At 66.2% G+C, this 50,875-nt stretch carries 47 protein-coding genes and 1 tRNA gene; 19 read left to right on the forward strand and 29 right to left on the reverse strand.

Annotation, left to right across the window (positions count from 1 at the left end; translation table 11 throughout):
• The first annotated feature begins 299 nt into the window (after nucleotides 1-299).
• On the forward strand, nucleotides 300-2,300 hold the full coding sequence (locus tag AWC07_RS03270) for a hypothetical protein (protein ID WP_036410804.1): 2,001 nt from the start codon (nucleotides 300-302) through the stop codon (nucleotides 2,298-2,300).
• A gap of 19 nt (nucleotides 2,301-2,319) precedes the next feature.
• Nucleotides 2,320-3,270, forward strand: coding sequence for a methyltransferase domain-containing protein (locus tag AWC07_RS03275; RefSeq protein WP_036410802.1), 951 nt, complete (start codon nucleotides 2,320-2,322; stop codon nucleotides 3,268-3,270).
• Nucleotides 3,271-3,289: 19 nt separating this feature from the next.
• On the opposite strand, the gene AWC07_RS03280 is transcribed toward AWC07_RS03275, so the two are convergent.
• The 11 genes from AWC07_RS03280 to AWC07_RS03330 form a co-directional block, all read right to left on the reverse strand.
• Nucleotides 3,290-4,342 carry a glycosyltransferase gene (locus AWC07_RS03280; RefSeq protein ID WP_036410800.1) on the reverse strand — a complete coding sequence of 351 codons (1,053 nt, stop codon included), beginning with the start codon at nucleotides 4,340-4,342 and terminating at the stop codon, nucleotides 3,290-3,292.
• Nucleotides 4,339-6,339, reverse strand: coding sequence for a glycosyltransferase (locus AWC07_RS03285; RefSeq protein WP_036410798.1), 2,001 nt, complete (start codon nucleotides 6,337-6,339; stop codon nucleotides 4,339-4,341). The genes AWC07_RS03280 and AWC07_RS03285 overlap by 4 nt, the downstream gene beginning before the upstream one ends.
• 127 nt (nucleotides 6,340-6,466) lie before the next feature.
• Nucleotides 6,467-7,024, reverse strand: a complete 558-nt coding sequence (locus AWC07_RS03290; RefSeq protein ID WP_036410812.1) for a serine O-acetyltransferase — start codon at nucleotides 7,022-7,024, stop codon at nucleotides 6,467-6,469.
• Between the two features lie 106 nt (nucleotides 7,025-7,130).
• On the reverse strand, nucleotides 7,131-8,594 hold the full coding sequence (locus tag AWC07_RS03295) for a flippase (RefSeq protein WP_036410796.1): 1,464 nt from the start codon (nucleotides 8,592-8,594) through the stop codon (nucleotides 7,131-7,133).
• A 13-nt stretch (nucleotides 8,595-8,607) separates the two neighbouring features.
• Nucleotides 8,608-10,161, reverse strand: a complete 1,554-nt coding sequence (locus tag AWC07_RS03300) for a sugar transferase (RefSeq protein ID WP_051507849.1) — start codon at nucleotides 10,159-10,161, stop codon at nucleotides 8,608-8,610.
• Nucleotides 10,130-10,996, reverse strand: coding sequence for a WecB/TagA/CpsF family glycosyltransferase (locus AWC07_RS03305; RefSeq protein WP_244187464.1), 867 nt, complete (start codon nucleotides 10,994-10,996; stop codon nucleotides 10,130-10,132). The genes AWC07_RS03300 and AWC07_RS03305 overlap by 32 nt, the downstream gene beginning before the upstream one ends.
• 104 nt (nucleotides 10,997-11,100) lie before the next feature.
• The gene (locus AWC07_RS03310) at nucleotides 11,101-12,255 is read right to left on the reverse strand and encodes a PPE family protein (protein WP_036410792.1); all 1,155 of its coding nucleotides are present in this window, start codon (nucleotides 12,253-12,255) and stop codon (nucleotides 11,101-11,103) included.
• A 527-nt stretch (nucleotides 12,256-12,782) separates the two neighbouring features.
• Nucleotides 12,783-13,205, reverse strand: coding sequence for a DUF5313 domain-containing protein (locus tag AWC07_RS03315; protein ID WP_036410790.1), 423 nt, complete (start codon nucleotides 13,203-13,205; stop codon nucleotides 12,783-12,785).
• A gap of 264 nt (nucleotides 13,206-13,469) precedes the next feature.
• Entirely contained in the window at nucleotides 13,470-14,294 is an 825-nt protein-coding gene (locus AWC07_RS03320) for a hypothetical protein (protein ID WP_036410788.1), read from the reverse strand.
• Nucleotides 14,291-14,917 carry a TetR/AcrR family transcriptional regulator gene (locus AWC07_RS03325; protein ID WP_036410808.1) on the reverse strand — a complete coding sequence of 209 codons (627 nt, stop codon included), beginning with the start codon at nucleotides 14,915-14,917 and terminating at the stop codon, nucleotides 14,291-14,293. The genes AWC07_RS03320 and AWC07_RS03325 overlap by 4 nt, the downstream gene beginning before the upstream one ends.
• Before the next feature lie 143 nt (nucleotides 14,918-15,060).
• A complete protein-coding gene (locus AWC07_RS03330) occupies nucleotides 15,061-15,252 on the reverse strand; it encodes a hypothetical protein (protein ID WP_139829514.1) in 192 nt (63 codons plus the stop codon).
• Between the two features lie 252 nt (nucleotides 15,253-15,504).
• Between AWC07_RS03330 and AWC07_RS03335 the strand changes: the two genes are divergently transcribed.
• Nucleotides 15,505-15,756: a hypothetical protein gene (locus AWC07_RS03335; protein ID WP_036410784.1), complete on the forward strand. Its 252-nt coding sequence runs from the start codon at nucleotides 15,505-15,507 to the stop codon at nucleotides 15,754-15,756.
• Between the two features lie 7 nt (nucleotides 15,757-15,763).
• Here AWC07_RS03335 and AWC07_RS03340 read toward each other — a convergent pair whose 3' ends face one another.
• Both AWC07_RS03340 and AWC07_RS03345 read right to left on the reverse strand, forming a co-directional pair.
• The gene (locus tag AWC07_RS03340) at nucleotides 15,764-17,299 is read right to left on the reverse strand and encodes a phospholipase C (RefSeq protein ID WP_036410782.1); all 1,536 of its coding nucleotides are present in this window, start codon (nucleotides 17,297-17,299) and stop codon (nucleotides 15,764-15,766) included.
• Between the two features lie 303 nt (nucleotides 17,300-17,602).
• A complete protein-coding gene (locus AWC07_RS03345) occupies nucleotides 17,603-18,349 on the reverse strand; it encodes a class I SAM-dependent methyltransferase (RefSeq protein ID WP_036410780.1) in 747 nt (248 codons plus the stop codon).
• A gap of 138 nt (nucleotides 18,350-18,487) precedes the next feature.
• Between AWC07_RS03345 and AWC07_RS03350 the strand changes: the two genes are divergently transcribed.
• The 3 genes from AWC07_RS03350 to AWC07_RS03360 are packed head-to-tail and all read left to right on the forward strand — an operon-like array spanning nucleotide 18,488 to nucleotide 20,860.
• Nucleotides 18,488-19,489, forward strand: a complete 1,002-nt coding sequence (locus AWC07_RS03350; RefSeq protein ID WP_139829515.1) for a GNAT family N-acetyltransferase — start codon at nucleotides 18,488-18,490, stop codon at nucleotides 19,487-19,489.
• A 12-nt stretch (nucleotides 19,490-19,501) separates the two neighbouring features.
• Nucleotides 19,502-20,179 carry a DUF5642 family protein gene (locus AWC07_RS03355; protein WP_036410776.1) on the forward strand — a complete coding sequence of 226 codons (678 nt, stop codon included), beginning with the start codon at nucleotides 19,502-19,504 and terminating at the stop codon, nucleotides 20,177-20,179.
• A gap of 27 nt (nucleotides 20,180-20,206) precedes the next feature.
• Nucleotides 20,207-20,860 (forward strand): DUF5642 family protein, encoded by a 654-nt coding sequence (locus AWC07_RS03360; RefSeq protein ID WP_036410806.1) that lies wholly within the window; start codon nucleotides 20,207-20,209, stop codon nucleotides 20,858-20,860.
• Between the two features lie 22 nt (nucleotides 20,861-20,882).
• Here AWC07_RS03360 and AWC07_RS03365 read toward each other — a convergent pair whose 3' ends face one another.
• Nucleotides 20,883-21,479: an alpha-ketoglutarate-dependent dioxygenase AlkB gene (locus AWC07_RS03365; RefSeq protein ID WP_208622347.1), complete on the reverse strand. Its 597-nt coding sequence runs from the start codon at nucleotides 21,477-21,479 to the stop codon at nucleotides 20,883-20,885.
• Between the two features lie 75 nt (nucleotides 21,480-21,554).
• Here AWC07_RS03365 and arcA point away from each other — a divergent pair, with 75 nt between their 5' ends.
• Nucleotides 21,555-22,760: an arginine deiminase gene (arcA, locus tag AWC07_RS03370; RefSeq protein ID WP_036410773.1), complete on the forward strand. Its 1,206-nt coding sequence runs from the start codon at nucleotides 21,555-21,557 to the stop codon at nucleotides 22,758-22,760.
• A gap of 83 nt (nucleotides 22,761-22,843) precedes the next feature.
• On the opposite strand, the gene AWC07_RS03375 is transcribed toward arcA, so the two are convergent.
• Nucleotides 22,844-24,400 (reverse strand): dolichyl-phosphate-mannose--protein mannosyltransferase, encoded by a 1,557-nt coding sequence (locus AWC07_RS03375; protein ID WP_036410771.1) that lies wholly within the window; start codon nucleotides 24,398-24,400, stop codon nucleotides 22,844-22,846.
• A 24-nt stretch (nucleotides 24,401-24,424) separates the two neighbouring features.
• Here AWC07_RS03375 and rsmI point away from each other — a divergent pair, with 24 nt between their 5' ends.
• Nucleotides 24,425-25,282 carry a 16S rRNA (cytidine(1402)-2'-O)-methyltransferase gene (rsmI, locus tag AWC07_RS03380; protein WP_036410769.1) on the forward strand — a complete coding sequence of 286 codons (858 nt, stop codon included), beginning with the start codon at nucleotides 24,425-24,427 and terminating at the stop codon, nucleotides 25,280-25,282.
• A 28-nt stretch (nucleotides 25,283-25,310) separates the two neighbouring features.
• Here rsmI and AWC07_RS03385 read toward each other — a convergent pair whose 3' ends face one another.
• From AWC07_RS03385 to AWC07_RS03395, 3 genes are all read right to left on the reverse strand, one after another.
• The gene (locus AWC07_RS03385; RefSeq protein ID WP_036413204.1) at nucleotides 25,311-26,582 is read right to left on the reverse strand and encodes a hypothetical protein; all 1,272 of its coding nucleotides are present in this window, start codon (nucleotides 26,580-26,582) and stop codon (nucleotides 25,311-25,313) included.
• Nucleotides 26,583-26,708: 126 nt separating this feature from the next.
• On the reverse strand, nucleotides 26,709-27,992 hold the full coding sequence (locus tag AWC07_RS03390) for an aminodeoxychorismate synthase component I (protein WP_208622348.1): 1,284 nt from the start codon (nucleotides 27,990-27,992) through the stop codon (nucleotides 26,709-26,711).
• A gap of 49 nt (nucleotides 27,993-28,041) precedes the next feature.
• On the reverse strand, nucleotides 28,042-28,476 hold the full coding sequence (locus tag AWC07_RS03395) for a sigma factor-like helix-turn-helix DNA-binding protein (protein WP_051507988.1): 435 nt from the start codon (nucleotides 28,474-28,476) through the stop codon (nucleotides 28,042-28,044).
• A 296-nt stretch (nucleotides 28,477-28,772) separates the two neighbouring features.
• Here AWC07_RS03395 and AWC07_RS03400 point away from each other — a divergent pair, with 296 nt between their 5' ends.
• From AWC07_RS03400 to AWC07_RS03415, 4 genes are all read left to right on the forward strand, one after another.
• Nucleotides 28,773-30,638, forward strand: coding sequence for a putative bifunctional diguanylate cyclase/phosphodiesterase (locus tag AWC07_RS03400; RefSeq protein ID WP_085104952.1), 1,866 nt, complete (start codon nucleotides 28,773-28,775; stop codon nucleotides 30,636-30,638).
• 13 nt (nucleotides 30,639-30,651) lie between these two features.
• Entirely contained in the window at nucleotides 30,652-32,358 is a 1,707-nt protein-coding gene (locus AWC07_RS03405; RefSeq protein WP_036413132.1) for a hypothetical protein, read from the forward strand.
• A 326-nt stretch (nucleotides 32,359-32,684) separates the two neighbouring features.
• Entirely contained in the window at nucleotides 32,685-33,380 is a 696-nt protein-coding gene (locus AWC07_RS03410) for a TetR/AcrR family transcriptional regulator (RefSeq protein WP_036413130.1), read from the forward strand.
• 114 nt (nucleotides 33,381-33,494) lie between these two features.
• Complete coding sequence (locus AWC07_RS03415) at nucleotides 33,495-34,160, forward strand: TetR/AcrR family transcriptional regulator (protein ID WP_036413128.1); 666 nt, start codon at nucleotides 33,495-33,497, stop codon at nucleotides 34,158-34,160.
• Between the two features lie 57 nt (nucleotides 34,161-34,217).
• Here AWC07_RS03415 and AWC07_RS03420 read toward each other — a convergent pair whose 3' ends face one another.
• Together AWC07_RS03420 and metG are read right to left on the reverse strand one after the other, a co-directional pair.
• Complete coding sequence (locus AWC07_RS03420; RefSeq protein ID WP_051507982.1) at nucleotides 34,218-34,583, reverse strand: PAS sensor domain-containing protein; 366 nt, start codon at nucleotides 34,581-34,583, stop codon at nucleotides 34,218-34,220.
• 380 nt (nucleotides 34,584-34,963) lie between these two features.
• Nucleotides 34,964-36,529, reverse strand: a complete 1,566-nt coding sequence (gene metG / locus AWC07_RS03425; protein ID WP_036413139.1) for a methionine--tRNA ligase — start codon at nucleotides 36,527-36,529, stop codon at nucleotides 34,964-34,966.
• 41 nt (nucleotides 36,530-36,570) lie between these two features.
• On the opposite strand from metG, the gene AWC07_RS03430 reads away from it, so the two are divergent.
• The 6 genes from AWC07_RS03430 to AWC07_RS03455 all read left to right on the forward strand — a co-directional run bounded on the left by AWC07_RS03430 (nucleotide 36,571) and on the right by AWC07_RS03455 (nucleotide 43,872).
• Nucleotides 36,571-37,440, forward strand: coding sequence for a TatD family hydrolase (locus AWC07_RS03430; RefSeq protein ID WP_036413124.1), 870 nt, complete (start codon nucleotides 36,571-36,573; stop codon nucleotides 37,438-37,440).
• 172 nt (nucleotides 37,441-37,612) lie between these two features.
• Nucleotides 37,613-38,740, forward strand: coding sequence for a resuscitation-promoting factor (locus AWC07_RS03435; RefSeq protein WP_036413122.1), 1,128 nt, complete (start codon nucleotides 37,613-37,615; stop codon nucleotides 38,738-38,740).
• Nucleotides 38,713-39,657 carry a 16S rRNA (adenine(1518)-N(6)/adenine(1519)-N(6))-dimethyltransferase RsmA gene (rsmA, locus tag AWC07_RS03440; RefSeq protein WP_036413121.1) on the forward strand — a complete coding sequence of 315 codons (945 nt, stop codon included), beginning with the start codon at nucleotides 38,713-38,715 and terminating at the stop codon, nucleotides 39,655-39,657. The genes AWC07_RS03435 and rsmA overlap by 28 nt, the downstream gene beginning before the upstream one ends.
• Before the next feature lie 59 nt (nucleotides 39,658-39,716).
• Nucleotides 39,717-40,679 carry a 4-(cytidine 5'-diphospho)-2-C-methyl-D-erythritol kinase gene (locus AWC07_RS03445; protein WP_051507980.1) on the forward strand — a complete coding sequence of 321 codons (963 nt, stop codon included), beginning with the start codon at nucleotides 39,717-39,719 and terminating at the stop codon, nucleotides 40,677-40,679.
• 338 nt (nucleotides 40,680-41,017) lie between these two features.
• Complete coding sequence (locus tag AWC07_RS03450; RefSeq protein WP_036413119.1) at nucleotides 41,018-42,652, forward strand: fatty acyl-AMP ligase; 1,635 nt, start codon at nucleotides 41,018-41,020, stop codon at nucleotides 42,650-42,652.
• A 245-nt stretch (nucleotides 42,653-42,897) separates the two neighbouring features.
• On the forward strand, nucleotides 42,898-43,872 hold the full coding sequence (locus AWC07_RS03455; RefSeq protein ID WP_036413136.1) for a DUF302 domain-containing protein: 975 nt from the start codon (nucleotides 42,898-42,900) through the stop codon (nucleotides 43,870-43,872).
• 30 nt (nucleotides 43,873-43,902) lie between these two features.
• Here AWC07_RS03455 and pth read toward each other — a convergent pair whose 3' ends face one another.
• From pth to AWC07_RS03490, 7 genes are all read right to left on the reverse strand, one after another.
• A complete protein-coding gene (pth, locus tag AWC07_RS03460) occupies nucleotides 43,903-44,484 on the reverse strand; it encodes an aminoacyl-tRNA hydrolase (RefSeq protein WP_036413117.1) in 582 nt (193 codons plus the stop codon).
• Between the two features lie 12 nt (nucleotides 44,485-44,496).
• Nucleotides 44,497-45,162 carry a 50S ribosomal protein L25/general stress protein Ctc gene (locus AWC07_RS03465; protein WP_036413115.1) on the reverse strand — a complete coding sequence of 222 codons (666 nt, stop codon included), beginning with the start codon at nucleotides 45,160-45,162 and terminating at the stop codon, nucleotides 44,497-44,499.
• 182 nt (nucleotides 45,163-45,344) lie between these two features.
• Complete coding sequence (locus AWC07_RS03470) at nucleotides 45,345-45,959, reverse strand: LpqN/LpqT family lipoprotein (protein ID WP_051507983.1); 615 nt, start codon at nucleotides 45,957-45,959, stop codon at nucleotides 45,345-45,347.
• A 44-nt stretch (nucleotides 45,960-46,003) separates the two neighbouring features.
• The gene (gene arsC / locus AWC07_RS03475; RefSeq protein WP_036413113.1) at nucleotides 46,004-46,360 is read right to left on the reverse strand and encodes an arsenate reductase (glutaredoxin); all 357 of its coding nucleotides are present in this window, start codon (nucleotides 46,358-46,360) and stop codon (nucleotides 46,004-46,006) included.
• On the reverse strand, nucleotides 46,361-47,341 hold the full coding sequence (locus AWC07_RS03480; protein ID WP_036413111.1) for a ribose-phosphate diphosphokinase: 981 nt from the start codon (nucleotides 47,339-47,341) through the stop codon (nucleotides 46,361-46,363).
• 93 nt (nucleotides 47,342-47,434) lie between these two features.
• On the reverse strand, nucleotides 47,435-48,919 hold the full coding sequence (gene glmU, locus AWC07_RS03485) for a bifunctional UDP-N-acetylglucosamine diphosphorylase/glucosamine-1-phosphate N-acetyltransferase GlmU (RefSeq protein WP_085104953.1): 1,485 nt from the start codon (nucleotides 48,917-48,919) through the stop codon (nucleotides 47,435-47,437).
• Nucleotides 48,920-49,015: 96 nt separating this feature from the next.
• Nucleotides 49,016-49,087 (reverse strand) — tRNA-Gln (locus AWC07_RS03490).
• 448 nt (nucleotides 49,088-49,535) lie between these two features.
• Here AWC07_RS03490 and AWC07_RS03495 point away from each other — a divergent pair.
• Nucleotides 49,536-50,129 (forward strand): TetR/AcrR family transcriptional regulator, encoded by a 594-nt coding sequence (locus AWC07_RS03495; RefSeq protein ID WP_036415212.1) that lies wholly within the window; start codon nucleotides 49,536-49,538, stop codon nucleotides 50,127-50,129.
• Nucleotides 50,130-50,258: 129 nt separating this feature from the next.
• Here the strand turns inward: AWC07_RS03495 and AWC07_RS03500 are convergent, their stop codons facing one another.
• Entirely contained in the window at nucleotides 50,259-50,516 is a 258-nt protein-coding gene (locus AWC07_RS03500; RefSeq protein WP_036415210.1) for a hypothetical protein, read from the reverse strand.
• A gap of 119 nt (nucleotides 50,517-50,635) precedes the next feature.
• Complete coding sequence (locus tag AWC07_RS03505; RefSeq protein ID WP_036415207.1) at nucleotides 50,636-50,851, reverse strand: hypothetical protein; 216 nt, start codon at nucleotides 50,849-50,851, stop codon at nucleotides 50,636-50,638.
• Nucleotides 50,852-50,875: the final 24 nt, after the last annotated feature.

Genomic DNA, 50,875 nt, shown 5'->3' on the forward strand with positions numbered 1-50,875 from the left:
CATCATGCTCGCTGAGCCAAACAGGTGGTCCCTAGCTGGTGGCAAACCAGTGGTCCCTTCCCGGTGGCAAATGACAAAATCAGCTTGTCCGCCCCGACGGCGGGTGATCGCGCGTCTCGGTCTCGTCGAAAAACCGGCTAATCCTGCTCGGCCGTACATCATTCGGCTGGGCCACTGACGACACCCTGGCTACCTCGGCGCGGCCTCACAAATGGCTCAGTGGGCACGCGGTGAGCGGCACCCGCGAATCATGTCTATTTGCTCTCGACGCGGCTTCAACACTGCATACTGTTCCGGTGATGGGTCGGAAATATATGGGCAGAGTCATTGCACTGGCCGCTGTCATCGGATTGTTGACCGTCGGCGCCCCCGCATCATGGGCCGAGCCCACCGAACCGGGCACCACGACCGAGCCCGGCGAACCGGCCCGAACGACGGCCTCGTTGACGCTGGCGCTGTCCGACATCGGCTCCAGCTCCACCATGGCTTTCTACGGCTTGGACGGCACCGTGCAGCTGAGCGTGCCGGTCCCGCGCGGGCTGACACCGGCAGCTCTGAACGCGATCGTCGAACCGCCGATCAACCTGCGCTCCGGGATCATCACCGTCACGCAGGACGAGCGCCAGATCGCGAAGGTGAACGTGCCCGCCACCGACCAAGCGCCAATCGTCATCCCGCTGGCCGGAGCCCAAGTGATCAACGATTCGGCGACGGTGTTGCTGCGCGCACATCTGGTGCCGCAAGACGGATTCTGCGTCTACCCGTGGAGCCCGTTGCGGCTGATCAACGGAACCGTCGGCTACACCGGGGTCGAACAGCCGCCAACCACGGTGGCCCATTTCCTGCCGCCGGTGCTGCGGAAGCTGACGATATTTGTGCCCGAATCGCCGTCGGCGGCCGAGTCCGACACGGCGATTCGAGTGGCCACCTCCGCCGCCGCGCATTACGGCAAGCAGAACCCGGAGATCGCCCTGGTGCCGTTGAAAGAAGGGCAGGCCGCGCCGCCGACGCCGCCGCTACCCCAGGAACGCCAGATCGTCGTCAAAGAGGGATCCGACAACGGGCTTTCGCTTCAAGGCGCCACCGGCGTGCCGTGGTTGTTGATCTCCGGACCGCTGGGGCCGAGCAACGCATCCGACACAGCTTTGCTGTTCAGCGACCTGTCCGGGTTGGCGCTGGCTTCCAAGGCTGTCGCCACATCGCTGCAGACCGGCATCCAACTGCCCGGCGACACCACCACGCTGCGGGAGCTGGGGCAGCCCGTAGTCAACTCCACGGGGCTGCAACCACGGGTGGTGATCGGGCTGGACCAGACCCGGTTTGGCAGATCCATCCACTCGGTGCGAGTGCATCTGCGGGGGTCCTACTCTCCGACGCCGACCACTATGGGCGGTCAGATAGCGGTAACGGTCGGCCCGGAGATCATCGACCACTGGCCGACCGACGGCCACGGCGTCATTGACCGCTGGATCGACGTCCCGGACCGGCTCTTGCAGCGGTGGACCGGTCTTACTGTGACGCTGGACATTTCGGGCAACGTGGGACGTTGCGGAGACTTCTACGTCGCCGGCGCCGGAGACCAGCTGCTCTCGTTGACCATCAACGGCGACACCACCGTGCAGAGCAGCCCCGCCAGGCCGCCGGTGCCGGACGGCCTGTCATCGGTGCCGCAGGCACTCATGCCCAAGGTCCTGGTGGGCATCGAGCCCCACTCGTTCAGTGACACCGCGCGCGCCGTCAACATCATGGTTGGGCTGCAGCGAACCAGCTCGATCCCCATCGACACGGCCGTGACGAGCCCGCGACAAGCGATCGAGTCATCAAATCCGGCGATCGTGATCGCCGCTGACGGGTGGAACCACCCCGACATCGTGCTTCCGGTGTCCGCGGGGCCCACCGGGCCAATCACCATCAACGCCTTCGGGTCCGACGGCAAGCCCGCCAAGCTGACACTGGACCCGACACTGCGGTTCGCATCTCTTCAGACGGTCTTCAACCGCGGCCGGTCGCTACTGATCGCCACCTCCAACGGCGCGTCCGCGCAGCTCGATGAGCTCCTCAGATGGCTCGACGCCGACAGCAGTCGGTGGCCGGGCGTCAAAGGTGTGGCGCTGGTGGCGGTACCCGGACAGGACCCGGTGACCGTCGACCGCCTGGGCACGCCCGGCCCGGTGGCCGCATCCGAGAGTCACTCGGACTGGGGATGGCTGTGGTGGTTCGGCGGAGCTTGGGTTGCGGTGGCCGTCGTCGGTGCGGCGGTGATCGTGCTGCGCAGTCGCCGCGGAAGGCTGCGGGGCTGACAGTCAACAGGGAATATCAGTGCAACCCAGGGGAAACAAGTTAATCTCACGCTACAAGAAGACCTACGGCATTCCGGCCGAGGTAAACATCACCGAGCAGATGATATTAGCTCATTGGGAACTGGAAAAACAATTGACGGCAGAGCTGCGTCAATCGAACCCCGAAGACCGATGGGATACTTTCGATCACTGCTACACCCGCCTCTATGCGGAATTAGAGTGGCTCAATCAGTTTGCCGGAAAAGCCGATCCGCAAACGCCCCACGAGAAATTCGGGAGATGGCTCGACCTGATCGGGCAGCCACCGAAATCGATCTATGAAATCGGTTCCGGCCAGGGCGGACTCATTTCATTCCTGGCGGCCAGTGGTTATGATTGCAAAGGAACCGAGATCACTTGCGAACGGGGACAGCAATTGATACCCGAGTCGCGCGCGAATCTTTCCTGGGGGATATCCGACGGCGTGCACCTCGATGCGTTCGAGCCTCTCGAGACTTACGACGTGGTGGTATCCGACCAGGTCATTGAGCATATCCACCCCGACGATCTGGATAGTCATCTACGCAGCGTCCGCACGATATTGAAAACGGGTGGCAAATATATCTTCAACACCCCTCATCGATATACCGGGCCGCACGACGTCTCGCGCGTATTCAAATGCGGCGAGGCGGCGGGGATGCACCTGAAAGAATACACGTGCCGCGAACTGGTTGCAGCCGCGCAGCGGGCCGGTTACCGCTCCATACATTTTGGATTCGTACCCAGGCGATTCCGCTTGATGCTCACGGCGTTCGGCGTGAAAAGATTCGGTGGGCCGGACGCGGCGCAGAGTCTATTTCTGCGGACTGAATTTTTGACTGAAAAATTTCTCCGTGTCTTACGCCCTTCCGCCGTGCGCCATGGGTGCGGGAAAATGTTTTCCAAGTTCGGCGTTTTCTCCGAAACCCTCTCCATCGTCGCCGAGAAATGAAATTCGCGCGGTTCCCTGGTCAAGGCCGGCGGTGCGCCACCGCCGTGATGACGTCCAGCAAGCGATCCGCGGTATGGTCCACGGCGAATCGCCGCGTGTAGTGGCGTGCCGCCGCGGCTCCCTGTCGCGCCGCGACGGCCGGGTCGGCCAGCGCGTCGAAGGCGGCCGCCAGACCGGCCACGTCGTCGATACCGATGGGTGGGCGGCCCGGTGGCTGGTATTCGGGCAGCGCACCGGCGGTGGACACGATCGGCATGACGCCCAGCTGCATCGAGAGCACCTGCACACCGCTTTGTGAAGCGCGCCGATAGTGGGCGACCGAGCCCTTCGCGGCGGCCAGCGCCGTCACCACGTCGCGGTAGCGATAGCTGCCGGGAAGCCAGCGGGTGTGTTTGGGCAGCGGGCCGGCGTCCAGTGGCCCGCCGATGAGCACCAGGTTGTCACCTCGCCAGCCGCTGCCGACGTGCCGCTGCCAGGCTTGCAGCACCACCTCGACGTTCTTGTAGGGGTGCAGCCGGCCGATCATGACGAAGTCATGGCGTCCTTGCGGGCCGACTAGCGGCGGCACCAGGGCCGGGGCCAGGTCGCTGGTCAGCGGCACGACATGCACCCGGGTGCCGGCGACGTCGCGGCGGGTGGCGACGGCCGCGGCGACGTAATCGCTGTAGGTCACGGTGGCCACCGAGCGGGCGCCCCAGCGGTCAAAGAGGGCGTGTTCGTAGGCCGGCCGGTGTTCGACGGGGTCGTGCGGACTGTCGTCGTGCACCAGCTGAATACGCGGAGCCCGGCCGGCCAGCGCGATCCAGCGGGGATCGCGAACCAGCTCGGCGATCACGACGTGCGGCCGGTAGTCACGGACGCGGCGCCACGCCGCGAGGCTCGCGGGCCAGGTTGCCGCGGTGCGAAACCGTGGATCGAGCACCACCTCGTAGTCACGGGCTTCATCGGACTCCGGATGCTGGTCGGAGGTCACCAACAGCACCTCGGCCCCGCGCCGGATCAGCGCCTCCGCCTGCACCCGTGCCAACGGACGCATCCACGGTGAAAGCCACAGCACCCGAAGCGAATTCATAGTACCGCGGCGATCGCATCGAGATAGGCATCGGCCATTGCCGCAACCGTATAGTGCTCTTGCATCCGTTCGAAGCCGCGCCGTCCGACCGACGGCAACGCGGTGGGGTCTGCCAGGATCTTGGCCAGCTGTTCGCGCCATCCCGACACCGACACGGGTTCGACGACGAACCCCGCCCTACCGAAGTCCAGCATCTCGGGCACCGCACACACCGCCGACGCCGCAACCGGCACCGCCCGGGCCATCGCCTCGAGTATCACCAGCGGGAAGGCCTCGGAACGACTTGGGACGCACAGTAGATCGGCGTCGGCCAGTGCGGGCCCGGGGCCCGCTGACCAGCCGCGCCACTGAACCCGATCGCGCAACTCGGCCGGAGTGCGCGCCTGCAACCGCTCCCGATCGGGGCCGTCACCGAAAATCGAGAGCCGCCACCGCATCTCGGTAAAGCCGCCGAGCGCCTCGATCAATAGGTGCGGGTTCTTGTGCTCGACGATGCGCGAGAGCATCACCAGGTGCGGCGGCTCACCGACACTGCGTATCGGGGGGGCTGGGTCGCCGGCCGCAGCGACGCCGTTGGGCGCGACGAATCGCCGTCCGCCCAGTCGATGGTGCGCGGTCAGCATCTCCCAATGGCGTTGCGCCAGAACGATAAAGCCGTCGGCACGGCGCATCGCCGCGGTCAGTGGCCGGGAGTAGATGGGCCGGTCGTCTTCCGGCGGAATGTGTGCGGCGACCAACCAGCGCCGGCTTTTGTCGGCTGCGCGCCACAGGGTGGCAAATCCGGTCTCGGTGTTGGTGTCGCCGCTGATGAGCACCGCCGGCCCGGCCGCAACGTCGACGATCGGCGCCCACCAGGGCTGGCGGACCACGCGGACGCGGTGCGGAATTTCGTTGATCAGCGGGCCGAACCGTTGCACGCAGACAATGGTGACCGGATAGCCCCTTCGGTCCAACTCCGTTGCCAGCAGCGCCTTTTGACGCTCGGCACCGCCGTACACCAGGCGGTTGGTGACGATCACGATCGCTGGCAGGTCCGTTCGGCGGCCGGCCCGAGCGCTGCTGCCCGCACCGCGCTTCGATTGCTGCAGTCGCTCCACCAGCTTGGTGGCGGCCAGGTAGACGTCCGCGTGGTGAACGCTGTGCTGATGTTCGAGAAGCAGTGCGGCGTTGGTGCGCGCCAGGTCTCGGTTGCGCCGGTGTTCGGCAGCCGCGGCGGCACCCTCGTGGGTCGAGCCGGCGCCGGTCACCGGATGACCCCGGTCGGCGCCCAGTTCGTCGGCCAGCAGTATGCGCCAGCCCGCCGCGCGGGCCCGGTGTTGCCAATCGGCCGCCTCTCCGTAGCGAAAGAACTCCTCGTCGAAACCGCCGATGGCGTTCCATGCCGCGCGGCTGAGCCCCAGGCAGGTAGCTCCTAAATAGCCTTCCAGGCTTTGGGATTCGGGTGGCTGGCGGGCATAGCGCGGCGAGATCGGCGTGCTGCGCAGCGAGTCGGAGTAGCCGGCAGCGGCAATCAGCGCCCGGATCAGGGTCTGGCGGCGGGCCGCGATGTCCCACAGTGGCCGACCGGGTGCGCTGTCGTCACACACCATTGGCGACACTGCCGCCACCCGTGGCCGGCGAAGCAGTTCTCTGGTGCGGGTCAATGGTCCCCGCACCCGGGCATCGGCATTGAGCAACAGCAGATCGGTGTCGCTCGGGGTGTGTGTCACCAGCGCGTTGAAGGCCGCGGCGAAGCCACGGTTCGCCGGTCCCCACACCCAGTGGACCGCCGGGTGGCGGGCGGCCAGTTCCTCGCGGCCGGGGCACCCCTCGCCGCCGCTGTCATAGACATAGACGGGCAGCTCGGGCAGCTGCTCGGCGACACTGTGCAGGCACATCTCGAGGCCGTCGTGGCTCTTGCGGGACACGATCAGCACCGCAAGCGACCGATCCGACGGCAGCGTGGGCGGGTCGCCGACTGGGCGTTGCAGATATGCCCGGTCCATTTCGCGGGTCATGCCAACACTGCTTCCCGCGTCAGGCCCGCGAGACCGCGGAGCCCGTCGCGCAACCGCCGGTAAGGATAACCGTCGTAACCCCAGACCAGCAGCGCGGCAACGACATTCGCTCTTGCTACCGGCACTGTCAGTCCTCGGTGAGTGCCGTGCCCGGGTGGCGGTCGTTGACGATCCGGGCCGGAGAGCCTGCGACGTCGACGTCGTCCGGCACCGATTTGGTGACCACCGCGCCCGGTCGGATGGCGACGCGGTTGCCGACGTCGGCGCCCAGCACCATCGCCATCGGCGAGATGAACACGTCGTCGCCGATGGTCGGGAAGTGGCCGGGACGCCCTTCTCCTATCGTCACTCCGTGATGAATCCGGCAATTCGCGCCGACCCGAGCCTTGTAGTGCACGACTATCAGGCCGGCGTGGGCGATCGACAGACCCGGACCAAACACGTTGCGCGGGATGTCGAATCCGAGCCGTTCACCCAAGAACTTGGTTCGTAGCCTCAGATATGCGGCGACGACGTGTCCTGCCGGTGTCCGCGCGGTATTTGTCCAGTACTCGGATTTGCGCAGCAGGCGCTGAAAATGCGCTGGGCGCTTCAAGATTCGGTGGCGGAGCCGCCAACGCTGCAGGCCGTGTGCTTTCAGGTCCGCTGCCAGGTATGCCCGCAAGTCCTCGCGAGTCCTGATCACGGGCACACCGTACTACACGTATCGATCAGGTGACCGGCCAATATTTGTGGTATTGCCGGGCCGGGCGGTAGCGCGTCGGTAGCGCCGACTGGACGCTCGAGATTCGTCATGCCGCCCGCTGATTGCGGCGTAGCGCGGTCAGGGTCTGCCAGGTGAGCGGGCCGAACGCTGCGCTGGTTGCCAGGTATGCGGCAGCGGCAGCTCCCAGGACGAGAGCCACGTGCTGACCCCAAAGCAGCAGTGTCACCGCGACACTCGCCGCGGTCGGTAGCAGCAACCGCAGCAAGAACGTCACCGGCGTGCGGTAACCGCACTGACGGCGTAGGCACCAGCCGGCAATCATCATGTTGGCCAGCTCGGTGCACACCAGTGCGATGCCGGCTCCCACCGCGCCCAGCCGCCCGCCCAGGGCGAGGTTGAGCACGACGTTGAACGCGAGGGTGGCCACCGACAGCCAGAACCAGAACCGCTGGCGGTGGCTGGCGAACAGACCCTCGCCCAGGGTGGTGGTGACGAAGCGCAGTGCCACCGCGACGAACAGCAGCGCCAGCGTCGGCGTGCCGCGGCCGACGAATGCCTGGTTGCCGAACAACCTGATCAGCGGTCCGGCGAGCAACGCGCCGACAACCGCGACCGGGACCGCCAGGAAATACATCAGCTCGACACTGCGGCGCATGAAGCCGGCAAATGCCGCGACATCGCGCGAAAACAGTTCGGTGGCCGTCGACAGCGTGGACTTGAGGAAGAACACCGACACCACCAGGGTGTTGAGCGCGATCGAGGACGCCAAGCCGTAGACGCCCACCTCGGAATGGGTGTTCACCAAGGACAAGATCACCCCGTCGGCGCGCCAGTACAGGACGGTGATCATGGTCACGCCCATCGGAAAGAGGCTCTCCCGCAACAGATCCGCGGCCTCGCGCAGCGCGAAGCTGGGACGCAACGAAACATGGCGCGCGGCAGCGCTGCTCTGGATCAGCACCTGCAGGGTCGTCGGAATGAGCTGTACTACCGCGAACCAGATGACGTCGGCTCGTCCCGCCACCAGAAACGCGATCACGGCCAGCGTGGCCAACCGCCCGACGACGTCGGAGACCGCCACCGCGAAGAACCGCACGGTGGTCTGAAACACCGGCTCGAGCCGTGTCGTCATCGTCACGATGAGCAGTTGCGTCGACAACACCACGAGCATCACCCGCACTTGGTGGTCGCGGTACAGCAGCAACCCGGTTCCCGCCGCCAACGCCGTGAGCGGAACGCAATACAGCAGGGACAGCCCGTTGTAGATCCGGACCAGGCGCTCCAGGTCGTCGCGGCCTGAGGTCACCCGACGCACGATCACCCGCCCGACACCAAGATCGACCAGGCTTGCCCACATTCCGATGAATGCGACCGCGATGGTGAGCTGGCCGTAGCGGTCGGGACCCAGATAACGAGCCGTCATTGCCACCGAGACCACCGAGGCCAGCATCCCCAGCATCCGGCAGATCAGCTGGATCGAGAACGCGTGAGCCAGCCGGGCGACCGGCACCGACGGTGCGACCGCACCGGGTGCCGTCGGCTCAGTCATGGCCCACGGCCACCTAGTATGCTCCGTGGCCCGTCAAGACGGCTTTCACCGTCTTGGCGATGATCATGAGATCACCTGCCATCGACCAATTGTCGACGTACGACAGATCCAGCCGCACCGACTCTTCCCAGGTGAGTTCTGAGCGGCCGCTTACCTGCCATATTCCGGTAACGCCCGGCTTCACCAGGAGCCGCCGCTTCACATCACCGTTGTAGGTGTCGACTTCGCGGCTCAACGGAGGCCGCGGCCCGACCACGCTCATGTCCTGCTTGATGACATTGACGAATTGGGGGAGCTCATCGATGCTGAATCTGCGGAGTAATCTGCCGACAGGCGTGACCCGGGGGTCTTGACGCATCTTGAACAATATTCCACCGGCGCCCTGATTCATCGAGAACAGGCGGTCGATTTGTGTGTCGGCGTCTGCTTCCATTGTTCGGAGCTTAAGCATCATGAAGGGCTCGCCATTAATACCGATACGTTCGGAACGGTAAAAGACCGGTCCTTTGCTGGTCAGCTTGATCGCGATAGCAGATGCAATGAGAAGTGGCGATACCACGATCAGCGCCGCCAGCGCGAAACAGAAGTCGAATGTCCGCTTTTGAAAGCGCTGGGCGCCGGTGTATAGCGGCTTTTCGACATGCAGTAGCGAGAATCCGGCGACCGGCCGCACGGTCAATCGCGCCTCCGCGATGTCCATCACCCCCGGCGACAACACCAAGTCGACGTCCATCGTCTCCAACTGCCACATCAAGTTTCTGATCGCGTGCTCGCCGAAATGCTCGGTCTGGGTCACCACCACGGTGTTCGCGCCGCAGGCGTCAAGCGCTGCCACCGCATAGGATTCGTCTCCCAGAATCGGAACTTTGCGGCCTTCGACCGCCAGGGTCTCGCCGCGGGGCGGGCCATACCCGGGAATGCAGACCCCGACGACGACGTAGCCGTCGAGTGGGTTACGGTCCAGTTCATGTGCCAGGCGTGAAAGTCCTTGGCGGTCTCCGATAGCCAGCGACATCGTCTGGTATTCGCCCTGGGCTCGCTTCCGGCGGATATACCTGCGCCAGCTGTTGCGGCTCGTCAGCAATCCCAGGGTGCCGACGGGAAGCGCCACCGCCAGATAGCCCCGGGCCAAATCAATCTTGGCGAGAAGCGTCACCATTGCGATGATCCCGAATGTCCAAAATGATGCGCTGCTGATTCGCCGGTACTCGTCGATTCCCACTCCGATAACGTGCGGTGATCGCGTGTGGAATATCGCCAGCGACGAAAGCCACAGCGCCGCGAAGAGGAAGGAGAACAGCGTCATCACCGGGCCCGGGTAACCCGACTTGTTCGGCGAATCGCCGAAGCGGACGTATTGGGCGAGCATGACCGATCCGAAGACGATCACCGAGTCGGCGATCAGCAGCCGCTGTGAATAGCGGTGCTGCCAGCGCCCGATTGTATTGCGGTCGGGCGTGAGCACCGGAGCCAGAGTTACCGGCGAATTGTCGGTTCGGCGGTGAAGTGACGGGATCACGCTGGCTCGCTTTCCCCTACACGGTTGCTGGCTCGGGCGGCGCGGCATCGCGGACTGCGCCGCTGATATCGGGGTGATCACTTGCCGGCGTGCCAACGCAGTACGTGCTGGGATAGCAGATCAGCTGCGCGCGCGCGGTACGGAGCAAGGCGATAGGGCCCTGCAGCAAGTAACGGCGGGCCAACCGCCGCGGCTCGCTGATCAAGCGGTGCAACCATTCCAGCCCGAATTTCTGCATCCACCCCGGAGCCCGTTTGGTCTTGCCGGCCAGGAAGTCGATGGCACCGCCACAGGGCAGCAAAACCCGGGCACCGGTCGCGCAGCCATACCGGTCAACCCATTGCTCTTGACGCGGCTTGCCGAGGCTGACGGTCAGGATGTCGGTGCGCGCGGCGCGGATGGCCGCCGCCAACTGCCCAGAAAGCGATTCGATGTCATCGGCGTCCGGCGCCCACATCCCCGAAATGGCAAGCGCTGGATGACGTTTCCGTAAGAAGCGGGCAAGCAGGCGGTGGGTTTCGGCGCTACCGCCAAAAAAGCCGACCCGCTGCCCGGTCTTTTCGGCCAGCGTCAACACGCTGGGAAGCAGGTCGGCCCCAGTCACCCGGGGCCACGGCTTGCCGGTGAGCAGTTGACCCCGCCAGGTGATCGGCGTTCCGTCGGCCAGTAACAGCCAGTCCAGCGGGCCCGTGGGCGCCGGCATGACCTTGCGGAAGTGGTACAGGTGGTCGAGGTTCACCGAGCCCACGGCCAGGCTCGCTGTCGTCGGGGATTGCAGTCGCGACGCGATGATCGACAGCACGTCGTCGAACTCCCAGCGATCGACTATGGTGCCGCCGATGATCATCCGCACGCCGGTTTCGGGCAGCGTGTCCACGCTCATGAGCTGATGCCTGCTCGATGCCGTTCTCGACGGCTTGGGGGAGCGGATCCAGCCGCGCCGGAGAGATTCCGAGAACCTAGCCATAGACCGGCCATGTCAACGGCCTACGTGTATCCGGCAGCCGGTGGGCGGGTCATTACCGTGGGGACAATCCCGTATCGCGGACCGACAGATCTGCCCGGGCCGGTCAAACCGGATCGCGGCGCCGCGCCCAATAGGCTTGGCGCCGCGTTGGCAGCATCAAGGCCGTTCGGCAATGCGGCGGCGGCGCCCATGTTCGCCGTCGGGATCACGCTGGTCCAGCTCGCCGGCACTGACAGCGGGCCCAATGCGGCCGCATTGCCCATGCTGCCCGCTACGCCCGGTCCCACGGACGAGATCAGGCCTACCCCCGAGCTGACCGCACCCGCTGCTCCTTCTGCTGCCGCTTGCGCCGCGGCGGCTGCTCCACTCGCCAAACCCTGTGCGGTTTGGGCTATTCCGAGGATGGACGACATCGAATAGAGCGGGGTCGCCGCGGCCATGAAATAGCTGGGAAGCGCGTAGACCGGGACGGTTGCGAGGGTGGGCATCAGCGACGACGAGGAGCTTAGAAGGCCGGAAAGGGGTGATGCCAGCCCGTCCAGCATGGCCGGAACCGAGGACACCAGGCCGGCCAGCGATAGTTGCTCTGTTCCCGAGGCCGCTGCGGCTTGGGCGACTGCGGTGCTCTGCCCGGCCAAACCAACCGGGTTGATGACCTCCGGCGGCGAGATCAACAGGGTCAGTTCACAAGCGGTTGCCGAGTTCGCGGCATACTCATACATCGCCGCGGCGTCCTGCGCCCACATCTCGCCGTAATGGGCTTCGGTGGCCGCGATCGCCGTCGAGTTCTGGCCGAAGAAGTTGGTGGCGACCAGTGCCGCGAGTAGAGCCCGGTTGGCCGCGACCACCGGCGGCGGCACCGTCATCGCGAAGGCCGCCTCATAGCCCTCGATGGCAAGCACGGCCTGACTGGCCGTTTCCGCCGCCCGTGCGGCGACCCCGGCCGTCCACGCCACATAGGGTCCGAGTGCCGACGCCATGGACAGCGATGCGGGTCCCAGCCAGCGTCCGCTGGTCAATCCCGCGATCACCGACCGGTACTGACCTGCGGTCGCGTGCAGTTCGGCGGCCAAGCTGTCCCACATCGCCGCGGCCGCCGCCAGCGATCCCGGGCCGGGACCGGCATACATTCGCGCGGAGTTGATCTCCGGCGGTAAGCCACCGAAATCCATCACGTCAAACCCCGGCCGTGGCTAGGCTCCCCAGATGCCGCGAAGCGCAACCACCTCGCGGCGGAGTCGGCGTGCGGCACCTCAGCTGCAGGAGCTGCCGGAGCTGCTGAAGCCGGCTTTCCGCCCGTCATCGCGGAGCCTCTGTGGCGAAAGACATTCACTTCTCCCCTAACGCGTGCAGGCTGACGGAAATGGAGCCGAGTGACACGCCTCGTGTCCGACCGTCAGTATCCGGACCCGTTCCCTACCCTCATTGACGTCAAGATTTCAGCAGGTCAGTAAACTGACAGTCGTATGATAGCGGTTCTAACATCCCATCCGTATCGTTTTCGCCGCTGAGCTACGCGGCAGTCCGCTTCCGGGTCGGCGGTGCTCAGCAGTCGGCATTCGGTCGGGCATGCGGGGCCGCGCTCGGCACCTACCTGGAAGTGCCGGCCGGGTCCAGCGGCGACGGCGCTACGGGTGCGACGGGGTCCGATTTCGCGGCAGGTACCCCCCGCATCGAGCAGCGTCCTCAGAAAGCAGCGTCCTCAGAAAAATGGATTGCTGTTCGAATACCGCTTCGCCTCTTCCGGGCGCGGGCCGTAGCGCCGGACGTACTCCTCGTGCATCTTCGCGTCTTTCTCCCGCCTGATCGCGTCAACCACGTTCGGGTCCAACCCATGCTGGGCCAGGCGGTGCCGCCGCCACACCTTGTTCAGCGCGAGCGAGATCAACAACGCCCAAATGTAGATCGGTACCGTCATCTCGATATGCACGTACAGCGACGCGGGCAGTAGCCAGAACGGTGCCAGTACCAGCAGCGGCGGTATTGCCATCAGGAACATGAACCGGCGGACCGCTCCCTTACCGGCCAGATCCCGTGCGACCCAACTTTGCATCGAGTCGGGCAGGCGTCGAAGGCCGTAGGAGTACGCCAGGTATTGCAGGAAATTGGGTCGTCCGGCTGCCATAGCCGCTCCTCGTGGTTTGGTCGTTCCTGTGCATTCCCGTGCATACCCGCAAGCTCCGGTCCAGCCGTCGCACCGCCTGGGACGGTGCTTGTCAACGATAATCCGCTCGAGAAGGGGGCGGGGCAATCGTGAGCCGCGGATCAATTGGGTGACCGCAGAGGCCACACGCACCCGGGCCTGGGGCGGTGGCCTATCGGCGTTGGAATCTCTTAACTGCAAAGCACTTTCATCCCGCGGGCGGTGGCGCAGGGTGCGGGCGACCGGTCACGGATACGCGGCGAGATACGTTTCGTTGCTCAGACCAGCGGTCAATTCCTCGACGTCGAACGGCCGGCCGAGCCGGGCGCGGAGCTGCTGCGGGTCGATGAGGAGCCGGACTTCGGCGGTTTGCTCGGCAAACAGCCGCCCGATGAATGGGTAGATGCGGCGCATGATTGCGCGCTCGGCGGGCGTGCAGTGCGACGCGCAATAGCCGACATGGCCTATCTCGTCGGTAAGGATTTCGCTGTAGAGCAGTTCGATTCGTCCGGCGACGTCGGGTTCGTCGGCGAACAGTTCGATGCCGACTCGGCGCAGTTCGTCGAACATTATGCAGCCGGCCATCTCCGCGGCCCCGACGAACACGAAGGCGAACCTTTCTGGCAGGAACACTCCAGCCTTGACGAGCTGTCGCATTACGAACGGCGGAGCGGCCACCTGGAATGGCAGGTCGAAAATGTCCAATGCGTATGCCAGCAACCGGGTGTGGTAGTGCTCTTCGAGTTCTACGTAAACGCGCTCGGGCGCTACATCCTCAGCGCTGTTGCGCCCGTAGGTTTCGCCCAGCCCCACGCCGAAGCGTTCTGCCTGATTGAGCTTCGCCGTCGCCAGCAGGAACAGCATTTTCGGGTCCAGGCCCGGTTCGGGTCGCCGCCGGCGCAGGTTGCGTAGAAACGTCGATCGGTCTGCCGGACGGGCCGACCGCACCGGGTGAGCCTCGAGGTCTTTGATGAACTCTTCTCGATTCGTCAGTCGCCGGTTGAGCAGGTCCGCTTCGCCGTCGCGCCGCACCAGGAAGTCCCTGTAGCCCTCGATGCCGCTTGTCTTCATCGTGCCTCCATCCCTTTGACAATCGTTGTTACGTACCGGCTCAACACGGCATCCGCTGTCGGCGAATGGTGTGCACCGGTGGCAAGCAGGGCGTAGAGCCCGGTCAAGAAGAACACCGCGAGGTCGCGCGCGTCCGCGTCCGGCATGACCTGCCCCGCGTCCTGCGCCCGGCTGATCGCGTCGATCAAGAACTCCGCTAGCGGGTGCCGGCTCAACTCGTCTTCATCCGGGCGCGTCGACGAGAAGTGCAAACCCAGCATGTCCCGGAAAACCACTGTCCCCAGCCGACGTTCAGCATCTAGCACGTGGCGCACCAACCGGGAAAGCACCGATATCAGATCGCCGGCCTCGGCCTGGGCGCCCACGAGTTCGGCGACGATCCGGGTCTCCTCGTTTCGCTCCAACTCGACCAGCACTTGTTCCTTGGTGGGGAAGTGGAAGTAGAACGTCCCCCTTACCACCCCTGCCGCCGCGGCGATGGAGCTGACGTCGGCGCCGGCTATTCCGTTCCGCGCGATCTCCGCCAACGCGGCGTCGAACAGACGTGCCCGTGTTTCGAGCCGTCGAGCCTCCCGGATGCCGGCTGGTGATTCCGCTGCGGTGCTGTCCTGTGGTGACCGCACCGACACACCGTACGTCCATTCACTGGCAGCCGTCAATGACGGTCGTCAGCGAAATGCGGAGTCGTCACCGTCGCCACGGGTCATAGCCTCGGCGCGAGGCTATGACGACCCGAGCGACAACAATCCGGGCGCCACGGCCCCGGTCACGTGGGTCCGTCCGCGCGACGAAACGGTGAGCACGATTCGCGCTCCGTGGCGTTTTCCAGCGACGTCCTTGCCTGGCTGCCGGCGTCGTTGGTCACCAGCCCGTCGGGCGTCAACAGACCCACGACCGGCGAAAGCTTGGGTGCCGGGCCCGTTCGCAGCCGCAATAGCTGCCAGGTCAGCAGGGCCACCGAAAGCACGTGCCTACCAGGCCGAGCACGAATCCGGCGACGTTCACCGTGGCACCCGGCAGGGGTCGATCATGAGCGTGAAGGCTACTCTGATGCCAGCTGGGTTGTCGCGGTGCCTTCGACAACGGTAATGCGTTGTGGCGGAGGCGATCCGGCGCCGAGTCTGATGAAGTTCCAAATTTCGACTGAACATTTGCTAAGAGCGCGTTTCGCGGGCGGTGCCGCCTACGGCCGCGGCCCTAAAGTCGGGGCATGAGCACGAAGTACTACCTGCAGAAAGTGCCCGTCGAATCGGTGGAACCAGGCTTTTCGTTGGCCGTTGAGCACGACGGTGACTATCACCTGTTCCAGGTCGACTGCACGCAAATGTCGCGGCGCAGCGGCCAACCGGTGATGATCAGGCTCGCCTCGGAGCCAGTTGATGGCGGCGCTCCGTGGATCGTGGAGTACGAAGCGGGTACGCCGGTGGTCCGGCTCCTCGGCATCTGCGAGGCCGCCTCGTAGCTCGGCTTCAGCAGGGCCCGCTGGGGATTCCGCGGGCGGGTGTCGTCTCCTGAGTGGGCATTATCTGAGGGAAGGGCACCCGATAAGGAGGAGTGACCTTCGCGAAAGTTGCGACGGTGTCTGGAACGCATTGCACCTGCGGCGGAATGGCCTGCAGCGCGGGGTGGTCCAGGTTCGGTGGCGACGGGTTGGGCGGGACGGCGAAGTTGAACGTCGACGTCATATCGCCGGTCACGCTTCGTCGCCAGGCACTCAGGTTGGGGACCGGCACACCGAACCGTTTCTCGAGCAACCGCAGCTGTGAGGTGTGGTCGAAGGTGTCGTGCACCATCAGCGGGCCACGGCTATAGGGAGAGATGACGAGGCAGGGCACGCGATAGCCCAGACCGATCGGCCCGCGGATACCGCCCGAACCCGTGACCGCGTCGATATCGGGCACCGTGACGTACTCGCCGGGAGTTCCCGGCGGCGCAGTCGTCGGGATGACGTGGTCAAAGAAGCCCCCGTTTTCGTCGAAGCTGACGATCAGCGCGGTCTTTTCCCACACCTGGGGATTGGACAGCAAGATGCGGAGGATATTCACGATCGCGGTGCCACCGACGGCCGGTGTTATCGGTAGTCCGGGATGCTCGGACACCTGAAACCCGGGCAGCACCCACGAAACCTGGGGCAGCCTGTTGGCTGCGACGTCGGCGACGAAGTCCAAGGGATAGGTCGGGGCGATGCCGTAGCGGGCGATGTTGGAGCGCGGATCCTGGGCCTGCTTGAAGTCAACGAGCATCCCGTTGTAACCGATGACCGTGTTGTTGAGCGCTCCCAGAAGCTTGTTTTGGTACACCTTCCAACTGATGCCGGCATCGCTGAGGTTGTCCGGCATGGTGCGCCAACTGAACTGGGCCTGGGGTTGGATGGTGGGGTCTACCAGCAGCGGACCGCCCGCAACGCCGTCGGGATCGATCCAGGCGCTCATCCAGTACAGCCGGTTGGGCGAAGTTCCGCCCAGCAGCGAACAGTGATAGCCGTCGCAGATGGTGAAGGTGTCAGCCAGCATGTAATGAATCGGTTGGTCTTGGCGGGTGTAATAACCCATCGTCACCGGGACGTTGCCCTGCAGCGTTTGTTGTGCGGCCTGTGCGGGCAACCAATTGTCGTTGGCGCCATTGTTCCACGACTGGTGGATGGTGATCCATTGGTGGGCCGGGTCGTTCACGCACGCGCCGTTGAGGACCGGGCCCCTGGTGGTGTCGAAACGGTACGGAATGGTGACGCCGGCGGGGTCAATCGACTGGGTCTGCGGGTTCCAGCCCTTTTGCTGGAACAATGGCGAGGGCGTGTCGAATCCATTGACGCCCGACAGCGTGCCGAAGAAGTGATCGAATGACCGGTTCTCCTGCAGCATCAACACGAAGTGCTCGATGTCGGTCAAATGGCCCGAGCAGGGGCCGGCGCCGTAAGCCCTTTCGATCACCGGGCCGGCCAACGACATCAACGCGCCGGCGCTGCCTGCGGTGGCGATTCTGGCCATGAACTCTCGTCGCGACATCCCGTCGACTGGGTGTTTACTCACCACCGTGTCCTTTCCCGCACACTGCAGGGTAGATTTGCGATGCTGAATAACCACGACGCGAATCCGGTGTGTCGTGCACCGGTTTTTGGCGTTGTTCGACATAAGCAGTGCGTCGTTTTCGAAACGGGCGAGCTTTCCTGGAATTCGGGGCAAACAGTGGCTTCGGCTTTCGGTTAGACCGGCTCTTTCGCAGCCGCGGGTGTGGCACGAGCCGGATAACCGACGATGTTGCGCCCCAGGGCTGTCCAGGACATCACCCGAGCATCCACGGATCGGTGCTCACCGGGGCTTGGTGGCCGCGATGAACTGGACCGCCCGCTGTGTCTGCTGCTCGATGTCGACCAGACCGGCCGAGGAGAACAGGTCGACGAAGCTGCGTCGGTCGAACATGGTGAGCCCGATCAGGTCGGCTGTTGCGGTCAGCGCCTTACGGATTGGTGCTGCTTGCCCGGAATAGCTGGTGAGGATCGCGATCCGGCCGCCGGGCCGCAAAACCCGCAGCATTTCACCGGTGACCAGGAACGGTTCGGGCATCAGGTACAGCGCGCCGAAACAGCAGACCGCATCGAATGTTTCGTCGTCGAACGGCAACACGCGGGCGTCGCCGCGGACGTAACAGGTCTGCGGCCCGTCGTTGTCCGCCACGGCGCGAGTCAGCATAGGTTCGGAAATGTCGAACCCCACCGCGAGGGCCCCGGCCGGCAGACACCGGGCCAACGGTGCGGTGAAATTACCTGGGCCGCAGGCTACATCGAGCAACCGGTGAGCAGTCGAAAGGCGCAACGCCGCGGCGGCACGCCGCTGCTCGGCCCGGGCGGTGATACCGCTGGCGAGGTAGAAGGACGTCGGGCGCCACAACCGCTCGTACACGGTCGCGACGAACCGGCTGTTCATCGCCCGCTGCGCAAACGTCGGAACCGGCGAACTCGTCGATTCGCCCAACACGTCGAGGAAGCCGTGCCGCAGCACGGCGGCCGTATTGAGCAGACCACGGGTCGACTCGCGCGGATCCTGGCTGGTGTTCATCGCAGGTCTGGTCCAAGAGGCCGGGGTTGAATTGTCTGGTGTCAGGCTAATCTGCGCCGTGCGGTGTTGCTGCAGCGGAAGCCGACGCCATAGCCTGGGGCTGATCGGGCAGCGAGCCGGGCTTAGCACCGTGGCGGATTGGACGGGATGGCCGAATTGACCGGCGCTAACACAGCAGAGCTCGCCGGAATGGACATCTTCGCGGGATGTCCGGCCGACGACCTGCTGCCACTGGCTGCCCGCCTGGCTCCGCTGCGTGCCCCGGCCGGCCAGGTGCTGATGCGGCAGGGTGAACAGGCGGTGTCATTCCTGCTCATCTCGTCGGGCAGTGCCGAGGTCATCCACGTCGGCGACGACGGTGCGGTGATCGTCGAGCAGGCGCTGCCGGGCATGATCGTCGGGGAAATCGCCTTGTTGCGTGACATTCCGCGGACGGCGACAGTCACCACCGTCGAGCCGCTGACCGGTTGGATCGGTGGCAGCGACGCGCTGGACCGGATGGTCAACATCCCCGGGATCATGGAGCGGCTGGTGCGCACGGTCCGCCAGCGCCTGGCCGCGTTCATCACTCCCGTCCCGGTACGGATTCGCGACGGAACCCAACTGCTGCTGCGCCCGGTGCTGCCCGGTGACAGCGAGCGAACCGTACACGGGCACATCCACTTCTCCAGCGAGACGATCTACCGGCGGTTCATGTCGGCCCGCGTTCCCGACGCGGCGATGATGCACTACCTGTCCGAGGTGGACTACGTCGACCACTTCGTCTGGGTGATGACCGACGGCGCCGACCCAGTGGCCGACGCGCGTTTCATCCGTGACGAACATGACCCGACCGTCGCCGAAATAGCCTTCACCGTCGCCGACGCCTATCAGGGCCGGGGGATCGGCAGCTTTCTGATCGGCGCATTGTCGGTCGCCGCCCGCGTCGGCGGCGTCGAGAGGTTCTCCGCGCGGATGCTGTCGGACAATCTGCCGATGCGCACCATCATGGACCGCCACGGCGCGATCTGGCAGCGTGAGGACGTCGGGGTCATCACCACGGTCATCGACGTGCCCGGCCCGCGTGATCTGGGCTTCGGGCGCGAGATGGCCGAGCAGATCAGGCGAGTGGCCCGCCAGGTGATCGAGGCCGTGAGCTGAGGGCCGGCGACCATGCGGCCGTTGTGGATTGGCGTGATGGTGACGGTGCTGGCGGCAGCATGTGCGCATTCGCCGGCGCCGGTGACCGAGGCGACCCGCACCTCGCCGTCGGCTCATCCCGCGACCGTCAACCCGGCCAACATCAAAAGACTCAGCCGTGAGCTGCCGCCAGGTTACGAAGTGACCAAGGACATTCCCGCGGCGGTGTCACCGCGAGTGATCTTCAGCCTTGGCTCCAACGCGACCGCCCAGCCCGCACCATGCGCGATCCTCACCGACCCCGGCAACGGCCGCGACCAGTCTGCACAGGGCGTGTCCGGATCGGGTGCGGGTGGCATTGTCGACGCCGTCGTGGTGGCCGTGCGGCCGGGACCGGTGGTGCCGGGAAACGACGCGGTTGCCGGCTGTGCGCAGTGGACTATGTCGGACGGACACACCACCGCCGGCATCCGTCTCGTCGACCCGCCGCGCATCGACGGCGCGCAAACCCTCGGTATGGTTGCCGACGTCCGCACCGCCGTAGAGTCCGGCACCCAAATCGATTCGCGCACATATGCTTTCGTCGCCTACCTGGGCGACTACTACGCATTCACCACGCTGACCACCGACCCCGGGTCCATGCTTCCGCCGCTGCCGCCGCAGTTTGCCGCCGATCTGCTGGTCAAAACGGTGTCGACGTTACGCGACTGAGCATCCCCGTTGGGTAGGGTGGCCACGATGTCGAAGGTGGTGCTGGCGCTGGCCGCGGTGTGCCTGCTGGTCGGTTGTTCGCCGGGCGCCTCCCAGTCGCCGAAGGCCGACATCGCCAAGGTCATCGACGTGAAGTCCAGTTTCGGACCGGGGTTCACGGTCAACGACGTCCCGCCCAGGGCTATCGATCCACAGTTCTTCGCGGCCCGCAAGCTGCCCGACGGCCTGAGTTTCGATCCGGCGAACTGTGCCAAAGCGGCCCTGGGGCCACAGATGCCGTCCGGTGTGCAGGGCAATATGGCCGCCGTCACCGCCGAGGGCAACGGCAACCGGTTCGTGGTGATCGCGGTGGAGACCTCACAGCAGCTGCCGTTCATCGACCCGGGTAAAGAATGCGGCCGGATCGCCTTCTCCGGCGCACAGGTGCGAGGCGGCATCGAGGTGGTTGCCGCGCCGCACATCGACGGCACCCAGACGCTGGGCGTGCACCGCGTGCTGCAGGCGCTGGTCGACGGGTCGGCCCGCACCGGCGAACTTTACGACTACTCAGCGCAGTTCGGTTACTACCAGGTCAACGTGATCGCCAACCCTTTGGTGATTCCGAATCAGCCGGTTGCGCCGGTCGATGTCCAGCGGGCCCGCGACCTGCTGGTCAAGGCGGTGGCCGCGATCCGGGGTTGAACCTCGCCCTCATCAAGCGCCGCTAGCGCACGTCGCGGGGCCGGAACTGGATGCTGACCCGCGGACCGGTCGGCGCCGACGTCTTGGGCACCGAATGCTCCCAGGTGCGTTGACACGATCCGCCCATCACCAGCAGGTCGCCGTGCGCCAGCGGGAAGCGCAACGAGGTTCCGCCGCCGCGCGGGCGCAGCGCGAATACCCGGGTCGCGCCGAGGCTGACGACCGCCACCATGGTGTCCTCAGTGCTGCTGCGGCCGATGGTGTCGCCGTGCCAAGCGACACTGTCGGAGCCGTCCCGGTAGTAGCACAGCCCGACGGTGGTGAACGGCTCACCCAGTTCACCGCCGTAGATGTCGTTGAGGCGCCGGCGAATCCGAGCGAGTTGCGGATGCGGCGGGTTCTCGACCGTCAGGTCGTGAAAACTCACCAGCCGCGGCACGTCGACCACCCGGTCGTACATCTGGCGCCGTTCGGCGCGCCACGGCACCGTGTTCAGCAGCGCAGCCAGCAGGTCATCGCCGCCCTGCAGCCAGCCCGCGCGGATGTCGATATAGGCGCCGTTGCCGAGTTGTCTTCGCTCGTTGTGCTCGAACAGCGAGCCCTGAACCGCGAACGCCACGACCGCAAGTTTATCGCACACCAGTTCGAGGATTCGGTGCGTGACGCGCCCTTCGGCACGGCTACGGTTTGAGCTGTGGGCATCGAGTTGGGATCCAATTCCGAGGTGGGCACGCTACGGGTCGCCATCCTGCACCGCCCCGGCACCGAACTGCGCCGGCTCACCCCGCGTAACAGCGACCAGCTGCTGTTCGACGGGCTGCCCTGGGTGTCGCGCGCGCAGGAGGAGCATGACGAGTTCGCCGAACTACTGCGCTCGCGCGGGGTGGAGGTGCTGCTGCTGTCGCAGCTGCTGACCGAGGCACTGGACAGCGGGGCCGCCAGGATGCAGGGCGTTGCCGCCGCGGTTGACTCGCGCCGGCTCGGATTGCCGCTGGCGCAACAGCTTTCGGCGTATTTGCGTAGTTTGGACCCGGTCCGGCTGGCGCATGTGCTGACGGCTGGGATGACGTTCAACGAGCTGCCGCCCGATATCCGGACCGACGTGTCGCTGGTGGTCCGCATGCACCATGGCGGGGATTTCGTCATCGAGCCACTACCGAACCTGGTGTTCACCCGCGACTCGTCGATCTGGATCGGTCCGCGGGTGGTCATCCCGTCGCTGGCGCTGCGGGCGCGGGTCCGTGAGGCGTCGTTGACCGACATCATCTATGCCCATCACCCGCGGTTCACCGGGGTGCGGCGGGCCTACGAATCACGCACCGCTCCCGTCGAGGGTGGCGACGTGCTGTTGCTGGCCCCGGGTGTGGTTGCCGTCGGGGTCGGCGAGCGTACCAGCCCGGCCGGCGCGGAAGCGTTGGCGCGCAGCCTGTTCGACGACGACCTTGCGCACACCGTGCTTGCGGTGCCGATCGCCCAGAAGCGTGCGCAAATGCATCTGGACACCGTGTGCACCATGGTGGATGTCGACACCGTGGTGATGTATGCCGCCGTCGTCGACAACCTCTCGGCGTTCACCATCCAGCGTTCGCCCAATGGCGTGGCGATCAGCGACGCGGCCCCATTTGTGCGGGCTGCTTCCGACGCGATGGGCATCGACAAGCTGCGGGTCATCGACACCGGCCTGGACCCCGTCGTCGCCGAACGCGAACAATGGGACGACGGCAACAACACCTTGGCGCTGGCGCCAGGTGTCGTCGTCGCCTACGAACGCAATGCGCAGACCAACGCCCGGTTGGAGGCGGCCGGCATCGAGGTGCTGACCATCGCGGGCTCGGAGCTGGGCACCGGCCGCGGCGGGCCGCGTTGCATGTGCTGCCCAGCCGCCCGCGATCCGCTTTAGGGCATGTGTCGAGATTGCCGCCATGGTCGTGGATGGTGGCCCAACCACAGCCGTAACGGCAATTTCGACGCAATCCGAAGCCGTCACCGCCAGCTGGGCAGCCAGATCTCCATGTTCCAGGTCTGCTGTGAGATCGGCAGGCCGGTGAGTATCGGGAACAGCCAGGCGAAGTTGGTCACCACCACAGCCATATAACAGCTCACCATGATCAGCCCCAGGGTGCGCCGCTCCCGGCCCTGACCGGGTTGGTAGAGGATGTCGCCGAGAATCAGCGCGATGGCCATCACCAGAAACGGCGCCATTGTCGCCGCATAGAAGAAGTACATCTGCCGGTCGATGTCGGCGAACCACGGCAACCAGCCCGCGCAGTAGCCGACCAACACCACCGTATAGCGCCAGTCCCGCCGGACGAACATCCGCCAGGCCGCATACAACAGGACCGGCACCGCCAGCCACCACATGGCCGGAGTGCCGACCAGCATCTCGGCTCTGACGCACGACTGGCCACCGCAGCCTGACACGTTTTGTTGGTCGATGGCATACAGCACCGGCCGCAACGACATCGGCCAGCTCCACGGCTTGGACTCCCACGGGTGGTGGTTGCCGGCCGAATTCGTCAGCGTCGCATGGAAGTGGAATGCCTTGGCGGTGTAGTACCAGAGCGAGCGAACCGCGTCGGGCAGCGGGATGACGCTGTCCGGGCCGATGGTCTGACCTACCTGATGCCGGTCGATCGCGGTCTCGGAGGCGAACCAGCCGGCATAGCTGGCCAGGTAGACCGCGAACGGGATGAACGCCAGCGCATATCCGGTAGGGACCAGGTCGCGCCGCAGCGTCCCCAACCACGGCCGCGGCACCTGGTACTGGCGGCGTGCTGCCACGTCGAACGCCAACGACATCGCGCCGAAGAACGCGATGAAGTACAGACCGGACCACTTGGTCGCGAAGGCCAATCCGAGCAGCACCCCGGCGCCGAACCGCCACCAGCGCACCCCCAACCGTGGTCCCCACACTGTCTCGGCGACCCGGTTCTCGGTCAGCGCGACATGCATGCGTTGGCGAACCTGATCGCGGTCGACGATGAGGGCGCCGAAAGCCGCAACCACGAAGAACGTCAGGAAGCCGTCCAGCAGCGCGGTCCGCGCGGCGACAAAGCTGACCCCGTCACAGATCAGCAAGACGCCGGCGATACCCCCGACCAGGGTCGAGCGGGTGATCCGCCGGACGATCCGGGTCACCAGCGCCACCAGGATGACGCCCAATACCGCGCCGCTGAACCGCCACCCGAACCCGGTGTAACCGAACAGGGCCTCGCCGATCGCGATCATCTGCTTGCCGACCGGGGGATGGACGACCAAACCGAAGCCGGGATTGTCTTCGACGCCGTGGTTGTGCAGCACCTGCCAGGCCTGGGGGGCGTAGTGCTTCTCGTCGAAGATCGGAGTGCCGGCGTCGGTCGGTGAACCGAGGTTCAAGAACCGGGTGATGGCGGCGAGCAGCGTGATCACGGCGGTGACAATCCAGCCGCGCATCCGGTCTACCGGCCCGAAATCGGCGATCGGTACTAGCGGTCCGGGGCTGATGACGGGTGCCGCACGCTCCTCGGCCAGGCCGGGAGTTTGTTGGGGCGGGGCGGTCATCAGCTCGATCGTAGGCTGTCCGTCATGAGTTCCGGCCGCCTGTTGCTCGGGGCTACCCCGTTGGGCCAGCCCGCTGATGCGTCGCCACGCCTGATCGACGCGTTGGCCGGCGCCGATGTGGTGGCGGCCGAGGACACCCGCCGGGTGAAAACGTTGGCCAGGGCGCTTGACGTCGAGATCAGCGGGCGGGTGGTGAGCCTGTTTGACCGGGTCGAGGCGTTGCGGGTGACGGCGCTGGTCGACGCGATGCAAGCCGGCGCCACGGTGCTGGTGGTCAGCGACGCCGGATTGCCGGTGATCAACGATCCGGGATATCGACTGGTCGCGGCCAGTATCGATGCCGGGATTACGGTGACCTGCTTGCCCGGGCCGTCGGCGGTGACCACCGCGCTGGTGGTGTCCGGTCTGCCGTCGGACAAGTTCTGTTTCGAGGGGTTCGCCCCGCGCAAGGGCGCGGCGCGCCGGGCGTGGCTGGCGTCGCTGGCCGACGAGCAGCGCACCTGCGTGTTCTTCGAATCCCCGAGGCGGCTGGCCGCGTGTCTGCGCGATGCCGTCGAACAGCTCGGCGGGGCGCGTCCGGCCGCGGTCTGCCGGGAGCTGACCAAGGTGCATGAGGAAGTGGTGCGTGGATCGCTCGACGAGTTGGCGGACTGGGCGAGCGGCGGCGTGCTCGGCGAGATCACCGTGGTACTCGCCGGCGCCGGCGCGACCCCATGCACCGACCTGCAGTCGCTGGTCGAGGAGGTCGAGAACCTGGTCGCGGGCGGTATCCGCGTCAAGGACGCCTGCAGCGAGGTGGCCGCGGCGCATCAGGGCGTGCGCTCACGTCAGCTCTACGATGCGGTCCTGCTGGCCCGCCGCGAAACCGACGCGGCGCCCTAGCGTTTGGACCGGTGCGTCCCGCTCCAGGTCAGGGTGTGCAGGAACCCCCGATGGGACCGATTGTCGGTGTGCACAACTGCGGGTGCGGGGGAATGGGGGGTCCCTGGATGGTCGGCAGCTGTGGCGGCGGAGGCAGCGCCGGAGCCGGCAGCGCCGGCAGACCACCCGGCAACGCCGGCAGACCGCCCGGCAGCGCCGGCAAACCGCCCGGCAGGCCGCCGGCGGTCAGTGCGGGCAGTGCCGCGGCCAGCATCGCCGGATCAACTGCCGGAAGGCCGCCCGGCAGCCCTGCCGCCAGCGCCGGCAGTGCCGCGGCCAGCATCGCCGGATCCACACCCGGCAGTGCCGGCAGACCGGCCTGCAGCCCCGGCAGAGCGGTCGCGAGCTGCGGCAAACCACCGGCTGCCAGTGCGACCACGTCCGTGGGCGACACTGCGGGCAGACCGGGCAGTCCGGCGGCCGCCAGCCCCAGCAGATTCGTCGGCGATACTCCCGGCAGACTCGGCAAGCTCACGTTCGGCAGGCCGCCTACCCCCGCCAGCGCGATCAGGCCTGCCGGCGACACCCCCGGCAGGGCCGGCAGACCCGGCAGACTCAATGTCGGCAAGCCGACCGAGGGTAGCCCCGAGGGGAACAGCATGGAGCCGATGGTGTTGGCGGTTGAGTTGAGTTGCGGCAGGATGCCCGAGGACTGCAAGGAGTTGTAGGCAAGCACCACATACGTGACCGCCAGCGCGGTGGACGTCGTGACGCCCGCGATGGTGCCGCCGATCCCCAGGATGCCGTTCACGACCGAGGTGGCCGTACCGACCGCGGCAGGTCCGTTGGCCAGGTTCGGTACGCCGGGCAGACCGACGCCGGGAATTCCGAGGTAAGGCGTGCCGATGTAAGGCGTGCCGATGTCAGGCAGGCCGGGGCCCGGCGGAAGGGCCGCGTTCGGCAAGGGCGGAGCGGCGGGCAGGGCGGCCGGACCCAAGTCGGTGACACCAGGCAGTCCCGGGCCCAGCGGCGAGGCCACCCCGGGCACCGCGCGGGCGGCCTCCGGCGCGGCTCGGGGCGCCAAGACGGGGGTCAGCGCGTCGGTCGGTAACTGCGCCGGCGCCGGCGCCGCCTGCGCGGGTTTGCCCGGCTGTGCACTGGTCCCGGGCATCAGAACGGAGGCCAGGCGGTCGCATTGCTGGCCGGCGGCACACGTCCCTTGGTTCGGACTGCCCATCGGCCCGCTCATCGTCAGCGGCGTAACCGCCAGCGTCCCCCCCACCATGGCCGCGGCCGCAACGCCGACGACACCGACTCTCATGACGGACCTCCCATTCGACCACGCGATACACGCGCGGGTCGTCGGTTAGGAGCTTAGGCGTACCAGGGGTGCCATGTGGGCGTTATGCGAAATTCCGCCGAGCTACACCTCGCCGCAGTTTGCTGACTAGCCGACCCGAGTGGCCGTCGGAGGGGCTGCCATCCCGACAATCGGTGCGGCCTTGTGCAGGCATTCCTGCCACTCGGCGTCGGGGTCGGAGTCCGCGGTGATCCCGCCGCCAACGCCCAGGACGGCGTTGCCCGCGGTGTCGAATTCCACGGTGCGGATCGCGACGTTGAGTTCGGAACCGGCTACTGGTGATGCGAAACCAACTGTGCCGCAATATATTCCGCGACGGTGCTGCTCCCATTGCGAAATCAGTTGGCGGGCCCGCAGTTTGGGTGTTCCAGTAACCGACGCCGGCGGGAAGGCGGCGTCCAGCAGCGCCGACATCGGCAACTCGGCCGGAACTTGGGCCGCCACGGTGGAAACCAGGTGCCATACGCCCGGCGCGCGGCGCACCACCAGTAGCTCGGGCACGGTGACCGTGCCGGTAATGGCCACTCGGCCAAGGTCGTTGCGGACCAGGTCCACGATCATGATGTTCTCGGCCACTTCCTTGGGTGACGCCCGCAGCGCCGACGGCCAGGCCTCCAGCGGCAGCGTGCCCTTGATCGGGCTGGAGGCCACGACGGTGCCGTGGCGTCGCAGGAAAAGCTCCGGGGATAGCGATGCCACCGCGCCCCACGGGCCGCCGACATAGGCTGCTCGGGAGGGGGAGGTGCGAGCAGCGTCGACGAAGTCGATAAAGAAGTCCAGCGCCGACCCGCTGACGGTCCCGATGAACTGCGTGCACACGCAGGTCTGGTAGACCTCGCCGGCGGTGATCGCCGCCAGGCAGGCCAGCACCCCGCTGCGGTGAGCTTCCCGGTCGGCCGCTGCCCAGTCGATCCGGCAGGCCCCCGGCACCGGCCGGCCGGCCGGCGCCGGGGTCGTCGCCAGGGCACTGACCAGCCAGTCCGGCATGGGTGCGCCCGACAGGCTCTCGTACCACCAGCGGCCGTCGCGGTCGCGGCGCAGCACGCAATCGGTCCAGCCGCCGGCGGCTTCGGGGATTCGGCTTCCCCGCCCGTCCGCGCCGGGATCGGGGTAAGACAAATAGCCGACCCAGCCGCCGCCCACCGCGCCCGAGACGGGCGCTATCTGTTCCCCGGCGGCTTCGCGGACCGGAAACGCGTCGCCGCGGTCCACCGGCTGGACCGACACACTCGGTGCGATCACCGCCAGCGCGCCGAACCATTCGCCGGTCAACGCGGCCGGCGGCGCCAAACCCAGTCGGACGGTGGCACGAGCGACAGCGCGCAGCACCTGGGGTGCCCCGCCAAGGTCGCCGAGCCGATCGATTCGCACCGCCCTAGCTTGACAGAGTGGCGGATATTCGCACGCCAGGAGTTGGCGATCAGCCGCGGCTGATCTCGCCCGGGCTGGCCAATGCCGTCAGCTTCTCGGGATTGCGCATCACGTAGAAGTTGGTGATCTTGTCGCCGCTGGCGGCCGTGTCCAGGAACTGTGCGGTGATCTGGGCGTGGCGTTGCGGGTCGATCGGCCGCGCGCCGTATCGCTTGCGCCGCGCCCGCACGTGTTCGCGGGAGCGGTGGGCGATCTGGGGCACTGCCGGCGCGGACTTGCCGAACGCGTCGGCGATCTCGGCGTAGTCGAATCCGAACACTTCGCGCAACACGAACACCGCCCGAGTGACCAGCTGAGCCAGGTACGACTTGGTGTCGCGCACCGTCTCCAGGTCGACGGCGGCAAACCGCACATAGCCGTCCTGCAGCACATCCGCGGATTCGGTTGCCGAGCCGAGGATTTCGTAGGCGATGGTGAACAGCATTGGCCCTCGACATGTCAGCGACAAAGCAAGACATGTCGAGGCGCCGGAATCGAGGTCGGCGCTTACACATTGGAGCGATGCGTGTGCTGAATTCCGGGCGGGTGAAATGGGGCGCCATGTTAGGCTGTCGCAACGAAAATGGACCTGAATTCCCAGGTGAACCCGGTAGACAACCAGGCAGACCAGGGCCCCTTCAATGCGCAGCGGCGAGCATTCGACAGGAGCGACCCCTAATACCGTCCGTCAACCGAATAGTCGCCCACATTTGGACACGTGCACACATCGGAGGGGATCCCTTGCCGCGCAGCTTGGACCTCGTCGTCACCTCCGTAGCCACCCAGCTGATGGAGGCGACCGCATCCACCGCGACGCAGGTGAGCCAGCGGGTGCTCGCTCAACTGGTCGGGCAGTTCGATGTGGACGCCAGCTTCCTGCGGCACCACGACCACGAGATTCGCGCCTCGGTCCTGGTGGCGGAGTGGCCGCCGCGGCGTGACGTTGCGGACCCGGACCCGCAGGCCGTCGTCCACTTCACCAGCGCCGACCCGGTGCTCACCCAGTGCGAGCACGGCAGGAAGCCGGTTGTCATCCAGCCGCACAGCAGCAACCGGTTCTTCCGGCGCTGGGGGGGCGGCTCTACCCAGGCGGCGTCGCCATCGGTGGCTGCGGCCCCGCTGGTCTCGGGCGAGACGACCACCGGCGTGCTCGGCTTCGTGAAGTTCGGCGCCAGGAAGTGGAGGCATGAAGAGATCAACACGCTCGAGGCCGTCGCGGCGTTGTTCGCACAGCTGCAGGCGCGGATCGCCGCCGAAGAGAAGTTGCGCTACCTGGCTGAGCACGACGATCTGACCGGTCTGCATAACCGCCGTGCGCTGCTGGCGCATCTGTCCGAACGGCTCGCGGCGGGTAAACCCGGGCCCGTCGCCGTGCTGTACCTGGACCTCGACCGACTGAAGTCGATCAACGACTATCTGGGCCACAACGCCGGCGACTGGTTCATCCGGGTCTTTGCTCAGCGTCTTCGCGGGTGCGTCGGCGGCCAAAGCATGATCGCCCGACTGGGCGGCGACGAGTTCGTCGTGATCCCCGACCAGGCGATGTCCAAAGGCGCCGCCGAATCGTTCGCCCGCCGGCTTTCGGCAATGCTGCGGGAGCGGCTGGCAATTGGTGGCCATCAGATCACCCGGACGGTGAGCATCGGTCTGGCCATGGGCACGCCGGCCCGCGATGACGGCAGCGATCTGCTGCGCCAGGCCGACGAAGCGGTGCTGACCGCCAAACGCGCCGGCGGCAACCAGGTGGCGCTGTCCACCGACGACATGTCGCTCAAGAGCGCGTTCCGTAACGACATCGAGTTGCATCTGCAGGGCGATATCGATAGCGATGCGTTGCTGCTGCACTATCTGCCCGAGGTCGACCTGTGGACCGGCGCGGTCGTGGCGGCCGAGGCGCTGGTTCGCTGGCGCCACCCCATTTGGGGGTTGCTGCTGCCGGACTCGTTCATCGGGGTGGCCGAGTCCGCCAACCTCGCCGGCAAACTCGGCCGATGTGTGATGCGCAGCGCGTGCGCCGAATTCAGCCGGTGGCGCAAGAACGGCGTCGGGCAGAGCGCGGTGTTGCGCATCAATGTGTCGCCCGTCCAGCTGATTACCCGCGGCTTTGTCCGCAGTGTCGCCGACACCATCGAGGAGTTCGGCATCGACGGCGGATCGGTGTGCCTGGAAATCACCGAACGCGCTGTCGTTCACGACATCGAGGCGACTCGGAAGACGTTGTCAGAGCTCAAGGAAGTCGGTGTCCAGGTTGCCATCGACGACTTCGGCACCGGTTACGCTGTGTTGTCGCATCTGAAGTCACTTCCCGTCGACATGCTCAAGATCGACACCGGCTTCGTCCGCGACCTGGGTACCAACGCCGGCGACCTGGCGATCGTCCGGGCCATCATCGGCCTCGCCGAGGCGTTCGGACTGCAAGTGGTCGCCGAGGGAGTCGAAACACCGGCTGCCGCGCTGACTTTGATGCAGCACGGTTGCCACCGCGCGCAGGGATTCCTGTTGTCGCGCCCCGTCCCCGGCAACGCCATGGAGGCGTTACTGTCCGCTCGCTGGATGCCGATGCCGTTCCTCGCCGACCGCGAGGCACTGACGCTCGGCGCGATCTAGCTCAAATGTGAAAATGGATCGAGCAATTAGAAAATCATCGATCGCTGCCGCGTGCGCCGTCCTGCTGCCTGCTGGGGTGCTCACCGGATGCAGCAGCCACCAACCCGACAACAGCCCGCTGACCGCGATGGTCAGTCCGGCTATACCGTCGACGGTCCAGGAGATACCCAACCCGCTGCGTGGCCAATACGAAGACCTCTTGGAACCGCTTTTCCCGCAACGTGATCCGGCCCAGCAGCGGTACCCGGCGTGGCCCGCGTCCTACGATGCCAGCCTGCGGGTCTCGTGGCGTCAGCTGCAGCCCGCCGACCCGGCCACGCTGCCGCCGGACGCTCCCGACGAGCGCAGATACGACTTCAGCGTGATCGACGACACGCTGAACCGGCTCGCCGAGCGGCGCATGCGGCTGACGCTTCGGGTGTACGCCTACAACTCCTGCTGCAACGCGACGTATCCCAACAACACCAACATCGCGATTCCCGACTGGGAGCGCGCCCGACCGGGCACCAATACGACCTATCCCGGGCCGACGAGCGGTGCCGCGGTGGGGGTGCTGCAGGTGGTGCCGAACTTCAACGATCCGACCTATCTCAACGACTTCACACAGCTGCTGGCGGCACTGGGTCGCCGCTACGACGGCGACGAACGACTTAGCGTTTTCGAATTCTCCGGGTACGGGGATTTCAGTGAAAACCACATCGCCTATCTGCGCGACTCGCTGGGCGCCGCCGGTCCGGCACCCGGCGACAGCGTTGCGGCATTGGGGTATTACAGCCAGTTCCGGGATCAGAACATCACCAAGGCGTCCATTCAGCGCCTGGTCGAGGCGAATGTCAGCGCCTTTCCCCGCACCCAACTGGTGACCAGCGCCGCCAACCCCGAGATCGTCCGGGAACTGCTCGCCGACGACGTCACCAACAAGCTCGCCGCGCCGGTGGGCATCCGCTCGGACTGCCTGGGCGTCTATGCGCCCATGCCGGCATGGGCCGACGGAAGCGCTGCCCACTACGTGCAGACCAACGATCCGGTTGTCGCCGCGCTGCGCAAGCGGCTGTCGACGGCCCCGGTGATCACCGAATGGTGCCAGCTGCCCAGCGGAACAACGCGGCAGGCCTACTACGAGAAGGGACTGCGCGACGTCATGAGATATCACGTCTCGATGACCGCAAGTGTCAACTTTCCGGACGGGAATGCGACCTCGCCGATGGACCCCAAGCTGTATGTGCTGTGGGCGCAGGCCAATGCGACCGCGGGCTACCGGTACTCGGTGGAGGCCAAACCCGGGTCGCAGGGGCTCAGCAACGACGGCAAAGTCGCGACGATCTCGGTTGTCTGGACCAATTACGGCTCCGCGGCCGCGACCGAGAAATGGGCCCCGGGTTACCGATTGGTGGATTTCACCGGGAAGACGGTTCGGACGTTGCCCGCAAGCGTGGATCTGAAGTCGCTGGTCCCGGAGGCGCCCGGGGACCGCAGCGCCCAGCAGCCCGTGCCGGCGTCGGCCTCCGAGACGGTTCGCGTCGCGCTGGCCGGCTTACCGGCGGGGCATTACACGTTGCGAGCGTCGATAGATTGGCAACAGCACAAGCCGAACGGTTCGCATGTGGTCAATTACCCTCCGATGCAGTTGGCCCGCGACGACCGCGACGATTCCGGCTTTTATCCCGTTGCGACGCTCGACATCCCGCGCGACGTGCAGACCGCAACGAACGGTGCGTGAGGCGGGTTGGCCAGGCCGAAGTCCGTCTTGGACCGCTCGCATGGAAATATCCAATAAACGTACCGGGAGTATTTCGTTTAGCGGATAGAGCTGCCCTGCGTGAAACGTCGCCGCGAGAAACCGGACTGATACCCTCGAAATTGGAATGCAACCTGGGGCATAGCCGGTAAGCCGTCACCAGATGACCATCTGGCTTCCCCGCTCGAGGAGGGCATCGCGAAGGTGAAGGCGATCGTCCCGGCCGGTGGTTCCGGTTTCGGAACCGCTCGACAGAGCCTGGAAACAGCCGCCACCAAGGCGCAGCGTCAGCATCGGCGGCGGCGCGCATGAATTCTTCGGCTCAGGTTACGACCGACTCGACGACTGGGCGAGCGGACACCACGCGCCAGCAGATTCTGCAGGCCGCCGCGCATCAGTTCGCCCGGCGCGCGTACCACGATGTCGGGCTCGACGACATTCTCGCGGCGGCGCAGCTCACCAAGGGTGCGATATATTTCCACTTCCGGTCCAAGCACGCGCTGGCCGTGGCCATCATCGAGCGACACACCGCCGCGGGTCGGGTTGCCGTCGAGGAACTGCTGGCCAGGCAGCTTTCCGGCCTAGAGACGTTGGTCGACTTCGTTTACCTGATCGCCGTCCGCGATATCAGTCAGGACATGGCCAGGGCGGCCTTACACCTGCTCGACTCGGTCGGCCGTACCGCAGGCCTGCAGGCGAAGTTGCTGGACGGGTGGATCGAAGCTCTGGCGGCTGTGGTACGGCGCGCGATCGTCGAAGGCGACGTGGCCGAAGGGTGCGAACCGCAAGACGTTGGCCGTCTAATCGTGTCGATGTACCTGGGTTTGCGGCAGGCCAGCGACCTGGACGTACCGGAGCGGTTTCTCGGTGATCTCGAGAAGAGCTGGTTGCTGGTGCTGAGCGGAATAGTGCAGCCGGACAGACTCGACTACTTCACGCAGTTCGTGACGCGGCGGACCGCGCTGGCCATCCGCTCGGCAACGGCCCAGGTGGCGTCGAGTTGACAAAGATCAAAGCCATGGCGGCGGCTGTGAGGCTAGCCGGCTGACCAGGAAAGTAAGCGATGCGGAGGTGCGGAGCCTCATCGGAGCCACCGCACTGGCGGAGGTACGGGAGCGATGGCACGCCAGGCCCGATCCGAGGTAACCCGGCGAAAGATCCTCGATGCCGCCGTCGACGTTTTCGGCGAGGTCGGGTACGCGGCCGCCGGCTGGGGCGCCATCATCGAGCGCACGGGCATGACCAAAGGTGCCCTCTACCACCACTTTGATTCCAAAGAAGTGTTGGCGTCAGCGATCATCGAGGAAGGCTCCGACGCGCTTCTCGCTGCGTTTCGCAACGTATGCGGGTCGGCGTCGCCCGCCCTGGAGAACATGATTCACGGCACCTTCGCCGTCGCACATCTGCTCAGTGCCGACAAGATGGCACGTGAGGCCGGGCAACTAACCGCTGTTCTTGGCGGATTCAACGCCGCAGCCGCGCAGTTTCTCCGCACCTGGGTGGGGGAGATGGCCGACCAGGCCCGGCGGGCAATTGCCGAAGGTGATCTGCGGGACGACATCGATCCCGAACTGGTCGGCGAGTCGATCGTAGGCGCGACGTTCGGGATGCGGTTGCTTTCCATCGCGTTATCCCGACCCGGCGCCAATGGGTACCGAGTCGAGGGCCCCGGGCAGCGATTGGGTCAGCTGTGGGAACTCCTGCTTCCCGGCATGACCGTTGAAACGTCGCTGCCCTATTTCCGGGAATTCCTGGCTCGCGAGGCGATGCGTAGCCGTCATTGATCGCGGCCGCGCGCGGTGATGTCCGCCGCCAGCCGTTATGGCAGCACCAGCGGGAAGTCAGCGCTCCTCTTCCCACAGTCGTTCAGTCAGGTCCTGGAACACCGCGAGGGCAAAATTGTCGTCCGCACGTCGTAGGGCCGACCTGCTCATCAGTGCTCGCACCACCGATCCGTCCTTGTGGGCCAACTCGACGGCCATGTTGGCCAGCGCATGGACGAACGAGAGCGTCGAAGATTCCGAATCCGGGCACTGATGGAAGATCTCGTGGAACCGCAGCGACAGCACCTCGTCCCGTTCACGGCCCACCATCTGGGCGAATGCGGTGTTGGTGAACAATATGCTGCCGTCATCTCCGGTGGCGAGCACGGGAACCGGAATCCGCTCCAGAACGACCAGCGCCGGCAACTGCTTCAAGGCGATCATCGGCGATTGGCTAGCTTGCCGGTTCCGTCGACGCTCCACAGCCCCTGATTATTGCCCATGACTGCGAGTTGGCCGGGCGGTTTCCGGTAAGTCAGAGTTCGCTGAGGGTTCGCGACACGGGCCGCTGCTCGTTGTCCCGATGCGCTGGGCGATAGCCGGTCGTTGACGACGGCGCCGAGTCGGCCGCAGCAGCGAGCGGCAACGAATGTGCTTGTAGCACAAAGCAACTATGACCCGTGCCGAGTTGTCCCCGTTCCGGATGACGGGCCCGGGACCGGGGTGTCCGGCGTTCGACCCTTTGCCGCCTGGACTTTGCTGCCGGGCCGGATGCTGCGCTGGATTGTTCGTCTCGTTCCCGTCACTCGCTGCGCTCGTTCCGCTCACTCGACTTCGGTGCCTGATGCTCGTGGCTGGTAGCGCGGGAATACCCCCACGGGCGGCGGCAGCTGGGTGCCCGGCGCGAGCCGGGTACCGACGGCGCCGAACGCCCGCTGGTCTTCGGGTTGGCCCAGTAGGTCCAGCATCTTGGCGGCCGATTCCGGCATGACCGGCTGCACGAGTAACGCCGCGATGCGTACCACCTCGCACGTGGTGTAGAGCGTGGTGCGAAACCTCGCCTGATCGGCCTCGGATTCGCTTTTGCGCAGCACCCACGGCTGCTGCGCCGAAAAGTACTTGTTCGCGTCGCCAAGCATCAGCCAGATCGCTTCCAACGCCAGATGCATTGCCTGACAGTCGAAATGGGCGCGCACCCGATCCAACAACCCGTCGGCCGTGGCCAGCAACTCGGTGTCGGCGTCGCAGAACTCCTCGGGTTGGGGCACAATCCCGCCCAGGTTCTTGGCAACCATGGACAACGAGCGCTGGGCCAGGTTGCCGAGCTCATTGGCCAGATCTGCGTTGATCCGGGTGATGATTGCTCCTTCGCTGTAGCTGCCGTCCTGGCCGAACGGCACCTCGCGCAACAGGAAGTAGCGCACTTGGTCCACGCCAAACGTCTCGACCAGTTCCACCGGGTCGATCACGTTGCCCACCGACTTGCTCATCTTCTCGCCGCGGTTGAGCAGAAAACCGTGCGCGAAAACCTTTCGGGGCAGCTCGATTCCGGCTGACATCAGAAACGCCGGCCAGTACACCGCGTGAAACCGGATGATGTCCTTGCCGATCATGTGCAGGTCCGCGGGCCAGTAACGGCGAAACAACTCCGAGTTGGTATCGGGATAGCCGGCCCCGGTCAAATAGTTGGTCAGCGCATCGACCCAGACGTACATGACGTGGTCGGGATGGTGGGGCACCGGGACGCCCCAGTCGAACGACGTGCGGGATATCGACAGATCACGCAGCCCGCCGGAGACGAAGCTGACCACCTCGTTGCGCCGTACCTCGGGCGCAATGAAGTCCGGGTTGGCCGCATAGTGGGCCAGCAGCTTGTCGGCATATTCCGAGAGCCGAAAGAAATAGGTCCGCTCCTCGGTCCAGGTCACCGGTGTGCCGGTTTCGGTGGCCACCCGAGTGCCGTCGTCAAGCAATGCGGTCTCCGATTCGACGAAGAACCGTTCGTCGCGGACCGAGTACCACCCGGAATAGGTGTCCAGGTAAATGTCGCCGGCCGCCTCCATCCGCCGCCAGATGGCCTTGGAGGCCTCGTAGTGGTCGGGATCGGTGGTGCGGATGAACCGGTCGAAAGAGATGTTCAGCCGTTGCTGCAGCCGCTGGAACACGTCGGAGTTGCGCCTCGCCAGATCGGCGGTGGGCAGCCCTTCGGCCGCCGCGGCTTGCGCCACCTTGAGACCGTGCTCGTCGGTCCCGGTCAAGAAACGCACGTCGAAGCCGTCCAGCCGCTTGAACCGGGCGATCGCGTCGGTGGCGATGTACTCATAGGCGTGCCCCAAGTGCGGCGCGGCATTGGGGTAGGTGATCGCAGTGGTGACGTAGTAGGGCTGCAATGGCTTCATCGGAACTCCACCCTATTGGGTCGCCCTATTGTGTGCGCGTGAGCTCCAACCGCCCCACGAAACGAGAAGCGCCGCCCGCCCCGGAGCCGTTGGCCCCGCTGGTCGACGCGCACACCCACCTCGATGCGTGCGGCGCCCGCGACGCTCGAGGCGTCGCTGACATCGTCGACCGGGCCGCGGCCGTCGGGGTACGCGCGGTGGTCACCATTGCCGACGACCTGGAATCGGCGCGCTGGGTGACCAGGGCGGCCGAGTGGGATCCGCGGGTCTACGCCGCGGTGGCACTGCACCCCACCCGCACCGACGCGCTCACCGACGCCGCGCGCGCCGAAATCGAGGAACTCGTGGCCCATCCGCGTGTCGTCGCGGTCGGCGAGACGGGGATGGATATGTATTGGCCGGGCCGCCTCGACGGGTGCGCGCAGCCCGGCGTGCAACGCGAGGCCTTCGCGTGGCATATCGACCTGGCCAAGCGCGCCGGGAAACCGTTGATGATCCACAATCGGCAGGCCGACCGTGAGGTGCTCGACGTGCTGCGGGCCGAGGGCGCACCGGACACCGTGATCTTTCACTGCTTCTCGTCGGGCAGCGCGATGGCCCGCGAGTGTGTGGCCGCCGGATGGTTGCTGAGTCTTTCCGGAACTGTGACCTTCCGCAACGCGCGAGACCTCCGGGAAGCTGTTGCGCTGATACCGCCGGAGCAGGTTCTGGTAGAAACTGACGCGCCGTTTCTCACCCCGCACCCCTACCGGGGCACAGCGAACGAGCCGTATTGCCTGCCCTACACCGTTCGGGCGCTGGCTGAGCTGGTCGATCGTCGTCCCGAGGAAGTCGCCCAGATCACCACGAGCAATGCCGAGCGGGCATATGAACTGAGTCACACCACCGGTGGGCCGCCCTAACACCCGGCGCGCCGGAGTTGCTCAGCTTTGATCGGTTCGTTACCGTCTTGTGATCGTACGGGTGGGCCTCTGGGGCCCATTTTGGCGTTTTCAGCTGAATTCGGCTGAAATGTCTGGAACTTGCTGCTGGGTCGTTGCTGAGGTTGTTGGTTAGGTCGGGGATAGTCGCACATTGAATCTGCTTACGAAACTTCATCAAACCGAATCACCGATGTTGCGCCTCGTGGTTGGCGCCTTACTGCTGGGACTGGCGTTCGCCGGCGGGTTCGCCGTTTCGGCGGCCAAGACCGTGACGCTGACCGTCGATGGAACCGCGATGCGGGTCACCACGATGAAGTCGCGGGTGATCGACGTCGTGCAGGAGAATGGCTTTTCCGTCGACTCACGCGACGACCTGTACCCCGCGGCGGACGTGGTGGTCCACGATTCGGAGAACATCGTGTTGCGGCGCAGTCGCCCGCTGGAGATCTCGCTGGACGGCCACGACGTCAAGAAGGTCTGGACGACGGCGTCCACGGTGGACGAAGCGCTGGCCCAGCTGGCCATGACGGATACCGCGCCTGCGGCCGCCTCCCGCGGCAGCCGGGTCCCGCTGGCGGGGATGGCGCTGCCGGTCGTCAGCGCCAAGACGGTGGAGATCAACGACGGCGGGGTGGTGCGTACCGTGCACCTGGCGGCGCCCAACGTGGCGGGCCTGCTGGACACCGCCGGCGTACCGCTGCAGGGCAGCGACCAGGTGGTGCCGGCCGCGACGACGCCGATTACCGACGGCATGCAGATCCAGGTGACCCGGTACCGCATCGAGCGGGTCACCGAACGGTTGCCGCTGCTGCCGAATGCGCGTCGCATCGAAGACCCGGAAATGAACGTGAGCCGTAAGGTCGTCGAAGACGCGGGGACTCCCGGTGAGCAGGATGTGACGTTCGCGGTGGCCGAGGTCAACGGCGTGGTCACCGGTAAGCTGCCGATCGCCAACGTCGTGGTGACGCCGGCGCGCGACGCGGTGGTGCGGGTGGGCACCAAGCCGGGCACCGACGTTCCTCCGGTGAGCGACGGAGACATCTGGGATGCCATCGCCGGCTGTGAGGCCGGCGGCAACTGGGCGATCAACACCGGCAATGGATACTACGGTGGTGTGCAATTCGACCAGGGCACCTGGGAGGCCAACGGCGGGCTGCGGTATGCGCCCCGCGCCGACCTGGCAACCCGCGAAGAACAGATCGCGGTCGCCGAGGTGACCCGTCAACGCCAAGGCTGGGGCGCCTGGCCGGTATGCAGCGGACCTGCGGGGGCACGCTGACTATTCGGTTGCTCGGACGCACCGAGATCAGGCGGCTGGCCAAAGAGCTCGAGTTCCGGCCACGAAAATCGCTCGGACAGAATTTCGTGCACGACGCCAACACGGTGCGCCGGGTGGTTGCGGCCTCCGGGATCACCCGGGCTGACCAGGTGCTGGAAGTAGGGCCGGGTCTGGGCTCGCTGACGCTGGCGCTGCTCGACCGCGGCGCGACCGTGACGGCCGTCGAGGTCGACCCGGTACTGGCCGCCCGGCTGCCGCAGACCGTGGCCGAACATTCCCACAGTGAGGTCCAGCGACTTACGGTGCTCAACCGCGACATCTTGAGCCTGCACCCGCAGGATTTGGCCGTCGAGCCGACCGCGGTGGTCGCCAACCTGCCGTACAACGTCGCGGTTCCGGCGTTGTTGCATCTGCTGGCCGAGTTCCCGTCCATCCGCGTGCTGACGGTCATGGTGCAGGCCGAGGTCGCCGAACGGCTTGCCGCCGAGCCGGGTGGCAAGGAGTACGGCGTGCCCAGCGTCAAGGTGCGCTTCTACGGACGGGTCCGGCGTTGCGGCATGGTGTCGCCGACCGTCTTCTGGCCCATCCCGCGCGTCTACTCCGGACTGGTCCGCATTGATCGGTACGAGACGTCACCGTGGCCGGCCGACGGCGCGTTCCGGCAGCAGGTGTTCGAACTGGTGGACATCGCCTTCGCGCAGCGCCGCAAGACGTCCCGCAACGCGTTTGCCCAGTGGGCAGGCTCGGGCAACGAGTCGGCGAATAGGTTGCTCGCGGCCAGCATCGACCCAGCCCGACGCGGTGAGACGCTGTCCATCGCCGATTTCGTACGTTTGCTGCGGCGCTCTGGGCCGGGGTCCGACGCGGTGGCACAGACCAGCGGCACCGCCGGCGAACAGCAGGTCCCGGCCGGTTGACCATGAGCCGCCGGGCACCGTTGCGTGTGGTTCGCCGGTTACAGCGATAGTCTGCTGCGGTGGTCAGGGCGTCGGACGGCAACACCGCTGAGTTGTGGGTTCCCACCGGGTCGGTCACCGTTCGGGTGCCCGGCAAGGTGAACCTGTACCTTGCGGTCGGTGACCGCCGCGGCGACGGCTACCACGAGCTGACGACGGTGTTTCATGCCGTCTCGCTGGTCGACGAGGTGACGGTGCGCAATGCCGATGTGCTGTCGCTGGAGCTCGTCGGCGAAGGGGCGCACGAACTACCCGTCGACGAACGCAATCTCGCCTGGCAGGCGGCGGAGCTGATGGCCGAACATGTGGGCCGGGCGCCGGATGTGTCGATTCTCATCGAGAAATCCATTCCGGTGGCCGGGGGGATGGCGGGCGGCAGCGCCGACGCGGCTGCCGTGCTGGTCGCGATGAATGCCCTGTGGGAACTCAGCCTGCCTCGCCGCGACCTGCGCCTGCTCGCCGAGCGGCTGGGCAGCGATGTGCCGTTTGCGCTGCACGGGGGCACCGCGTTAGGTACCGGCCGCGGTGAGGAGCTGGCCACGGTGTTGTCCCGCAACACCTTCCACTGGGTGCTGACGTTCGCGCACAGCGGGCTGTCCACGCCGGCGGTATTCACCGAACTTGATCGGCTCCGGGAGGTGGGCGACCCGCCGCGGCTCGGCGAACCCGGACCGGTGCTGGCGGCGCTGGCAGCGGGTGATCCGCAGCGGCTGGCGCCGCTGCTGGGTAACGAAATGCAGGCGGCCGCGGTAAGCCTGGACCCGGCGCTGCGTCGCGCGCTGCGGGCGGGAGTGGAGGCCGGTGCGCTGGCCGGCATCGTGTCGGGTTCGGGTCCGACGTGTGCGTTCCTGTGTGCCTCGGCGGAGTCCGCGATCGACGTCGGCGCGCAGCTGTCGGGGGCGGGTGTGTGCCGCACCGTGCGAGTGGCCACCGGACCGGTACCGGGCGCCCGGGTGGTCCCGGCCCCGGTAACCCCCGAATAACCGGGTGTGACTCGGCTGTGAAATCCGCCTCAAACGACCTAAGGGTTTGGCAGTTACTTAAGAGTTGCTTAAGATAATCGGCGGTGACGGCTAGCGGTAAGCAAGGGAATGCGATTTCGTCGTCCGCCGGGCAACGCGCCGGGCGGTCCGCGAACCACCCTCGGCCCGGATATCGGGCCAGGCTCTTGCGCATCGTGCGATCCGGCGTTGGATTGTCAGCCCATCACCGAACCGAGACCTAACCGCTTCCCAATTGTGTGCGCGCGCCTGTCGCAAAGTGCCGTCCAGCAGGCGGAACATGAAACCCGGACCTTGGGGCCGGAACCGAGGAGGATGCTTTGAGCAGGTTTACCGAGAAGATGTTCCGCAATGCCCGCGAGACCACCAAGGGCATGGTGACCGGTGAACCACACACCCCGGTTCGGCACACCTGGGGCGAAGTCCATGAGCGGGCGCGGCAGATAGCCGGCGGTTTGGCGGCCGTCGGCGTCGGCCACGGCGACGCGGTCGGTGTGCTGGCCGGCGCACCGGTCGAAATCGCTCCGACCGCTCAGGGGCTGTGGATGCGCGGCGCCAGCCTGACCATGCTGCACCAGCCCACCCCACGCACCGACCTCGCGTTGTGGGCCGAGGACACCACCACCGTGGTCGACATGATCGAGGCCAAGGCGGTCATCATCTCCGAGCCCTTCCAGGCCGCCGCTCCGGTGCTGCAGGAGCGCGGCATCAAGGTACTCACGGTCGAGCAACTGCTGGCGTCCGACCCGGTCGACCCGATCGAGACCGGCGAGGACGATCTGGCGTTGATGCAGTTGACGTCCGGGTCCACAGGGTCGCCGAAAGCGGTTCAGATCACCCACCGCAACCTGTTCGCCAATCTCGAGGCGATGTACATCAGCGCCGAGTACAACGCAGACACCGACGTGATGGTCAGCTGGTTGCCGTTGTTCCACGACATGGGGATGATCGGCTTCTTGACCGTGCCCATGTACTTCGGCGGTGAGCTGGTCAAAGTCACCCCGATGGACTTCATGCGCGACACCCTGCTGTGGGCCAAGCTGATCGACAAGTACCGGGGCACGATGACGGCCGCCCCGAACTTCGCTTATTCGCTGTTCGCCAAGCGGCTGCGCAAGCAGGCCAAGTCCGGCCAGTTCGACCTGTCCACGTTGCGGTTTGCGCTGTCCGGCGCCGAGCCGGTCGAGCCGGCCGACGTCGAGGACCTGTGCGAAGCGGGCGCGCCGTTCGGGCTCAAACCGCAGGCGATCCTGCCGGCTTACGGGATGGCCGAGATCACGCTCGCGGTGGCGTTCTCCGAGTGCGCCGCCGGTCTGGTGGTCGACGAGGTGGACGCCGACCTGTTGGCCGCGCTGCGCCGCGCGGTGCCGGCCGCCAAGGGCAACACCCGCCGGTTGGCCTCGCTGGGCCCGCTGCTGCAAGGGATCGAGGCGCGCATCGTCGACGAGGACGGCAACATCCTGCCGCCGCGGGGCGTCGGGGTGATCGAGCTGCGGGGCGAGTCGGTGACACCGGGCTATATCACGATGGGCGGATTCATCCCGGCGCAGGACGCGCAGGGGTGGTATGACACCGGTGACCTCGGCTACCGGATGGAGAACGGGCACGTCGTCGTCTGCGGACGCGTGAAGGACGTCATTATCATGGCCGGCCGCAACATCTACCCGACCGACATCGAGCGGGCCGCCGGCCGGGTCGAGGGGGTGCGTCCGGGTTGTGCGGTGGCGGTGCGGCTCGACGCCGGGCATTCGCGTGAGACTTTCGCGGTGGCGGTGGAGTCCAACGCTTTCGAGGACCCCGCCGAGGTACGCCGCATCGAACACCAGGTGGCCCACGAGGTGGTCGCCGAGGTGGACGTGCGTCCGCGCAATGTCGTGGTTCTGGGTCCGGGCACCATTCCCAAGACGCCGTCGGGCAAGCTGCGACGGGCCAATTCCGTCACCCTGGTCACCTAGCGTTCGGTCGCGAGCAGTCGCAAAATCGCCCTTTTTCCAAGGAAATTGGGCGATTTTGTGACTGCTCGCGGATGCGGTGGGTGCCCGCTACGCCGGATTGGCGGTACAAACCACCTGCCTGGACAGCCAACCAATGGTGGAATGGTCTGGCCGATCGATAATGGGCGGCCCGAATGATGTGTGACCGCTGCGGAGTGCTGCTTGCCGAACAGCTGGCCCCATCGAAACCGAAGGGAGCAATACCCATGTTGTTCGCCTCACGAGCGGCGGTGTTGAGAGTTGTCGCTGGCCTTTCCGTGGTCGTTCTGATCGTGGCTGCCTGCAGCAGCACCAAAAATAGTGCTCCGCAATCAACGAATGCGCCGGTAACGACCAGTGGGGCAAGCCAGCCGCGGACCGTTTCGACGACCTTCATCAGCTACACCTCGAACCAAAAGTTCGAAGCTACCGTCGACGCACTGCAGAAGGCCGCCGCCGACAACGGGATGATGATCGTCGGAGACCTCAACCAGGACGCGGTGCTGGCGGCTACTGGGCTGCAATTGCCGGGGGCGCATAGTTTCTTTGTCGGCAATCCGCGGATCGGTAAGACGTTTTTCGACGCCACTCAGGCGATCGGCGCGGTGATCCCGGTACGTGTGCATGTCTGGGTGGACGGCAATGGTCCGGCGCACATCAGCTACTTCGACCCGGCCCCGGAGTTCACCGCCGTCGACCCGGCTCTGGGTGACGCCGGGCAGCAGATTTCTCAATCGATCCGCACCATCGCCGAAGCCGCGGTGGGCGCCGGCGGCGCACCTCAGGCAACCCCTCAGGTAACGAAGGTCGACACCACATTCATCACCATCGACACGTCAAGCTCGTTCGAGGGAACGATTGGCGCGTTACACACCGCAGCCGACCAGAATGGGATGACCGTCCTCGGCGATGTGAACCAGGCCAGCAGGCTCGAGGCGATCGGACTGCAGTTGCAGCGGTCGCACAGTTTCTTTGTCGGCAATCCGCAGATCGGCAAGACGCTCTTCGGCGCCACACAAGCGATCGGCGCGGTGGTTCCGGTGCGCATGCAGGTCTGGGCGGAGAGTCGCGGTCCGGCGCACATCAGCTACTTCGACCCGGCGCCGCTGTTCAGCGTCATCGACCCGGCTCGCGCCGACATCGGGCAGCAGGTGTCGCAGGCAATCCGCAAAGTTGCCGAGGCCGCGGCGGCGACGCACTAGCTTGGCTACCGCCGACGCCGCCCGCGGCGATCAGCCCTGCCAGGCATGGACTCGATTTTGCGCGGGCTCCAGTCCCATGTCGATGAGCAACTCGGTGGCGTCTGCGGCCTGCTCGCAGATGGTGGGGACTTCGGCCCGTTCGGCGGCGGTGAAGTTCTCCAAGACGAACGCCGCTGGGTCCTTGCGTCCGGGCGGACGGCCGATGCCGATACGCACCCGCTGAAACTCCTTGGTGCCCAATGCTGCCGCTACCGAGCGAAGCCCGTTGTGGCCGCCCTCACCGCCGCCGATCTTGAGCCGGATGCGACCGAAGTCCAGGTCGAGGTCGTCGTGAATTACCACGATGTCGGCGGGCGCCACCGAGTAGAACGTGGCCAGCGGGCCCACCTGGCGGCCCGACTCGTTCATGTAGCAGCGCGGTTTGGCCAGCACCACCGAGTGTCCCGCCAGCCGGCCGGTGACGACTTCGGCCCCGGAACGCTTGTGTCCCTTGAATTTCGAGCCCAACCGCGCGGCCAACAGGTCAGCAACCAGGAACCCGAGGTTGTGTCGGGTGCGCGCGTAGGTGTCTCCGGGGTTGCCCAGGCCGACGACCAGGAACGGCTCGGCCACGTCGCGAGCTGCCTACTCGGACTCTGCTGCGGCCGATTCGGCTTCTGAGGCCTCCTTCCGGGCCTCTTCTTCGGCAGCTGCGGCTTCGGCAACCTCGCCCGCGCCCTCTTCGGCGAGATCTTCGGCTGTTGGCGCGTTCACCACGTTGACCACCAGCAGCTCCGGGTCGGAGATCAAGCTGACGCCCGGCGGCAGCGCGATCTTCCCGGCGGTGAACTGGGTGCCGGGCTCCGCGTCCTCGACCGACACGGTCAGGTGCTCCGGAATCGACAGCGCCTCCGCCTCGATCTCGATGGCGTTGGTTTCCTGGGTCACCAGGGTGCCCGATACCGCCTCGCCCTCCACCACGACGGTGACCTCGACGACGACCTTCTCGCCACGCCTGACCACCAGCAGGTCGGCGTGCTGAATGGTGCGGCGGATCGGGTGGATGTCCAGCGCTTTGGTCAGCGCCAACTGCTCCTTCCCGGCGACGTCCAGGGTCAGCACCGCGTTGGTGCCCGAGTGCCGCAGCACCGCGGCGAAGTCGTGTCCGGGTAGCTCCAAGTGCTGGGGCTCGGCGCCGTGGCCGTACAGCACGGCAGGAATCCTGCCGTTGCGGCGAGCTCGCCGGGACGCGCCCTTGCCGGTCTCGGTCCGCACGGTGACCTTGAGTTGGTTGACTGCAGCCTTGGCCATTGTGTCGCTCCTGTGTGCTCTGAACCCAAGTCATAGGGCACGGCAAGGATCGCGACGAATGTGTCGGGTCTCCGTCGATAACGGTGCTGGTCTTTCCGCACCCTCGCCGTGACGCCCGGCCAGGTTAGCGCATCGGCACCGCAGAGGGGAAATTCGAATGCCAGCGCGTCATCAGCGCGTCGTCACCGCGACTTCGCGGCTACCACGAAACCGCGGATGATCGCCTCGATATCAGGCGCATTCGCGGCCGCCTCGCCGGCCAGGCTGGTGATCGTGAGCTGGACCAGATACCGCTGATTGTCCGGCGGTGGCCCGGTGGGAACGACGACCCGGTTCCAGCTGTGCAGCCGGGCGCCGTCGAGGTCATAGCTGCCTTGCATCATCGACGACGGAAATCCGTTGAAGTCTGCCGTCGAGGCGTCCAGCTGCTTGAAATTGTCGAACAGTTGGGCATCCTCGTTGCCGCGCCTGGCCACGTCGGCGGGATTGAAGTCGCCGCGCAGCTTGAACACCACCAGCCTGGCGGTCGGATACCTGCCGCTTTTGGAGATGATCACCGTCTCCGGGCTGATCTTCGGACCGGTATACGGTGACCACCCCGGTGGTGTCGGAATGGACACCGTCAGACCGTTCAGTTTGCTCGGCGCCACCTGCTCTCCGCTGACACCGATGCTTTCCAGGTATTTCGACAGCGGAACGGGCCGCGCCGTCGTAGTCGGGGTGCTGGTGGTCGCACCCGTCGTCAAGATGGATTGGAAGTCCGGGGGCTTGGCCGGGGAGCAGGCGACCGACGACATCGCCACCGCGATTGCGACGACGGCCGCGTTGCGCCGGCGAGCGATCACAGAATCTCGCGAACGGCGTCGACCGGCCGAGCCAGCCGGGTGCCCTTCGAGGTGACCACAAAAGGCCGTTCGATCAGGATCGGGTGCTCGGCCATGGCGTCGAGCAGTTCGTCATCGGTGGCGTCGGCGAGATTCAGTTCGGTGAAGAGCGGTTCGCGTTTGCGTACCGCGGTCCGTACCTCGATGCCGGCGTCTCGGATCAGCTGTACCAGCTGGTCCCGGGACGGCGGGGTTTTCAGGTACTCGACGATGACGGGCTCACGGCCGTTGTCGCGCAACAACTCCAGCGTATTGCGCGAGGTGCTGCACCGGGGGTTGTGGTAAATGACGGTTTCGCCTGCGGCCGCGGCCATCTACGCGTCTCCGTCGAAAAGCCCTGTGACTGAGCCGTTTTCAAAAACCGCGCGAATGGTGCTGGCCAACAGCGGTGCGATCGACAGGACCGTCAGCTGGGGGAAACGCTTCTGCTCGGTGATGGGAAGCGTGTTGGTGACGATCACCTCGCGGGCACCGCACCCCGCCAGCCGCTCGGCGGCGGGATCGGACAGCACACCATGGGTGGCCGCGATGATCACGTCGCCGGCACCGTCGTCGCGCAATAGCTGCACCGCGCCGGCGATGGTGCCGCCGGTGTCGATCATGTCGTCGATGAGCACACAGGTGCGGCCGGAGACTTCACCGACCACCCGGTTGGACACCACCTGGTTGGAGACGCGCGGGTCGCGGGTCTTGTGAATGAAGGCCAGCGGAACGCCGCCCAATGCGTCGGCCCACTTCTCGGCGATGCGCACCCGGCCCGAGTCGGGGGAGACCACCACCATGTTGCCGTCGGGGTAGTTGTCCCTGATGTAGCCGGTCAGCAGGTTCTGGCCGCGCATGTGGTCGACCGGTCCGTCGAAGAAGCCCTGGATTTGGTCGGTGTGCAGGTCGACGGTCACGATGCGGTCGGCGCCGGCAGTCTTGAGCAGGTCGGCCACCAGCCGCGCCGAGATCGGCTCGCGACCGCGGTGTTTCTTGTCCTGACGGGCGTAGGGGTAGAACGGCATGACTGCTGTGATCCGCTTGGCGCTGCCCCGCTTGAGCGCGTCGATCATGATCAGCTGTTCCATCAGCCAGGTGTTGACCGGTGCCGGGCAGGATTGCAGGACGAAGGCGTCGCAGCCGCGCACCGATTCGTTGAAGCGCACGAAGATCTCGCCGTTGGCGAACTCCCGCGCGTCCTGCGCGGTGACATGGACGTCGAGTTCCTTGGCGACCTGCTCGGCCAGCTCCGGATGGGCGCGGCCGCTGAAGAGCATCAGGTTTTTGCGATTATCGGTCCAGTCGTGGCTCAACGCGCTGCCCTCGCCGTATCGGGATCGAGATGGATGACCCATCGTACGCAAGTACGGGGACCGGAGGTGTCGCCGGGTAGCCGGCACCCTGATTCACGCTGTCTGGTTGCCTTCGGAATTCTGCCCGGCCTTTTCGGCGGCTTCTGCCGCCTGAGCCGCCGCCGTTCCGGGCCGTTTGCGTTGCACCCAGTTCTCGATATTGCGTTGCGGACCCGCGGACACCGCCAGCGCCCCCGGGGGCACATCCTCGCGGACGACCGTGCCGGCCCCGGTGTAGGCGCCGTCACCGACCGTCACGGGTGCCACGAACATGGTGTCCGAGCCGGTGCGAACATGTGAGCCGATGGTGGTGCGCTGTTTGGCGGTGCCGTCGTAGTTGACGAACACGCTGGACGCGCCGATGTTGCTGTGCTCGCCGATGTCGGCGTCGCCGACATAGGTCAGGTGCGGAACTTTGGTGCCGGTGCCGATGGTGGAGTTCTTGACTTCCACGAACGCGCCCAATTTGCCGTCGGCTCCCAGCACGGTGCCGGGCCGCAGATAGGTGAAGGGGCCGACCGTGGCCCCGTCGCCGATCGACGACGATGTGCCGTGCGTTCGGATCACCGTGGCGCGCTCGCCCACGCTGACATCGGTCAAGGTGGTGTCCGGACCGATGACGCAGTGGCCGCCGATCTGGGTCCGGCCCAGCAGCTGGGTGCCGGGGTGGATGACGGTGTCACGCCCGATCGCGACGTCGACGTCGATCCAGGTGGTGGCCGGGTCGATGACGGTGACACCGGCCAGCTGGTGCGCGGCCACCATCCGGCGGTTGAGCTCGGCGCCCAGCTGCGCCAGTTGGACGCGATTGTTGACGCCGGCCACCAGCGCGCTGTCGTCGACGTGGCGGGCACTTACGGTGTGCCCGTCGCGGCGCAGGATGGCGATGACGTCGGTCAGGTACAGCTCCTGCTGAGCATTGTTGGAGCTCAGCCGGCCCAGGGCCGACCGCAAGGCAGCGATGTCGAAGGCGTACACGCCGGTGTTGACCTCGCGGATCTCGCGCTGTGAGGGCGTCGCGTCGGTTTGCTCGACGATCGCCATCACCTCGTTGTCCTGGGTCCGCAGGATACGGCCGTAGCCGTGCGGATCGCTCAGGGTCGTGGTCAGCACCGTGACCGCGGCCTGTCCTGCGGGGTGGGTCGCGCTGTGGGTAGTGATGAGATCGGCCAGGGTGTCCGCGTCCAGCAGCGGCGTATCGCCGGAGGCGACGACGACGATGCCGGCGTAATCGTCGGGCAACGCGGACAGGCCGCACCGCACCGCGTCCCCGGTCCCCAGTGGCCGGTCCTGCAACGCGACGTCGATGGTGCGTCCGAGGGTCTGGGCCAGCTCGGCGACCAGCGGGGAGATGCGCTGGTGGTCATGGCCCAGCACCACGACCAGATGCTGCGGCGCCAGCTTGGTCATCGCGTGCAGGGAGTGCGACAGCATGCTGCGCCCGCCCAGGGTGTGCAGCACCTTGGGGGTGTCCGACCGCATCCGGGTGCCCGGTCCGGCCGCGAGGACCAAGACCGCGGTGTCGCCACGAAACGTCATGGACCCTCCTTACGTTTCGGCACACGAACGCGCCAGGAATGGCTCGGCTAAGCGTTTCATTCCCGCACGCCCGCAGCAAAGATCTCGGGAGCCACGCTCCGTCGCCAGGACTCGAACCTGAACTCTCAGAACCAAAATCTGATGTGCTGCCGATTACACCACGACGGATTGCTGGTCGACGGCGAGCATCTAGCCCGCTCACCATCATGAGACTTTAGTCCGACGGCGATGCGGCCGCGTGCGGCCACGCCCCGTGCTCGCAGCCGCGGCTCCCGGCCTCGCTCGCACCCGACGCTCCTGGCGTTGCAGTTGGCCACTCCCGAATCGGGCCACCCGTCGGCCCTGCCGCCATTGAGGGCGTCGGCGCGGCCGCCGACCACACCACCCCCGATCGAGTGGGCTATGACGGTTTTGAGCGTGCGCGTACGGCGGAAACATCGCGCTCCGCCCGCCCTGACGGCACAGTCAAAGCCGTCGGCGCACGCTCGACCCGCCAACACCCGCGCACTCGGATACCCTGATTGGCGTGGCTGAGCCCGATAAGGAGCCCGATAAGGAGCCCGATAAGGAGCCCGATAAGGAGCCGGAACGGGAAACGCGGGCGCCGCGCGCCCGGATGACCGGTAGCGAACGCCGGCACCAACTCATCGGCATCGCGCGGTCGTTGTTCGCCGAGCGGGGCTACGACGGGACCTCGATCGAGGAGATCGCCCAGCGCGCCAACGTCTCCAAACCGGTCGTCTACGAGCATTTCGGCGGCAAGGAGGGCCTGTATGCGGTGGTCGTCGACCGGGAGATGCAGGCGCTGCTGGACGGCATCACGTCGTCGCTGACCAACAACCGGTCGCGGGTGCGGGTGGAGCGGGTCGCGTTGGCCCTGCTGACCTACGTCGAGGAACGTACCGACGGCTTTCGCATCATGATCCGCGACTCCCCGGCGTCGATCAGCTCGGGCACCTATTCCAGCCTGCTCAACGACGCCGTCAGCCAGGTCAGCTCCATCCTGGCCGGCGACTTCGCCCGTCGGGGCCTGGATCCGGAGCTGGCGCCGCTGTATGCCCAGGCGCTGGTGGGCTCGGTGTCGATGACGGCGCAATGGTGGCTCGACGCGCGCGAACCCAAGAAGGAAGTGGTCGCCGCGCACCTGGTCAACCTGGTGTGGAATGGCCTGACCCATCTCGAGGCCGATCCCCAGCTGCAAGAGGAGTAGACCAGTTACCCGCAATCGCGTGACGGCAGGTCGGCGATCGTTTCGCGGCGAACCGGTTCGCGGGCCCGACCGCCGTTGACCGCCTCGATCGGCGGGCGCCCGACCATGGTGTAGTTGGTTGCAGGTCGTTCAGCTACCCCCTTGGCTCCAGAGGGCATCGATGGGGACGGCGGCGAGGCGGTTGCCGAATGGCTGGGCTTGTGGGCCGGTGTGGAGGATGAGTCCGCTGACGAAGCGTGTGCCGACTTTGTCGCGGAGTTTGGTGATCCAGCGGGTGTCCCTGCCCCGGAGGGTTGCTGCCGATTTGATCTCGATCGCGGCAATGAGGCCGTCTGCGGTTTCCAGTATGAGGTCTACTTCGGCACTCTCCGCCGATTCGCGAGACATGTTTCGCCGATACACGGAGGTAAATTCGCCGATTCGCGACCTGTTTCTCGCCGATTCGCGATATCCGGCGGAGCCGGTGCTATAGCGCCAGGGCGTCAGGGCAGACCGGCTCGGTCGAACTAGCGCTGCAGCCGTGGCCTGCGGCCGTGCTGTTTGCCCAAGTCGGCGACGAACGTCAGGTCGAGCAGGGTCATGGCTCCACTTTGTGCCGCCGCCGGTGCGGGTACCGGTGTCCTGACGTTTTTGACGGCGGCGGGCTCGATATTGACGAATCGGCCGCGCCCTAGGAGGGCTCTGAACAACGGGGCGTGATGGGGCGGGAAGAACGCCGACAAGGCCGTTTCTTCGGCAGTAGGTCA

The organism is Mycobacterium gastri (assembly GCF_002102175.1).
Classification (GTDB): domain Bacteria; phylum Actinomycetota; class Actinomycetes; order Mycobacteriales; family Mycobacteriaceae; genus Mycobacterium; species Mycobacterium gastri.

What these genes read in the sequence shown, in the direction of transcription:
- AWC07_RS03270 (WP_036410804.1), top strand. Translation starts at nt 300, where the DNA reads ATGGGTCGGAAATATATGGGCAGAGTCATTGCACTGGCCGCTGTCATC.
- AWC07_RS03280 (WP_036410800.1), bottom strand. Translation starts at nt 4,342, where the DNA reads ATGAATTCGCTTCGGGTGCTGTGGCTTTCACCGTGGATGCGTCCGTTG.
- AWC07_RS03285 (WP_036410798.1), bottom strand. Translation starts at nt 6,339, where the DNA reads ATGACCCGCGAAATGGACCGGGCATATCTGCAACGCCCAGTCGGCGAC.
- AWC07_RS03295 (WP_036410796.1), bottom strand. Translation starts at nt 8,594, where the DNA reads ATGACTGAGCCGACGGCACCCGGTGCGGTCGCACCGTCGGTGCCGGTC.
- AWC07_RS03300 (WP_051507849.1), bottom strand. Translation starts at nt 10,161, where the DNA reads ATGCCGCGCCGCCCGAGCCAGCAACCGTGTAGGGGAAAGCGAGCCAGC.
- AWC07_RS03305 (WP_244187464.1), bottom strand. Translation starts at nt 10,996, where the DNA reads ATGAGCGTGGACACGCTGCCCGAAACCGGCGTGCGGATGATCATCGGC.
- AWC07_RS03315 (WP_036410790.1), bottom strand. Translation starts at nt 13,205, where the DNA reads ATGGCAGCCGGACGACCCAATTTCCTGCAATACCTGGCGTACTCCTAC.
- AWC07_RS03320 (WP_036410788.1), bottom strand. Translation starts at nt 14,294, where the DNA reads ATGAAGACAAGCGGCATCGAGGGCTACAGGGACTTCCTGGTGCGGCGC.
- AWC07_RS03335 (WP_036410784.1), top strand. Translation starts at nt 15,505, where the DNA reads ATGAGCACGAAGTACTACCTGCAGAAAGTGCCCGTCGAATCGGTGGAA.
- AWC07_RS03340 (WP_036410782.1), bottom strand. Translation starts at nt 17,299, where the DNA reads ATGTCGCGACGAGAGTTCATGGCCAGAATCGCCACCGCAGGCAGCGCC.
- AWC07_RS03345 (WP_036410780.1), bottom strand. Translation starts at nt 18,349, where the DNA reads ATGAACACCAGCCAGGATCCGCGCGAGTCGACCCGTGGTCTGCTCAAT.
- AWC07_RS03355 (WP_036410776.1), top strand. Translation starts at nt 19,502, where the DNA reads ATGCGGCCGTTGTGGATTGGCGTGATGGTGACGGTGCTGGCGGCAGCA.
- AWC07_RS03360 (WP_036410806.1), top strand. Translation starts at nt 20,207, where the DNA reads ATGTCGAAGGTGGTGCTGGCGCTGGCCGCGGTGTGCCTGCTGGTCGGT.
- AWC07_RS03375 (WP_036410771.1), bottom strand. Translation starts at nt 24,400, where the DNA reads ATGACCGCCCCGCCCCAACAAACTCCCGGCCTGGCCGAGGAGCGTGCG.
- rsmI (WP_036410769.1), top strand. Translation starts at nt 24,425, where the DNA reads ATGAGTTCCGGCCGCCTGTTGCTCGGGGCTACCCCGTTGGGCCAGCCC.
- AWC07_RS03385 (WP_036413204.1), bottom strand. Translation starts at nt 26,582, where the DNA reads ATGAGAGTCGGTGTCGTCGGCGTTGCGGCCGCGGCCATGGTGGGGGGG.
- AWC07_RS03395 (WP_051507988.1), bottom strand. Translation starts at nt 28,476, where the DNA reads ATGCTGTTCACCATCGCCTACGAAATCCTCGGCTCGGCAACCGAATCC.
- AWC07_RS03405 (WP_036413132.1), top strand. Translation starts at nt 30,652, where the DNA reads ATGGATCGAGCAATTAGAAAATCATCGATCGCTGCCGCGTGCGCCGTC.
- AWC07_RS03410 (WP_036413130.1), top strand. Translation starts at nt 32,685, where the DNA reads ATGAATTCTTCGGCTCAGGTTACGACCGACTCGACGACTGGGCGAGCG.
- AWC07_RS03415 (WP_036413128.1), top strand. Translation starts at nt 33,495, where the DNA reads ATGGCACGCCAGGCCCGATCCGAGGTAACCCGGCGAAAGATCCTCGAT.
- AWC07_RS03420 (WP_051507982.1), bottom strand. Translation starts at nt 34,583, where the DNA reads ATGATCGCCTTGAAGCAGTTGCCGGCGCTGGTCGTTCTGGAGCGGATT.
- rsmA (WP_036413121.1), top strand. Translation starts at nt 38,713, where the DNA reads ATGCAGCGGACCTGCGGGGGCACGCTGACTATTCGGTTGCTCGGACGC.
- AWC07_RS03455 (WP_036413136.1), top strand. Translation starts at nt 42,898, where the DNA reads ATGTTGTTCGCCTCACGAGCGGCGGTGTTGAGAGTTGTCGCTGGCCTT.
- AWC07_RS03465 (WP_036413115.1), bottom strand. Translation starts at nt 45,162, where the DNA reads ATGGCCAAGGCTGCAGTCAACCAACTCAAGGTCACCGTGCGGACCGAG.
- AWC07_RS03470 (WP_051507983.1), bottom strand. Translation starts at nt 45,959, where the DNA reads ATGTCGTCGGTCGCCTGCTCCCCGGCCAAGCCCCCGGACTTCCAATCC.
- arsC (WP_036413113.1), bottom strand. Translation starts at nt 46,360, where the DNA reads ATGGCCGCGGCCGCAGGCGAAACCGTCATTTACCACAACCCCCGGTGC.
- glmU (WP_085104953.1), bottom strand. Translation starts at nt 48,919, where the DNA reads ATGACGTTTCGTGGCGACACCGCGGTCTTGGTCCTCGCGGCCGGACCG.
- AWC07_RS03495 (WP_036415212.1), top strand. Translation starts at nt 49,536, where the DNA reads ATGACCGGTAGCGAACGCCGGCACCAACTCATCGGCATCGCGCGGTCG.
- AWC07_RS03500 (WP_036415210.1), bottom strand. Translation starts at nt 50,516, where the DNA reads ATGTCTCGCGAATCGGCGGAGAGTGCCGAAGTAGACCTCATACTGGAA.